Origin of the sequence: Curtobacterium sp. MCLR17_051 (assembly GCF_003234395.1) — a bacterium.
Lineage (GTDB): Bacteria > Actinomycetota > Actinomycetes > Actinomycetales > Microbacteriaceae > Curtobacterium > Curtobacterium flaccumfaciens.
Genome location: NZ_QKTA01000008.1, coordinates 57,672 through 115,342, shown reverse-complemented (window position 1 = coordinate 115,342; position 57,671 = coordinate 57,672). Strand labels below are relative to the sequence as shown.

Genomic DNA, 57,671 nt, shown 5'->3' with positions numbered 1-57,671 from the left:
CTGGGTGATCCTCTCCGGTGCCGAGAAGGCTTCGGTCCTCGGGCTGGCCCTCGCGGGTGCGTCGATCGAGGACGTCCCCGTCGGTGGCGTGCAGGGTCGCAAGCGCACCGTCTTCTTCGTGGACCAGGACGCCGCGCGCGACGTCCCCGAGAACCTGATCGCGTCGACGTACTAGACGCGCGTTCCTGACGGACGGGAGGCCCGGTGCCAGCTGGCACCGGGCCTCCCGTCCGTCTGTGGTCGCGCCCACTGCGCGCCGCGCCCGAGCCCCTGGGTCGAGGGGGCACGAACTGTCGTCCGCGGGCGCCGCAGGCGACGGTTCGTGCCACCACCGCGCTCCGCACGCGGCGTGTCGTGACCCCTCGGCGAACCGCCGCTCCGCGCGGCACCTCGGCGCCGAGCGACGCCGAGTGGTCGTGACACCCTGCCGGCCCGACGCCGAGTGGTCACGAACTGTCGGCTGCGGGCGCCGCAGGCGACAGTTCGGGCCACCACCGCGCACCGCACGCGGCGTGTCGTGACCCCTCGGCGAACCGTCGCTCCGCGCGGCACCCCGGCGCCGAGCGACGCCGAGTGGTCCTGACACCCTGCCGGCCCGACGCCGAGCGGTCACGAACTGTCGGTTCCGGGCGCCGCAGGTGACAGTTCGTGCCACCTCGGCGCACCGCACGCGGCGTGTCGTGACCCCTCGGCGAGCGAGCCACCCGTGCACCGGACGCACGAAGGCCCCCGCACCATCGGTGCAGGGGCCTTCGTCAGCGTGTGTGCGCTAGCTCTTCTTCGCCGCGGTGCCGCGACGCTCTCGGAGCTGCTGGAGCGCGTCCTCGAGGAGCTGCGCTGCCTCTTCTTCGGTACGGCGTTCCTTCACGTACGCGAGGTGGGTCTTGTAGGGCTCCGTCTTGGAGACCACGGGAGGGTTCTCCTTGTCGCGCCCAGCCGGCAGACCACTCGACGGCGAGTCCACCGTCTCGGGGATCTCTTCATCGGGCAGGTTCGCGGCGAAGTACCGCACGACCTCGTTGCCGAGGGCGTCCCAGTACGAGATCGCCACGCGCTCTGCCTGGACCCCGCGGTCCTGTTCGCCCATCGGTCCCGCGCCGACGCGAGACCCTCGGATTGCACTGCCTCCGCTTGCCATGGATCAGACCCCCGCCGTGAACTTGTTGATGAGACCGAGCACGATGATGGAGACGATCCAGACCAGACCGAGGATCACCGTGATGCGGTTGAGGTTGCGCTCGGCCACGCCGGACGCACCGAGGTTGCTCGTGACCCCACCGCCGAACATGTCGGAGAGGCCACCACCGCGGCCCTTGTGCAGCAGGATGAGGAGCGTGAGCAGGAGGCTCGTGATTGCGAGCAGGACCTGCAGCACGACGGAGAGTATCGCCACGACGTACCTTTCGTGTCAGTCAGCCGTACCAGTGTACCGGCCGCGCGGAGCACGGCCGGTACCTGGACGGGAGTGGTGCGGACGACTGCCCGCGACGACGCCTGTGGACTACAGCCCGACGTGCTGACGGAACCGGGCGATGGCCGCGAACTCCTGCACGTCGAGCGAAGCGCCACCGACGAGCGCGCCGTCGATGTCGGGCTCGCGGAGGAACCCCGCGATGTTGCCCGACTTGACCGAGCCGCCGTAGAGCACTCGGGTGTCGGCAGCAGCCTGGTCGCCCCAGGCTGCGGCGATGCCACGACGGATGGCCGCGCACTCGTCCTGCGCCTGCTCGGCCGTGGCGGCCTGGCCGGAGCCGATGGCCCAGACGGGCTCGTACGCCACGACGATGTCGGCGGGCTTGACCGCGTCGAGCACGACGCGGAGCTGCTCGACCGGCACGACACCGGCGCCGCGCTCCTCGCGCTGCTCGCCGGTCTCGCCGACGCACACCACGGGGACGAGGCCGTGCTTGACGGCCGCTGCGGTCTTCGCCGCGACGACCTCGTCGGTCTCGCCGTGCAGCGTGCGCCGCTCGGAGTGGCCGACGATGACGTACTGGGCGTCGAGTGCGGCGAGGAACGCGCCGGAGACGTCACCGGTGTAGGCACCGGAGTCGAACTGCGACAGGTCCTGCGCACCGAAGTGGATCGGCAGCTTGTCGGCCGAGATGAGCGTCTGCACGCTCCGCAGGTCGGTGAACGGCGGGAACACCGCGACCTCGACGTCGTCGAAGTCGTGCCGGGCGTCCTTGAGCGTCCACGCGAGCTTCTGCACGGTGGCGATGGCCTGGAGGTGGTCCAGGTTCATCTTCCAGTTGCCCGCGATCAACGGCGTGCGGCTCATGCGGTCCACCCCAGTGCTTCGAGACCGGGCAGCGACTTGCCCTCGAGGAACTCGAGGCTCGCACCGCCACCGGTCGAGATGTGGCCGAACTGGTCGTCCGAGAACCCGAGCGACCGCACGGCGGCAGCGGAGTCGCCACCACCGACGACGCCGAGGCCGTCGACCTCGGTGAGCGCCTGCGCGACGGTCTTCGTGCCGGCGGCGAAGGCCGGGAACTCGAACACGCCCATCGGGCCGTTCCAGAACACGGTCTTCGAACCCGAGACGGCCGAGGCGAACCGCGCAGCGGTCTCCGGGCCGATGTCGAGGCCGATGCCGTCCGTACCGAACGACGAGGACTCGATGGCGTCGGCCGCCACGGTCTCGTGGTCGGCGTCGGCCGCGAAGGCGGAGGCCACCACGACGTCGGTCGGCAGGTCGATGGTGACACCGAGCTCCTTCGCCCGCGAGAGGTACTCGCGGACGACGTCGAGCTGGTCCGCCTCGAGCAGCGACTTCGCGACCCCGTGGCCCTGGGCCGCGAGGAACGTGAAGAGCATGCCGCCACCGATGCAGAGGGTGTCGACCTTCGGCAGGATGTGGTCGATGACACCGAGCTTGTCGCTGACCTTCGACCCGCCGAGCACGACCGTGTACGGCCGCTCCGGCGAGGTGGTCAGACGCTCGAGCACGCGCAGCTCGGTCTCGATCAGCGAACCGGCTGCACTGGGCAGTGCGGACGCGAGCTCGTATACCGAGGCCTGCTTGCGGTGCACGACACCGAAGCCGTCGGAGACGAAGGCATCACCGAGGGCGGCGATGCGGTCCGCGAAGGCACCGCGCTCGGCGGCGTCCTTCGAGGTCTCCTCCGGGTTGAAGCGGAGGTTCTCGAGCAGCAGGACGTCGCCGTCCTCGAGGGCCTCGGCCGCGGCGGTCGCTTCGTCGCCGACGGTCTCGCCGACGAACGTGACCTCTTTGCCGAGCAGCTCGGAGAGCCGCTGGGCCACCGGTGCGAGCGAGAACTCGGGCTTGGGCTCCCCGTCGGGGCGGCCCAGGTGCGAGATCACGATGACGCGTGCGCCGGCGTTGACGAGGGTGTTCAGCGTGGTCAGCGAGGCACGGACGCGGCCGTCGTCCGTGATCGTGCCGTCCTTGAGCGGGACGTTCAGGTCACAGCGGACGACGACGCGTTTGCCGGCGAGGTCGCCGAGGTCCTCGAGGGTGCGGAGGGCCATGTGTTACAGACGCTCGCCGACGTACTCGGTGAGGTCGACGAGGCGGTTCGAGTAGCCCCACTCGTTGTCGTACCACGAGGTGATCTTCACGAGGCCGCCGATGACCTTGGTCAGGCCGGAGTCGTAGATCGAGGAGTGCGGGTCCGTGGTGATGTCGGTCGACACCAGCGGGTCCTCGCTGTAGAGCAGGATGCCCTTGAGGGGGCCTTCTGCGGCCTCCTTGTAGGCAGCGTTGATCTCGTCGACGGTGACCTCGGACTTGGTCTCGAGGGTGAGGTCGGTGATCGAGCCGGTGGGGACCGGGACGCGCAGCGCGAAGCCGTCGAGCTTGCCGGCGAGCTCCGGCATGACCTGACCGATGGCCTTGGCGGCACCGGTCGAGGTCGGGACGATGTTCAGCGCGGCGGCACGGGCACGACGGGGGTCCTTGTGCGGGCCGTCCTGCAGGTTCTGGTCGGCGGTGTAGGCGTGCACCGTCGTCATCAGGCCACGCTCGATGCCGAACTTGTCGTGGAACACCTTGGCGAGCGGCGCGAGGCTGTTCGTGGTGCAGGACGCGTTCGAGATGATGTGGTGGTTCGCCGCGTCGTACTGGTCCTCGTTCACGCCGAGCACGATGGTGACGTCGTCACCCGAGGCCGGGGCGGAGATGATGACCTTCTTGGCGCCGGCGTCGATGTGCTTCTGCGCATCGGCGGCCTTGGTGAAGAACCCGGTCGACTCGATGACGATGTCGACACCCAGCTCGCCCCAGGGCAGGTTGGCGGGGTCGCGCTCGGCGAGGACCTTGATGGCCTTGCCGTCGACGACGATGTTGTCGCCGTCGAGCTCGACGGAGACGCCGAGACGGCCCGTGATGGAGTCGAACTTCAGCAGGTTGGCGAGCGACGCGTTGTCGGTGAGGTCGTTCACCGCCACGATCTCGAGGTCGGAGCCCTTCGCGAGGGCGGCCCGGAAGAAGTTACGGCCGATGCGGCCGAAGCCGTTGATACCGATCTTGACGGTCAATGGATCTCCTGGTGAGTGTGGAGCGCCCAGGGGGCGCTGCTTTCGGGAGTCGCGCACCCTGGCGGGCCCGCGTGTGGTGGACGATACGCCCCGTAACGTCGCCGTAACGACCCTAGCAGTCGGACACTGCGTGCCCGAGCGGGATGACGGTCCGTCCGGACGGTCGCCGACCGGGCCGGGAACGGGTCCGAGAACGGGCCGGAGAACGGACGGGAGGCGCGGTGCCAGCTGGCACCGCGCCTCCCGTCCGTGGGGTCGACAGACCGCTCTCAGGCCCCTTCGAGCTCCTCGGGAACGCTCGCTTCGGTGCCCGGGATGCCGAGGTCGGAGGCCCGCTTGTCGGCCATCGCCAGCAGGCGCCGGATGCGGCCGGCGATGGCGTCCTTGGTCATGGGCGGGTCCGCGTGCTGGCCGAGCTCGTCGAGCGACGCGTCGCGGTGCTGCAGGCGCAGCGTGCCGGCGTACTGCAGGTGGTCGGGGACCTCGTCGCCGAGGATCTCGAGCGCACGCTCGACCCGGGCGCAGGCGGCCACGGCGGCCTGCGCGGAACGGCGGAGGTTCGCGTCGTCGAAGTTGACCAGGCGGTTCGCGGTCGCGCGGACCTCGCGGCGCTGGCGCATCTCCTCCCAGTCGGCGGTGGTGCGCGCTGCGCCCATGACGGTCAGCATCTGACCGATGGCCTCGCCGTCGCGGATGACGACGCGGTGCACCCCGCGGACCTCGCGGCCCTTCGCGGCGACCCCGAGACGCGAGGCGGCACCGACGAGGGCCATCGCGGCCTCGTTGCCGGGGCAGGTGACCTCGAGCGCTGCGGCCCGACCCGGGTCGGTCAGGGTGCCGGAGGCGAGGAAGGCGCCGCGCCAGATGGCAGCGAGGTCCTCACGGTTGCCCGTGGTGAGGCGGTTCGGCAGCCCGCGGACGGGACGACGACGGGCGTCCATCAGGCCGGTCTGGCGGGCGAGGGTCTCCCCCGCCTCGAGCACGCGGACCAGGTAGCGGGTCCCGCGGCGGGCGGACGCGGACGAGCCCACCGACGCCTCGCTGCGCACGCCGTAGAGCTCGGCGAGGTCCTTGCGGACCCGGTGCACGATGATCCGGGTGTCGAGCTCGACCTCGACCGCGATGCGGCCCGAGATGACGTGCAGACCACCAGCGAACCGGAGGATCGTGGCCAGTTCGGCGGCGCGGACCGTGTTGCGGTTCACGGCGACCCTGGCCAGTTCGTCCTTGACCTCGGCAGTCAACGGCACAGCATCATTCCTAACGTTCGTTCAGTGGTTCCCGCAGATCCGGCGGCACGGGCGTGGGAGCGGCCGGAGGGACGGTCACTCCCGGCCGAGATCTCGGTTCTTCACACGCACGGCGACGCCAGGCATCCCGCGGAGGAGGTTCGCCAACTCGGCGACGATGGCGACCGAGCGGTGCTTCCCGCCGGTACAGCCGATGGCGATCGTAGCGTGTCTTTTGTTCTCGCGCTGGTACCCCTCGAACACCGGCTCGAGGACGGAGGCGTAGCGATCGACGAACGGACGGGCTCCGGCCTGGGCCAGCACGTAGTCCGAGACCGGCTGGTCCAGCCCGGTGTGGGGCCGCAGTTCCGGCACCCAGTAAGGGTTCGGGAGGAACCGCACGTCGGCCACCATGTCGGCGTCGGCGGGCAGACCGTACTTGAACCCGAAGCTCATCAGCGTGACCTGTACACCCACGAAGTGCTCGTCGGCGAAGTGCTCGATCACGGTGTTGGCGAGCTGGTGGATGTTGAGGTCGGAGGTGTCGATCACCACGTCGGACGCCTCGCGCAGGCCGGCGAGACGCGCCCGTTCGCGGGCGATGCCGTCGAGCAGGGTGTCCTCGCCCTGGAGCGGGTGGGGTCGGCGGACCTGCTCGAAGCGCCGGACCAGCACGGCGTCGGTGGCTTCGAGGAACAGCACCCGGACCCGCGCGGAGGTGCTCGAGCGGACCTGCTCGACCGCGTGCTCGGGGTCGGTGAAGAACCGCCCGCCGCGGACGTCGACCACCGTGGCGATCTTCGGGATCTTCTCCCCCGCGCGGTCGGCCAGTTCGGTCAGCGGGGCCAGCATCTGCGTGGGCAGGTTGTCGACGACGTACCAGCCCAGGTCTTCGAGGGCCTTGCCGACGGTGGACCGCCCGGCCCCGGACATGCCGGTGACGATGAGGATGTCGTGCTGCGACGCGTGGGTGGTCGCGGTGGCGCTGTCGGTCATCTGGGAGTGGGCTCCGTCGTGGCGGCCCGGGCGCGTCGCCCGGGGAGGTCTCGGCTGCCGGACCAGGCTACCGCCCGGTGGCGGCCGGGAGGCGCGGGGTTCGTCACGACGGTCGCTGCGGACCGTCGCTGGTCACCTCGGGGACCCGCACCGGGCCTCCCGGGTGGGTGGCGGTCTGCTGGGTGGCTGCGTTCTCGGTCACGGTGTCCGCGATCGCGTCGGCGTCCGGTTCGGGGGCGCTGGACGCGCTCGTCGCCGGCGCGCTCGTCGGCGTCTGGGCCAGCTTCGAGACCACCGCAGCAGCAGTCGCCGGACCGATGCCGTTCACCTCACCGATGTCCTCGGCCGTGGCTTCACGCAGCCGGGCGACCGAGCCGAAGTGCTTCAGCAGGGCGTTGACGCGACTCGGGCCGAGACCGGGGATCTCGGACAGCCGCGACCGCACGTCGCGCTTCCGCTTGCTGCGCTGGTGGGTGATCGCGAACCGGTGCGCCTCGTCGCGGATGCGCTGGATGAGGAAGAGCGCCTCGGAGTTGCGGGGCAGGATGACCGGGAAGTCGTCGTCGGGGAGCCAGAGCTCCTCGAGCCGCTTGGCGATGCCGACCAGAGCGATGTCGTGCACGCCGGCTTCGTCCATCGCGCGCTTCGCGGCCTGCACCTGGGGCTGGCCGCCGTCGACGATGAGCAGCTGCGGCCGGTAGGCGAACCGCTTCGTCGGCTTCGACCCCTCGACGACCTCGTCGGTCGTGACGTCGGGGACGTCCGGCAGCTCGGCGTCCTCGTCCAGCCGCGCCAGGCGCCGCGAGAGCACCTGGTACATGCTGTCGGTGTCGTCGGTGGTCTCGGCGATCGAGTACCGGCGGTACTGGTCCTTGCGCGGCAGGCCGTCCTCGAACACCACCATCGACGCGACGACGTTCGTGCCCTGCAGGTGCGAGATGTCGTAGCACTCCATGCGGAGCGGCGCCTCGGTCATGCCGAGGGCGTCCTGGATGTCGGCCAGTGCCGCGGCCCGGGTGGTGTAGTCGGCTGAACGCTTGGTCTTGTAGAGCATGAGCGCCTGCCCGGCGTTCTGCGCGGCCGTCCGGGCGAGCCCGGCGCGATCGCCGCGCTGTGCCGTACTGAGCTTCGTGCCGCGCCCGTTCCGGCGCTTGCTGAGCCACTCCTGGAGCGCGTCGGCGTCCTCGGGCAGCTCGGGGACGACGACCTCGCGCGGGGGCTCGTCGGTGACGTAGACGCCCTGCACGATCTGCTCGACGAGGTCGCCGGTGGCGATGTCGAGCTCCTTGTCGACGACCCAGCCGCGGACACCGCGGATGCGGCCGCCACGGACGGAGAACAGCTGCACGGCCGCGGCGAGCTCGTCCTCCGCGATGCCGAACAGGTCGAGGTCGACCGAGTCGCGGAGCACCACGGCGGACTTCTCGAGCACGGCTTCGAGCGCCTCGACCTGGTCGCGGTACTTCGCGGCCTGCTCGTACTGCATCGCGTCGGCGGAGGCCCCCATGCGCTGCCGGAGTTCGGTGATGACCCGACGGTCGTAGGAGTTCATGAAGCGCACGAACTCCTCGACGAGCGCGCGGTGCTCCTCGATCGTGACCTTCTGCGAGCACGGGCCACCGCACTTGCCGATCTGCCCCGGGAAGCACGGACGGCCCGTCTGCATCGCCTTCTTGTACGACGAGTCCGAGCACGTGCGGATCGGGAAGACCTTGATCATCAGGTCGATGGTGTCGTGCACCGCCCAGATCTTCGGGTACGGACCGAAGTACTTCGCGCCCTTGATCTTGCGGTTGCGCGTCACCATCACCCGCGGCGCTTCGTCACCCAGGGTGACCGCCATGTACGGGTACGACTTGTCGTCGCGGAACTTGACGTTGAACGGCGGGTCGAACTCCTTGATCCAGGTGTACTCCAGCTGGAGCGCCTCGATCTCGGAGCCGACCGTCGTCCACTCGACACTGCGTGCCGTGAGGACCATGCGCCGCGTGCGCTCGTGCAGCGTCGGCAGCGGCGCGAAGTAGTTGCTCAGCCGGGCGCGGAGGTTCTTCGCCTTGCCGACGTAGAGCACCCGACCGGCTTCGTCACGCCATCGGTAGACGCCCGGGTCGGTCGGGATCTCTCCCGCCTTCGGACGCCACGGGACGGTGTCCGCCACCTACCGAGCACCCGCCTTCTGCTTGCTCGCCTGCTTGGTCGCGCCCTGCTGCTTGCCGCCCTGCTGCTTCTGGGTGGCCTGGCGTGCGCCGACCGCCTGCTGCTTGCCGACCCGGGCGTCCTGCGCGTCGAAGATCTCGCGCAGGAAGACACCGGTGTGGCTCTCCGGCACGGTCGCCACGTGCTCCGGGGTACCCGTCGCCAGGACCGTGCCACCACCGGAACCGCCCTCGGGTCCCATGTCGATCAGCCAGTCGGCGGACTTGATGACGTCGAGGTTGTGCTCGATCGTGATGACGGTGTTGCCCTTGTCGACCAGGCTCTGCAGCACGAGGAGCAGCTTGCGGACGTCCTCGAAGTGCAGACCGGTCGTCGGCTCGTCGAGCACGTAGACCGTGCGGCCGTTCGAGCGACGCTGCAGCTCGGTGGCGAGCTTGACGCGCTGCGCCTCGCCGCCGGAGAGCGTGGTCGCGCTCTGGCCGAGGCGCACGTAGCCGAGGCCCACGTCGACCAGGGTCGCCATGTAGCGGTGGATCGCCGAGATCGGCTCGAAGAACTCGGCCGCCTCGCTGATCGGCATGTCGAGGACCTCGGAGATGTTCTTGCCCTTGTAGTGCACCTGGAGCGTCTCGCGGTTGTAGCGCGCACCACCGCAGACCTCGCACGCGACGTAGACGTCGGGCAGGAAGTTCATCTCGATCTTGATCGTGCCGTCGCCCGCGCAGTTCTCGCAGCGGCCGCCCTTGACGTTGAAGCTGAAGCGGCCCGGCTGGTAGCCGCGGGTCTTCGCCTCTTGCGTCTCGGCGAACAGCTGGCGGATGCGGTCGAACACGCCCGTGTAGGTCGCCGGGTTCGAGCGCGGGGTGCGACCGATCGGTGCCTGGTCGACGTGCACGACCTTGTCGAGCTGGTCGAGGCCCTTCACCCGGGTGTGCTTGCCCGCGATGTGCCGGGCGCCGTTGAGCTGGTTGGCGAGCACCTTGTACAGGATGTCGTTCACCAGCGTCGACTTGCCGGACCCGCTGACGCCCGTCACCGCGGTGAACACACCGAGGGGGAAGTCCGCGTCGATCGACTTGAGGTTGTTCGCGCGGGCGCCCTGCACGGTGATGGCGCGCTTCAGGTTGACCTTGCGACGCTCGGCCGGCACCTCGATCGCGCGTCGGCCGGCGAGGTAGTCACCGGTGATCGACTCGCGGTTCTCGATGATGCCCTCGTACGAACCGGAGTGCACGACGTTGCCGCCGTTCACACCGGCACCGGGGCCGATGTCGACGACCCAGTCGGCCGTGCGGATCGTGTCCTCGTCGTGCTCGACGACGATGAGCGTGTTGCCGAGGTCCTTGAGCTTGACCAGGGTGTCGATGAGTCGTCGGTTGTCGCGCTGGTGCAGGCCGATGCTCGGCTCGTCGAGTACGTACAGCACGCCCGTCAGCCCGGAGCCGATCTGCGTCGCCAGGCGGATGCGCTGCGCCTCACCGCCGGAGAGACCACCGGCACCACGTGCCAGCGTGAGGTAGTTCAGGCCGACCTCGAGCAGGAACTCGAGGCGTGCGCGGATCTCGCGGAGGACCGCGGCGGCGATGTGCGCTTCGCGGTCGGTCAGCGTCAGCTCGTCCATGAACGAGTACGCGTTGTCGAGCGACATGTCGGTGACGTCCGCGATGCTGCGGTCGTTGACCGTCACCGCGAGCACCTCGGGCTTGAGGCGGGTTCCCTCGCACACCGGGCACGGGACCTCGCGCAGGTACCCCTGGAAGCGCTGCCGCTGCGAGTCCGACTCGGCCTCGGCGAACTTGCGCTCGATGTAGGGCATGACGCCTTCGAACCCGCTCGTGTACCGCATCTCGCGGCCGAAGCGGTTGCGCCAGGAGACCGACACCTGGAAGTCCTTGCCGGTCAGGATCGACGCCTGCACCGCGGGGTCGAGCTGGTTCCACGGGGTGTCGAGCGAGAAGCCGAGCTCCTTGCCGAGGCCGCCGAGCAGCTTCTCGAAGTAGGAGTACAGCCCGCTCGTCCCGGTCCAGGGCAGCAGGACGCCGTCCCGCAACGAGGCCTCGGGGTCGCCGAGCACCAGGTCGGGGTCGACCGACATGCGGGTGCCGAGTCCGGAGCACTCGGGGCAGGCACCGAACGGCGCGTTGAACGAGAACGTGCGCGGCTCGATCTCGGTGAGTGCGAGCGGGTGGTTGTTCGGGCACGAGAGGTTCTCGGAGTAGTTCCGGACCGCTCCGGGCCCCTCGTGGTCCACCAGGTCGATGCCGACGGTGCCGTCGGTCAGGCGCAGGGCGGTCTCGAGCGAGTCGGTGAGACGACCGAGGATGTCGTCGCTCGCCACCAGGCGGTCGACGATGACCGAGATGTCGTGCTTGACCTGCTTCTTGAGCTTGGGCGGGTCGCTGAGCTGGATGCGCTCCCCGTCCACGATCGCGCGGGCGTAGCCGGACGCCGCGAGCTCCTGGAAGAGGTCGACGAATTCGCCCTTCTTCTTCGAGATCACGGGTGCGAGGACCTGGAAGCGGGTACCGGTCTCGAACTGCATGAGCTGGTCGGCGATCTGCTGCACGGTCTGCTTGCTGATCACCTCGCCACACGTCGGGCAGTGCGGGACCCCGATGCGCGCCCAGAGCAGACGCATGTAGTCGTAGACCTCGGTGATCGTGCCGACGGTCGACCGCGGGTTGCGGTTGGTCGACTTCTGGTCGATCGACACCGCCGGCGAGAGCCCCTCGATGAAGTCGACGTCGGGGCGGTCGACCTGGCCGAGGAACTGGCGCGCGTAGGCGGACAGCGACTCGACGTAGCGGCGCTGCCCCTCGGCGAAGATCGTGTCGAACGCCAGCGAGGACTTGCCCGAGCCGGACAGGCCGGTGAACACGACGAGCGAGTCGCGCGGGATCTCGAGGTCGACGTCACGGAGGTTGTGCACGCGCGCGCCACGCACGCTGAGCGTGGAGGTGCTGTGCGGAGCGGTCCCGCCGGGGATGTGGAGGTCAGCGGGCTCGCCGAAGGCGTTCCGGCCCGACGTCGAGGTACCGGGGTCAGAGGTGATGGTCATCGTCGTCGATTCTACGAAGCGGCACCGACATTCGGCCGGGATGGAGGGTCAGACGAGTGCGTCGAGAGCGAACGCGACACCGGATGTACGCTCGCTCGCCGCCCAGAGCTGCGCTGCGACGGTGCGGTCGTGCGCCCGAGGTTCGGCCGCGACCACCGTGGCCGGGCCCCGGAGCTGCATCCAGCCTGCCGGGCCCCAGTACTCCCCCGAGTGCACGTCAGGACCGACGGCCGCGTGCACGAGCGGCTGGGCGCCGACGTCCTTGCCCTGGGCGACGATGCGCTGCGCCGGGCGGATCCACTCGGGTTCGGCTCTGGTCGGGCTGACGTCGGGACGGCCCGGCGACAGGCGGTCGAGCGACAGGCCGGGGTGCGCGACGACGCTCGACACGGACGATCCCGAGTCGGCCAGTCGCTCGGCGAGCTCGAAGCCGAACAGCATCACGGCGAGCTTGCTCCTGGCGTACTGGCGGTGGCTCGAGTACCGGCCGACGCCGAGCGGATCGGGCGCATCGAGCTGGGCGAATCGGTGGGCGATCGACCCGAGGTGCACGACCCGGCCGGCTCGTCGTTCGAGCAGGGGCAGGACCCGGGCGGTCCACGCGAAGTGCCCGAGGTGGTTCGTACCGATCTGCAGTTCGGTGCCCTGTGCCGTGCTCCCCCGCGTCGACGCCCCGACGACCCCGGCGTTGTTCACGACCGCGTCGACGCCGTCGGGTTCCAGCGCGGCGAGTTCGTCGGCAGCGGCACTGACCGAGTCGAGGTCGGCGAGGTCGAGGTGGACGTGGGCGAGCGAGGCCCCGTCGACGTGCCGACGGATGCTGCGCTCGGCGGCGTCCGCCCGGCCGCGGTCGCGCGTCGCCAGCACCACACGGTGCCCCGCCGCGGCGAGCTGCTCGGCGGCGTGGTACCCGAGCCCGGCGCTCGCACCGGTGACGACGACCGTGCGGGCGCCGTCAGCTGACATGTCCGGCCGACTCCATCTGGCGCAGGGCCTTCTTCAGGTCCTGCACCTCGTCGCGCAGTCGCGCCGCGAGTTCGAACTTCAGCTCCGCCGCCGCCTGCAGCATCTGGTCGTTCAGGTCGGCGATGGTGGCACCGAGCTGCGTCGCACCCTCGCCCGCGATGCCGCCGCGCTTGAGGTTCGGCGTGGGCGACCGACGGCCGTCGGTGCCGGGGCGACCCTGCAGGAGCGCCTTCGTGTCGTCGTTCTCGCGCTGCAGGACCTCGGTGATGTCCGCGATCTTCTTGCGCAGCGGCTGGGGGTCGATGCCGCGCTCCAGGTTGTAGGCGACCTGCTTCTCACGACGGCGATCGGTCTCCTCGATCGCGGTCTTCATCGAGTCGGTCATCTTGTCGGCGTACATGAGCACCTGGCCCGACACGTTGCGGGCAGCGCGACCGATCGTCTGGATGAGCGACGTCGACGAACGGAGGAAGCCTTCCTTGTCGGCGTCGAGGATCGCGACGAGCGACACCTCGGGCAGGTCGAGGCCCTCGCGCAGCAGGTTGATGCCGACGAGCACGTCGTAGACGCCCTGCCGCAGCTCGGTCAGCAGCTCGACGCGCTTCAGGGTGTCGACGTCGGAGTGCAGGTAGCGGACGCGGACACCGGCGTTCCCGAGGAAGTCCGTGAGTTCCTCCGCCATGCGCTTGGTCAGCGTGGTGACGAGGACGCGCTCGTCCTTCTCGACCCGTTGCTTGATCTCCTCGAGCAGGTCGTCGATCTGGCCGTCGCTCGGCTTGACCACGATCTCGGGGTCGATCAGGCCGGTCGGGCGGATGATCTGCTCGACCACGCTGTCGGTGACCCCGAGCTCGTAGCGCCCCGGGGTGGCCGACAGGTAGACCTTCTGCCCGACGCGCTCGAGGAACTCCTCCCACTTCAGCGGGCGGTTGTCCATCGCGCTCGGCAGGCGGAACCCGTGCTCGACGAGGGTGCGCTTGCGCGAGGCGTCACCCTCGTACATCGCGCCGATCTGCGGCACGGTGACGTGCGACTCGTCGATGACGATGAGGAAGTCGTCGGGGAAGTAGTCGATGAGGCAGTGCGGCGCTTCGCCCGGACCACGGCCGTCCATGTGCCGCGAGTAGTTCTCGATGCCCGAGCAGAACCCGATCTGCTCCATCATCTCGATGTCGAACGTGGTGCGCATCCGGAGGCGCTGGGCCTCGAGCAGCTTGCCCTGGCCCTCGAGCTCGGCGAGCCGTTCCGCGAGTTCTTCCTTGATGGAGGCGATCGCGCGGTGCATCACGTCGGTGTCCGCGACGTAGTGCGAGGCCGGGAAGATCGACACCGCGGGCAGGTCGTCGATGACGTTGCCGGTGAGCGGGTGCAGCGAGGAGAGCGCTTCGATCTCGTCACCGAACATCTCGATGCGGATCGCGTGCTCTTCGTACATCGGGATGATCTCGATGGTGTCGCCGCGCACCCGGAACGTGCCCCGGGCGAAGTCGACGTCGTTGCGCTGGTACTGCATGGCGACGAACTTGCGGACGAGCTGGTCGCGGGAGATCGTCTGGCCCACGTGGAGCGCGACCGATGCGTTCATGTACTGCTCGGGGGTGCCGAGACCGTAGATGCAGGAGACGGTGGACACCACCACGGTGTCGCGACGGCTGAGCAGCGAGTTCGTCGTGGAGTGCCGGAGTCGTTCGACCTCGGCGTTGACGGAGGAGTCCTTCTCGATGAAGGTGTCCGTCTGCGGGACGTACGCCTCGGGCTGGTAGTAGTCGTAGTACGAGACGAAGTACTCGACCGCGTTGTTCGGCATCAGGCTGCGGAACTCGTTGGCGAGCTGCGCCGCGAGGGTCTTGTTGTGCGCGAGCACGAGTGTCGGCCGCTGCACCTGCTCGATGAGCCACGCGGTCGTCGCCGACTTGCCGGTACCGGTCGCGCCCAGCAGCACGACGTCGGTCTCACCGGCGTTGATCCGCCCGGCGAGTTCCGCGATGGCCGCGGGCTGGTCGCCACTCGGCGAGTACTCGCTGATGACCTCGAACGGACGCACCGCTCGGGTCGGTTCGATCGCAACACCCATGGGGACAACGGTAGTCGGCACCCCTGACACCGAGGGCCCCTGCTCGCCCTCGGCGTACTGTCCGCTGCAAGCAGGCTCCAAGTCGACTGATGGTCATCGGGCATACCGTCCGATCCGTCCAGTCACCCGACTCCTTCCCACTCCCCCGAAGAGGCCTCATGACCACGGCGAACCCGGCCGCACCGATCAAGGGCACCCCGTTCCGCGGACGCATCCGCGGGCGTGTGCTCGTCCTGCTCTGCTGCATGTACGCGATCTCGTACATCGACCGGACGAACATCTCGACGGCGCTGCCCCACATCACCGAGGAGTTCGGGTTCAACGAGGCGACCGCCGGTCTCATCGTCTCCGCGTTCTCGTTGCCGTACGCACTACTGCAGGTGTTCGGCGGCACGATCAGCGAGAAGTTCGGCCCGCGCCGGGCGCTCTTCGTCATCACGGTGATCTGGGGCGTCGCGACGCTCTGGACCGGGTTCGCGGTCGGCTTCTGGACCCTCTTCGCCGCGCGGGCCCTGCTCGGGCTGAGCGAGGCCGCCGCGTTCCCGACCGCCACGCAGGCGATGAGCCGGTGGATCCCCCGCGACCGGAACGGCTTCGCCCAGGGCGTGGTGCACTCCGCGGCACGGCTCGGGAACGCGCTGGCCCCGCTCATCGTCGCGTGGGTGATCGGCGCGACGGGCAGCTGGCGCTGGGCGTTCTTCGCCACCGCGGTGCTGTCCCTGGCGTGGGCCGTCGTCTGGTTCGTCTGGTTCCGCGACAAGCCCGAGTCCGCGAAGGGCATCACGCAGGTCGAGCTCGCCGAGCTCCCGCCGGTCGAGACCCGCGCGACCCGTCCCCCGGTGCCGTGGCGGCAGCTGGCGAAGCAGATCCTGCCGGTCACCTTCGTCGACTTCGGGTACGGCTGGACCCTCTGGGTGTTCCTCACGTGGCTCCCGACGTTCCTCAGCTCCACCTACGGCCTGGAGATCGGCGACTTCGCCCTGTTCACCACCCTCATCCTGCTGGCCGGTGTCGTCGGGGACACCGTCGGCGGGATGCTCAGCGACCGCATCATCCACCGCGGCGGGAACACCCGGAACGCCCGCCGGACCATCCTGGTGATCGGGCTCGGCGGCTCGCTCCTCTGCCTCATCCCGCTCGTGATCGGGCAGGGGCTGCTCGTCGCGACGATCTCCCTGGCCCTGTCGTTCTTCTTCCTCGAGCTCTGCAACGCCAACCTGTGGGCGATCCCGATGGACGTGGCGCCGCAGTGGTCCGGCACGGCCTCGGGCTTCATGAACACCGGGTTCGGCATCGCCGGTGTCGTCTCGCCCATCGTGTTCGGTCTGCTCATCGACGCCTCGGGGTGGCAGGTGCCCTTCGCGCTCTCCTGCGTCCTGCTCGGAGCCGCGGCCGTCGTCGCGTGGTTCATGAAGCCCCAGCGGCTGACGTCCACCGACGGCGTGCTCGAGATCGGCACCCCGAAGGCCGAGCAGCGCTCGGCCTGACGGCCGGCAGCCTGTGCGCGGACCGTGCACCGGCCCTGGTGGTCCGCACGCGACGGCCGGGAGGCGCGGGTCGGGCCCGCCACGTGCCTCCCGGCCGTCGCGCCACGTGTCCACTGCCCCGCACGGCTGGTGCGAGGTTCCGGACCCCGTGGGACGGCGTCACCGTCGCACCACGGACGGAACCTCGCACGCGAGCTGCGCCGTGCGGGCGAGCGCTCAGCGCGCGGCGCGCCGCCCGACGTCGTCGGTCTCGCCGACGAGGGCGTCGTCCGGCTCCACCGGTTCCGGCGACCGCTGCGGCACCGCCGAGCCTGCGGAACGACGCGCCTGCGCCGCTCGCGACGCCCGAGAGGACAACGACGGCCGCCCGGTCAGCGGCACGCTGAGCGGCGTCCACCGGAACAGCTCGGTCACCGCGACGGACAGCACCAGCACGAGCAGGTAGGTGACGAGCGTGAGCCAGGGTCGCGGCACGACGGCCTCGAGCCAGCTGTCGCCGTAGAGCAGGATCCAGATGACGAACGGGTGGCTCAGGAAGATGCCGAACGAGCGATCGGACGCGTAGTCGACGAACCGGGCGGTCCGGCTCCCGGGGCGCCGTCGGTCCGCCCAGGCGGCGCCGATCGCCAGGAACCCGACGAACACCGCGGTGCTCCAGACCACCTGGACCGGCTGCAACGGTGTCCCTGCGGCGTAGAGGGACTGCCCGAGGCCCACCTGCAGCGCCCACACACCGAGGGTGAGCCCACCGACGCCGGCGAACGCCCACAGGACCGAACGGCGGTGGACCCGGATGAACCGCAGGAACGCATCCGCGTGGTCGGCGGCGATCGCCCCCGAGACGATGAAGAAGACGTACGAGAAGAAGAACTGCTTCTGGTACCCCTGCATCCACGCGTCGCTCGCCGGGAAGTACTTGTACCCGGCGAACACCACCAGCTGGACCAGGAACGCCACGACCAGCACGGTCACGTGGTGCCCACGGGTCCGGCGCACCAGCCAGACGATCACCGGCAGGAGCAGGTACACCTGCATCGTCACGAGCAGGAAGTAGAGGTGGTACCACGAGGTGCCGGTGACGATGCCCTCGGCCGCGGTGCGCACCAGGTCGGGGACGTCGCCACGGCGGGTGGGACTCAGCAGCCACGCCGCCGCGACGTAGACGAACGACCACGCCAGGTACGGCACGCCCACGAGCAGGAACCGCTTCGGCCAGAACTGCGCCATCGGCCTCGGGCGCAAGGTGTAGCTGTACACGAGCACGAACGCGGTCAGCGAGAAGAAGACCAGCCGGGTGAAGTGCAGCAGGGCGAGCAGCGCGTTCAGCCCGACGTCGTCGGTGGCGGCGGTGTGGCTCGTGGTGTGCACCCCGATCACGCACGCGAACGTGAGGATGCGGAGCACGTCGACCTCGTACAGGTGCCGGGGCTTGCCCTCGGCCGTCCGCGTCGGCGTCTGCACCCCCGGCTCGTCGCCGGTCGATGCCGGGGACACGCGTGATGGTCCGTTCACGATGGTCGGGCCATGGTCCGGACCTTCGCGCGCTGCACCTTGCCGGTGGGCGCACGCGGCAGGTCCGGCACGACGATGACCTCGACCGGTCGGCGGAACCGGGTCAGGTGTGCCTCGGCCCGGGCCACGAGGTCGGCCACGAGGGCTGCGTGGTCGACGGGTTCGTCGGGCTGCGGGATCACGTAGGCGATCGGGACGGCACCGAGCACGTCGTCGGGGCGGGCGACGACGACCGCCTCGAGCACGCGTGGGTCGCCGAGCAGGACGTCCTCGACCTCGGACGGGTAGACCTTCTCGCCACCGCGGTTGATGACGTCGTCGGAGCGTCCGGCCAGGGACACCCAGCCGTCGGTGCTGACGGACCCGACGTCACCGGTGTGCAGCCACCCGTCGGCGTCGAACCGCTCGGACGCGCAGCCACCCAGGTAGCCCCGAACGATCCCCTCGCCCCGCACCCACAGCGCACCGATCTCGCCGGCGGGCAGCACCGAGCCGTCCTCGCCGCGGACCTGCACCTCGGAGCTGACCGGCACCCCGACGGTACCCGGCCGGGCCGGTTCGTCGAGCGGCGTCGCCGTGATCTGCGAGGCGCCTTCAGTCATGCCCCAGCTCACGACGAGCGGCACGTCACCGAGGGCGGCGCGCACCGGATCCGGCAGCGGCGCCGACGCGCTGCGTACGAACCGCAGGCCCGGCGGGAACTCGAGCGGCCCGGTCTTCGCCAGCACGGCCAGGACGGCCGGGACGGCGTTCAGCCAGGTGATCCGTCGTTCCGCGAGCAGGTCCCAGAACCCGGTACGACGGAAGCGCCGGTCGAGCACGAGGGTCGCGCCGGCGACGAGCGTCGCGAGCAGTCCGACCACCTCGGCGTTGACGTGGAACAGCGGCAAGGAGTTGAACCCGCGGTCGTCCGGCACGAGCCGGTTGTGCCGTGCGACGGCCCGGGCGACGAACAGCAGCTGCGTCTCGGGCAGCTCGACGCCCTTCGGCGTGCCGGTCGAACCGGAGGTGAACAGCACGACGGACCCCTGGCCCGGCGGGTGCGGGCTGTGGGCGGGCAGGTCGCCGTCACGGACGGCGGTCGGGAGGAACGTGGCCGGGTCGATCCCGCTTGCCGGTGCCCCGGGGACGGTCCCGTCCACCGCGCGGTCCGACACGACGATGGACGCGCCGCCGATCAGGTCGGCGAGACGGCCGGGCTCGGTGGCCGGCTGGCCGGTGTCGACGGGGATCGCCCGGCGACCTGCGGCGACGGCGCTCAGGTGCACGACCGCGAACGCGAGCGGGTCAGCCACGTCGACCAGGACGGCACCCGACGGGGCGATGCCGATCGCGTCGAAGGTCCGCGACCAGGCGGTCACCGCGGCGTCGAGCGCACGGTACGTGAGGACGCGCTCGGAGCGGGCGTCCTCGAGGAAGTGGCGCACGCCCCCGTCGGCCGCACGGGCCCGGATGAGCGAGCGCAGGTCGGGTTCATCACGAACGGGCTGCACGCAGGAAGGCTATTGCGCGACGCTATGAGCGGTCAGAGGGAACAGCGGGATCTGTGGAGAACCGGTGCAGCATCCACTGCCACAGCGGGAGCATCCGGGGGACGCCGTCACGGGTGAGCGGCGTCGAGTCCTTGATGATCAGGGAGTGCGCCTTGCCGTCGCCGCCGAGGTCGGTGAGGATCGCATGCGGGTCCGCTCCGGCGAGTGGCGGTGCGGTGTCCGTCTCGAACGGCCCGGACACACCGCTCAACCCCAGGACGTCCCACGAACCGGTGATGCGGGGACCGAACGTGTCTCGGACGTCGTCGATGGCGTACATCCGGTCGACCGGTGTCCGGCCCGGGCGGTCCATCCACGCTGCGTGCGCCGGCCCGCGGGACTCCACGGGCGACGAGAACATCAGCGCGCCGTGGACACTGCGGATGTGGGCGATGTACGCCGCCTCTCCGCCGCCCTGCGAGTGCCCGGCCACGACGATGTCGTTCCAGACGATGCGGTCGTCGCCCTGGACGAACCGCCCCCAGCCGCCGTCGGGGTCGTGGTCGTCGAGGTACGCGACGGCGTCCCGGAAGCGCGAGACGATCGACCCGGCCGGACTGACCGCGCTGAACGCCGAGGGCCGCGTGCCGTCGAAGCGGTTCCGCTGCACCATGCCGTAACAGCGTGCGTTCGCCTCACACGTGCCGGACAGGGTGCGGCCGAGGTTCCAGTAGTCGAGGCCGAGCACGTGGTACCCGTCGGCCAGGGCGGCCCCGAGGAACCGCTGGTACTCCGCGGGACGGGATCGCGTCGCCGGCAGGAACAGCAGGAGCGGCCCGTCAGCCGAGGTGCGTGCGGCGAAGTCGTCACGGTTCGGGGTGAGCCGCTCACCGTTCACCGTTCCGAGCCGGAACCGGTGGAACTCCCCCTCGGGCCCGTGTTCGTCACCCGACGGCCGCTCGTGCACCGCGACCCGGCCGTTGTCCGCCACTCGCTGGGCACCGAGGACGTTCGCGGCGACGAGCGACGCGCCCCCGATCGCCACGAGGACGATCGCGGCGAGGACGAGCAGCAGGCGGTGGCTCATGGAGTGATCCGCGCCCACACCTCGTCAGCGGAGCGGATCGTCTGCTCGAGCGTCCCGGTGGCGTCGACGACGTGGTCGGAGAGGGCAAGACGGTCGGCATCGCTCGCCTGGGCGGCGACGCGGCGCTCGGCCTCGTCACGGGGCATGCCGCGGTGCTCGACGAGCCGTTCGATGCGCTGCGCCGCGGGGGCGTCGACCACCACGACGGCGTCGAACCGGAGCGGACGCGAGCCGCGGGCCTCGGCGAGCAACGGCACGTCGTAGACCACCACGGCGTCGGGGTCGGTGGCCTCGGCGGCGTCGAACGCCTGCTGCGCGAGCCGCCAGACCTCGGGGTGCGTGATGGCTTCGAGGTCCTTCCGCGCCGCGGGGTCCGCGAACACGATCGACCCGAGCGCCGGCCGGTCGAGCGAACCGTCGGCGGCGATCACCGACGGACCGAACCGCTCGGCGACCTGCGCCAGGCCCGGGCTGCCCGGTGCCACGGCGTCCCGCGCCAGTCGGTCGGCGTCGACGACGACGGCCCCGTGCTCGGCCCAGCGCCGGGAGACCGTCGACTTGCCCGCGGCGATGCCGCCCGTGAGTCCGATGATGTGCACGGCAACAGGGTAACGACCCCGATGCCCGGAAACGCCGGAAGCCCGGCACCCTGTCAGGGGTGCCGGGCTTCCGGTCGGGACGAACCGCTCGATCAGTTGTTGGTCGAGCTGAGCTTCTCGCGGAGTGCAGCGAGCGACGCGTCGTCGGCCAGGGGGCTCGCGCCACCCGTCTCGCCGGCGAACGACGAGGTCGACGACGACGAGGAAGCCGTGGCCGGGAGGTCGAAGCCACCCTGCGCCTCGTCGGCGATGGTCTTCGCGACCTGCGCCTTGTGGGCTTCCCAACGACCCTGGGCGGCCGCGTACTGGCCCTCCCACTCGGTGCGCTGCGTGTCGTAGCCCTCGAGCCACTCGTTGGTCTCCGGGTCGAAGCCCTCGGGGTACTTGTAGTCACCCTTGTCGTCGTACTCGGTCGGCATGCCGTAGAGCGCCGGGTCGAACTCGTCGCTCTCCGGGTCGACGCCCTCGTTCGCCTGCTTGAGGCTGAGCGAGATGCGGCGACGGTCGAGGTCGATGTCGATGATCTTGACGAAGACCTCGTCGTTGACCGAGACGACCTGCTCGGCGAGCTCGACGTGCTTGTTCGAGAGCTCCGAGATGTGCACGAGGCCCTCGATGCCGTCGGCAACGCGGACGAAGGCACCGAACGGGACGAGCTTCGTGACCTTGCCCGGTGCGATCTGACCGATCGCGTGGGTGCGGGCGAAGACCTGCCACGGGTCCTCCTGCGTCGCCTTGAGCGAGAGCGACACGCGCTCGCGGTCCAGGTCGACCTCGAGGATCTCGACGGTGACTTCCTGACCGACCTCGACGACCTCGCTGGCGTGCTCGATGTGCTTCCAGCTGAGCTCGGAGACGTGGACGAGACCGTCGACGCCGCCGAGGTCCACGAACGCACCGAAGTTGACGATCGAGGACACGATGCCCTTGCGGACCTGGCCCTTGTGGAGGTTGTTGAGGAACGTCGTCCGGGACTCGGACTGCGTCTGCTCGAGGAGTGCACGGCGCGACAGGACCACGTTGTTGCGGTTCTTGTCGAGCTCGAGGATCTTCGCCTCGATCTCCTGGCCGAGGTACGGCGTCAGGTCGCGGACACGACGGAGCTCGATGAGCGAGGCGGGGAGGAAGCCACGGAGGCCGATGTCGACGATGAGACCGCCCTTGACGACCTCGATGACCGTCCCGGTCACGACGCCGTCGGACTCCTTGATCTTCTCGACGTCGCCCCACGCACGCTCGTACTGCGCGCGCTTCTTCGACAGGATGAGGCGGCCTTCCTTGTCCTCCTTCTGGAGAACCAGGGCCTCGACCTCGTCGCCGACCTCGACGACCTCGTTGGGGTCGACGTCGTGCTTGATCGAGAGCTCGCGCGAGGGGATGACGCCCTCGGTCTTGTAACCGACGTCGAGGAGGACCTCGTCGCGGTCGATCTTCACGACGGTGCCGGAGATGAGATCACCGTCGTTGAAGAACTTCAGGGTCTTCTCGACCTCGGCCAGGAAGTCATCAGCCGAACCGATGTCGTTGATGGCGACCTGCTTAGGAGCCTTGGTCGTAGTGGTTGTCATGTAGAGATTGCTCCGAACGGACATGAGTCGGGCCATGGCGTGCGGGGACTCGGCCCCCGTGGTGCACCGCCGTGGCGATTGATTGAGTGGCGCGGATTGCGCCGCACAAGTCTAACCGCACCGGCGGAGGCCCCACAACCGGGCGTGTCGACGGCGCGTCACCCGACCAGGGCGGTCCGCAGGGTGTCGAGGCCGATGCTGCCGAGCGAGAGCGCACGGTGGTGGAACGCCTTCAGGTCGAAGTCGGCTCCCTCGCGGGCGGCGACCTCGTCGCGGATGGACTCCCAGACGCGCTGACCCACCTTGTACGAGGGGGCCTGCCCCGGCCACCCGAAGTACCGGGCGACCTCGAACCGGACGAACGCGGGGTCCATGTTCACGTTCTGCCCCATGAAGTCGAGCGCGTACTCCCACGTCCAGCCGCCGCCGTCGGGGTTCGTCTTCTGCAGGTGCACGCCGATGTCGAGCACGACGCGGGCCGCCCGCATGCGCTGCCCGTCGAGCATGCCGAGCCGGTCGCCGTCGTCGTCGAGGAACCCGAGCTGCTCCATCAGCCGTTCGGCGTACAGCGCCCAGCCCTCGACGTGCCCGGAGGACCCGGACAGCTGCCGGCGCCACGTGTTCAGTTCGCCGCGGTTGTAGACGCCCTGGCTGATCTGCAGGTGGTGTCCCGGGACGCCCTCGTGGTAGACCGTGGTCTTCTCGCGCCAGGTGCCGAACTCGGTGACGCCCTCGGGCACGGACCACCACATGCGGCCAGCACGGGAGAAGTCGTCGGAGGGGCCGCTGTAGTAGATGCCGCCCTCCTGCGTGGGGGCTATCCGGCACTCGAGGCGACGGATCGGTTCCGGGATGTCGAAGTAGGTCCCGGCCATCGCGGCGATCGACGCGTCGCTCGTCTCCTGCATCCACCGCTGCAGCGCGTCGGTGCCGTGCAGGATCCGGGACGGGTCGGTGTCGAGCACCTCGATCGCCCGGGCGACACTCGCGCCGGACTCGATGCGGTCGGCGATGCGCTCCTGCTCGTCCCGCATGCGCGCGAGTTCCTCGAGGCCCCACTCGTACGTCTCGTCGAGGTCGACGACGGCGCCGAGGAACCGGCGCGAGTGCAGCTCGTAGGCTTCGCGACCGACGGCGTCGACGGGGGTGGCGAGCGGCAGCAGCTCGTGCTCCAGGAACTGGCCGAACGAGCGGTAGGCCGCCGCGGCGACCTCGGCACCGCGGTGCAGGTCTGCTCGGAGCGTCTCCGGCACGGGGCCGTCGCCCTCGAACGCCGCGGAGTCGGCCAGCTGACGGAACATCCCGCCCTCGGCGCCGGTTCGCGCCGCCTGCTCGGCGATGAGCGCGACCTGGCGCTTCGCCGGGGTGACGTCCTCGCGGGTGCCCTCGAGCAGGGTCTCGCGGATGCCCTCGAGCGCGTCGGGCAGCGCGTGCAGTCGGCTCGCGATGTCCTGCCAGTCGCCCTCGGTCGCGGTCGGCATCAGGTCGATGATCTCGCGGACCGACTGCGCCGGGCTCGCGATGACGTTGAGGTCACGGAGGTGGAGCTTGCGCTCGTACGACTCCTGCACCAGGTCCAGCTCGGCCCCGAGGTCGGCCTTCGTCACCTGGTCCACCGAGTCGGCGGCGGGAGCGGCGTCGAGCGCACGCTTCGCACCGCGCGCGGCCTCGGCCATCGCGGCGGCGCCGGCGGGCGAGGTGTCGCCGTACTCCCCCGTGCGCCCCGGGACGCCGATGTACGTGGCGGTCGTCGGGTCGAGGTCGACGAGGGTGGTGACCCAGTCCTCGGCGACGCGGTCGACGGCGGACGGCTGGCGGACAGGACGCTCTTCGCTCATGCCCCGACCCTACCGACCCGCGGGTCGGCAGGACTCCCGAGCCACCCGGGTCAGTGGGCGGCGCTCTCCCAGTTCGGCCCCACACCGACCGAGACGTCGAGCGGGACGGTCAGCTCGGCGGCGCTGCCCATCCGGGTACGGAGGATCTCCTCGACACGCTCCTGCTCCCCGGGCGCGACCTCGAGGATGAGCTCGTCGTGCACCTGGAGCAGCAGGTGCGACTGCAGCTCGCCGTCGCGCAGGTCGTCGGCGACCCCGAGCATCGCGATCTTGATGATGTCGGCGGCCGAACCCTGGATCGGGGCGTTCAGCGCGGCGCGTTCGGCGTTCTCGCGCAGGACCCGGTTCGGGCTCTTCAGGTCGGGGAACGGGCGACGGCGACCGAAGATCGTCTCGGTGTAGCCGTCCTCGCGCGCCTGCTCGACGACGTTGCGCAGGTAGTCGCGCACCGCGCCGAAGCGGGCGAAGTACTCGGTCATCAGGGTGCGGGCCTCGGACTGCTCGATGCGCAGCTGCTTCGACAGGCCGAAGGCGCTCAACCCGTAGGCCAGGCCGTAGGACATCGCCTTGACCTTGGTGCGCATCTCGTTGGAGACCTCGGACGGGTCGACGCCGAACACCCGCGCGCCGACGAAGCGGTGCAGGTCCTCGCCCTCGTTGAAGGCCTGGATGAGCCCCGGGTCGCCGGAGAGGTGCGCCATGATCCGCATCTCGATCTGCGAGTAGTCGGCGGTGACGAGCGTCGTGTACGGCTCGGCCACCGCGAACGCCGACCGGATCCGGCGACCGACGGCCGTCTTCACCGGGATGTTCTGCAGGTTCGGGTCGGTCGACGAGACCCGGCCGGTGCTCGTACCGGTCTGCTCGTACCGGGTGTGGATGCGCCCGTCGACCACGGCGGCGTCGAGGGTGTCGACGATCTGCCGGAGCTTCGTGGCGTCGCGGTGCTGCAGCAGGAGCCCGAGGAACGGGTGCGGGTGCTGTTCCTGCAGGTCCGCCAGGCTCGCGGCGTCGGTCGAGAACCCGGTCTTGGTCTTGCGGGTCTTCGGCATCGCGAGCTCGGTGAACAGGACTTCCTGCAGCTGCTTCGGCGACCCGAGGTTGACCTCGTGGCCGATCTCGGCGAAGGCCTGCTGCGCGAGTTCGGCGGCGCGCTCCCCGAGTTCCTTCGACAGGCCGGTGAGCACCGGGCGGTCGATGCCGACGCCGACGGTCTCCATGCCGGCCAGCACCGACACGAGCGGCAGCTCGATGTCGTCGAGGACCTGCAGCGAGGACCCGTCGATCCGGGCGCGCAGGGCCGTGGTGACGCGGAGCACGAACCACGCGTGCACCCCGACGTTGACCGGGTCGGTCTCGGGGACCAGCTGGTTGGGGTCGGCCGTCGGCAGTTCTTCGCCGAGCTCCTGGTAGACGAGGTCGGACAGTGGCTGTCCCTGCTTGCCGGGCTGCGCGAGCCACCCCATGATGCGTGCGTCGCCGGCGATGCCGTTCACGACGAAGCCGGCGGTGCCGAGCGCCTTGATGGCGGCCTTTGCGTCGTGGAAGTGCTTCGGGGCGTCGGAGGCGAACCAGGCCGAGAGCTGCTCGTAGTCCTGCGCGCCGCTGCCGCCCGGTACCAGCACGGCGTCGTCGTGGGTCGCGATGCCGATGGCGCTGAGGCGTCCGTCGATGACCTCGACCGCGACGCCGTAGCCGTTCGCCGCCTCGGTCGCGTTGCGGCGCTCGAGCCAGTAGCCGAGCTCTTCGTCGATCAGGGTCTTGACGGGCGGCGGCGTCGGCGCGCCGTCATCGACGGTGCCCTCGGCCGCGGGCTCGGCGGGGTCGCCCGACCCGGCCACCTTGAAGACGCGGTCGAGCAGCGTGCGGAACTGCAGTTTGGCGAAGAGCTCGCGCACCGCGGTCTCGTCGACCGGGCGGAGCGCGACGTCGGCGGGACCGACGGGCAGCTCGACGTCGGTGACCAGGCGGTTGAGCCGGCGGTTCCGGATCGCCCGGTCCTGCTGTTCGCGCAGGTTGTTGCCGACGACGCCCTTGATCTCGTCGGCGTGCTCGAGGACGCCGTCGAGCGACCCGTACTGAGTGACCCACTTGACCGCGGTCTTCTCGCCGACCTTGTCGATGCCGATCAGGTTGTCGCTGGTCTCGCCGACGAGTGCGGCGATGTCCGGGTACTGGTGGGGCTCGATGCCGTAGCGCTCGTAGACCTTGTCGCGGTCGTAGCGGGTGAGTTCGGAGACACCGCGGACGGACGGGTAGAGCAGCGTGACGTCGTCGTTGACGAGCTGGATCGAGTCGCGGTCACCGGAGACCACGTAGACCTTGAAGCCCTGGTCGGCACCCTGCTTGGAGAGGGTCGCGAGGATGTCGTCGGCCTCGTAGTCCTCTTTCGTGACGGTGGTGATGCCCATCGCCTCGAGCGCCTGCTGCAGGAGCGGGATCTGGCCCTTGAACTCGGCCGGGGTCTCGGAGCGGGTGCCCTTGTACTCGGCGTACTCACGGGTGCGGAACGAGAACCGGGAGATGTCGAACGCCACCGCCAGGTGGGTGGGCTTCTCGCGCTGCAGGAGCATCAGCAGCATCGAGATGAAGCCGTGGATCGCGTTGGTGTGCTGCCCCTCGCGGTTCACGAAGCTGTCGACCGGCAGCGCGTAGAAGGCCCGGAAGGCGAGCGAGTGGCCGTCGATGACCATGAGGGTAGGCTTTGCGGAGTCCGACACCCGGACAGCCTACCGACGCCCGCTGACACGGAAGGTCGACGCAGACCGTGACCGACGACACCACATCGACCACGATCGATCCCCGCATCGACGAACGCGGCATGGGCGAGCTGGCCGAGAAGATGGGCATGGTCATCACCGAGCTCTCGGCCGAGCGGGCGGTCGGTTCGATCCCCGTCGAGGGCAACCGCCAGCCGGTCGGCCTGCTGCACGGCGGTGCCTACGTCGTCCTCGCGGAGAGCCTCGGTTCGATGGCCGCGAACGTGCACGCCGGGCCCGACCGCTACGCCGTCGGCATCGAGCTCAGCGCCTCGCACTCCCGCAGCGCCACGAGCGGCATCGTCACGGGCACGTGCACCGCCATCCACCTGGGCGGCACGCTCACCACCCACGAGATCGTCCTGACCGACGACCAGGGTCGTCGCTGCTCCACCGTGCGGATCACGAACATGATCCGCGAGCGACGCTGACCGACGGAGCGACGGAGCGACGGCTCAGTCCTCCGGCGGCCGCTGCAGCAGCAGGCGGGCGTCGCCGAACCCGAGCCGCCGGTAGAGCCGTTCGCCGTCCACGCTCGAGTGCACCGACGTCCGCTCCACGCCGAGCTCGTCGGCGAGCTCGAGCAGCGCCGTCACGAGGCGTCCGGCGACGCCGGAACCACGCAGCTCCGGGTGCACGTAGACCGTCTGCAGCTCGGCGGCGAACCGGTCACCGTCGACGTGCGGCGCCGGCGGTCGCGGGTGGACCGCCAGCCACGCCATGCCGAGCACCACGCCGTCCCGCTCGGCGACCACGCACCGGTGCGACTCCCGGTGACGGGCGGCGAAGTCCGTCATCGCCCTGCGGTACTCCCCCGGCGTCTGCACCGGTGAGCGGCCGTCCTCGTCGACGCTCCACCGCCACCGCAGGTCCGCCACCGCCGGCATGTCGTCAGGCCGGGAGGCCCGGATCACCACGTCGTCCATGGCTCCAGCCTGCCAGGTGGTCGCGGCACACGCCCCGCCCCCGGACGCAGGAACGCCGCCGACCCCAGGAGGTTCGACGGCGTTCCGTGAGCGACGGTGGTGCGCTGGACTACTTCTTGGCGCTGAGCTGCTCGATGATCGCCTTCGCGACGTCGTGCATGGTCAGGCGGCGGTCCATCGAGGCCTTCTGGATCCAGCGGAACGCCTCGGGCTCGGTGAGGCCCATCTTCTCGTTCAGCAGGCCCTTGGCGCGGTCGACGAGCTTGCGGGTCTCGAAGCGCTCGACGAGGTCGGCGACCTCGGCCTCGAGCGTGATGATCTGCTGGTACCGCGAGAGGGCGATCTCGATCGCGGGGAGCAGGTCGTTCGGGGTGAAGGGCTTGACCACGTAGGCCAGCGCTCCGGCCTCGGTCGCACGCTCGACGAGGTCCTTCTGGCTGAACGCCGTCAGCAGGACGACGGGCGCGATGTGGTTCTTGGACAGCTTCTCGGCTGCGGAGATGCCGTCGAGCTGGGGCATCTTGACGTCCATCACGACGAGGTCGGGGCGGAGGTCGGTCGCGAGCTGGACGGCGGTCTCACCGTCACCGGCTTCACCGACCACGTCGAACCCGTTGTCGCGGAGGATCTCCACGATGTCGAGGCGGATGAGCGACTCGTCCTCGGCGACGACGACGCGACGGGGTGCTGGTGCTGTTGCTTCTGTGTCACTCACGGACGAAAGCCTACTAGACGTCGGAAGTGCCGTATCCCAGACCACGCAGATCGATCAGTCGGATCAGCGGCTTGGTACGAGTGGCGGGACGCGGGTCCGAACCGCCCCGCACGCCGTGAGCAATTTCGTACGAGTGGCGGGACGCGGGTCCGAACTGCCCCGCACGCCGTGAGCAATTTCGTACGAGTGGCGGGACTTGAACCCGCACGCCGTGAGGCAGAGCATTTTGAGTGCCCCGTGTCTGCCGATTCCACCACACTCGCGAGGAGGCCAACACTACCAGCCCGACCCGCGCCTCCCGGCCCGTCGTCGACCGTCTCAGGAGCCCTCGAGCGCCTCGATCGCCGCCACGAGACCGGCCCGTCGCGGCGACCGCCGCGGCAGCACCGCGAGCAGCGCGCGGAGCACGAGCGCGTCGGTCGCACCGTCCGGGGTGCGCGCCCACGCGAGCAGGGCGTCGACGCCGCCGTCGGCGACGACCGACTCGCGGAACCGCAGCCGCACCAGGTCCCGGACCGCGTCGACGCCGGGTGCGGCGGAGCCCGGCAGGACCGGTCCGGCGTACCGGTCGACGGCCTGGAGGCGCGCCCCGCGTTCGAGCGCGGACAGCACGCCGTCGACGTCGGTCCGGACCCCGGTCACCCGGTACGGCCGCGACGTCACGGTCACGTCCGGCGCGTGCTGCGCGAGGACCCGGCGCAGCCGGACGACCTCGGCGCGCAGGGTGACGACCGCGCCCGGGTCACCGTAGACGGCGGCGGCGAGGTCGGTCGCTGCGAGACCGGCGGGGTGCGCGGCGAGCACGACGAGCAGTTCGGAGTGCCGGGCGGACAGCTCGACCCGGCGGTCGGCGATCCGGAGCACGGCGGTGTCGGTCCCGAGCACGGTCAGCTCGGCCGACGGTACGCGGGGTGTCCGCGCCCGTGGTCGGACCGCGGCGAGGGCGAGCTGGGCCTCGGCTGCGGCGACCGTGGCGGCGAGCAGCGACAGCGTGTGCCGCTCGACGGCGCGGTCGTCGCCCGTCAGGTCGAGCACGCCGACGGTCGCACCGCTCGCGTCGTGCACCGGGACCGCCGTGCACGAGAACGGCTTGACGGCGTTCGCGTAGTGCTCGTCGGAGCGGATCTGCACCGGACGGTCGAGGCGCAGTGCCGTGCCGGGCGCGCTGGTGCCGACGCGGTCCTCCGACCAGTCGGCCCCGGGGACGAAGCCCATGTCCTCGGCGGCGCGACGGGTGGAGCGGGCGCCGTCGACCCAGACGAGACGGCCCGCGGCGTCCGCGACGGCGACGACGCACCCGGCCGAGCGGGAGTCGTCGAGCAGCAGCCGGCGGACCACCGGCAGCAGGGTGGCGAGTGGGCCGTCGTGCCGGACGGCGTCGAGTTCGTCGTCGCCGAGGGCGAGGACCGGGGTGGCGTCGGGGTCGACCCGGGCGGACCGCTGCCACGATGCGGCGACGAGCGGGCGGAGCCGACCGGGTGCGCGCATGCGTCCTCCGATCGACCCCACCCGCCGCTCCGTCGCGACGCGTGCGGTCAGCCTACGTCCGGGCCACCCGCGGGACCAGGCCGAGATCGGCGAGCTCGGCGTCGTCGAACATCCGCGACCGGGTGAGGAACCGTTTGCCCTCCGGGACCTCGACCGAGAACCCGCCGCCCCGACCGTCGACGACGTCGATCGTCAGGTGCGTGTACTTCCAGTACTCGAACTGCGACACCGACATGTAGACCTCGACCGGCTCGAGGCCGTCCACCTGCAACGCGCCGAGCAGGACGTCCCCCGGACCGGTCCGGAACATGCCGACGGGGTAGCACATCGGACTCGAGCCGTCGCAGCAGCCGCCGGACTGGTGGAACATCAGCGGACCGTGCCGGGCGGTGAGGGTCCGCAGGAGCTCCCCCGCCGCCGGCGTCACCGCGACGCGTGCGGTGTCGGGCATCAGAAGAAGCCCATCGGTCCATCGGCGTAGGAGACGAGCAGGTTCTTCGTCTGCTGGTAGTGGTCGAGCATCATCTTGTGGTTCTCGCGCCCGATGCCGGACTGCTTGTAGCCGCCGAAGGCCGCACCCGCCGGGTACTGGTGGTACGTGTTCGACCACACGCGCCCGGCCTGGATGTCCCGTCCGGCGCGGTACAGGGTCGTGACGTCCCGGCTCCACACCCCGGCGCCGAGCCCGTACAGGGTGTCGTTGGCCGTGGCGATCGCGTCGTCGTAGCCGCTGAAGGACGTCAGCGCGAGCACGGGCCCGAAGATCTCCTCCTGGAAGATCCGCATCGAGTTGTCGCCCTCGAACACCGTCGGCGTGACGTAGTAGCCGCCGGAGAGTTCGCCGCCCAGGTCGGCGCGCTCGCCACCGGTCAGGAGCTTCGCACCCTCCTGCTTGCCGATGTCGATGTAGCTCAGGATCTTCTCGAGCTGGTCGTTGGACGCCTGGGCGCCGATCATCGTCGACAGGTCGAGCGGGTGTCCCTGCTTGACGGCGCGGACGCGTTCCAGGCCGTCGGCGACGAACCCGTCGTAGATCTCCTTCGCCACGAGTGCCCGCGACGGACACGTGCAGACCTCGCCCTGGTTGAGGTTGAAGAACGTGAAGCCCTCGAGCGCCTTGTCGTAGAAGGAGTCCTTCTCGGCCGCCACGTCGGGGAAGAACACGTTCGGGCTCTTGCCGCCGAGCTCGAGCGTCACCGGGATGAGGCTCTGCGAGGCGTACTGCATGATCAGCCGCCCGGTCGTGGTCTCCCCCGTGAAGGCGATCTTCCGGATGTCCGGGTGCTGCGCGAGCGGTGCGCCGACCTCGATGCCGAAGCCGTTGACCACGTTGAGCACCCCGGCGGGCAGCAGGTCGCGGATGAGCTCGACGAGCACGTGGATGGACGCCGGGGTCTGCTCGGCGGGCTTCAGCACGACGCAGTTGCCGGCGGCGAGGGCCGGTGCGAGCTTCCACACCGCCATCAGGATCGGGAAGTTCCAGGGGATGATCTGCCCGACCACGCCGAGCGGCTCGTGGAAGTGGTAGGCCACGGTGTCGTGGTCGATCTCGCCGGCGGAGCCCTCCTGTGCGCGGATCGCCCCGGCGAAGTACCGGAAGTGGTCGATCGCGAGCGGGATGTCGGCGCCGAGGGTCTCGCGGATCGGCTTGCCGTTCTCCCACGTCTCGGCGACGGCGAGCATCTCGAGGTGCTCCTCCATGCGGTCCGCGAGCTTGTTGAGGATGACGGCACGTTCGGCCGCGCTCGTCCGTCCCCAGGCCGGGAACGCCTTCCATCCGGCGGCGACGGCCCGGTCGACGTCCGTGGAGTCACCGCGGGCCACCTCGGTGAACACCTTGCCCGTGACGGGGGTGGGGTTCTCGAAGTACTGCCCGCTGGCGGACGGCACGTACTCCCCGCCGATGAAGTGGTCGTACCGGGATCGGTACTCGACCAGGGAGCCGGGCTCGCCGGGTGCGGCGTAGCTGGTGGGCGAGGGTGCGATGGTCATGGTGGTGCCCTTTCGACGACGCTGTCGGGGCGCACGGGTCGCGCGCCTGCTCCGCACGGTACGACCGCGGGGGTTGCAGGTCGTTGCACGGCCCGCGGCTCCGACGGGTAGCGTGCTGGACACCAGCGCTGGCGATCAGGGAGGAGCGCTCGTGGATTCTCGTGCCGTCAGGACGTTCCGGGTGTTCGTCGTCGTCACCGCCGTCGTCGCCATCGCACTGGGCATCGTGGCCATCGTCTGGCCCCGCCCGTCGCTCGTGCTCGTGGCGCTGCTGTTCGGCGTGTACCTCGTCGTGGCCGGGGCACTGCGCGTCTTCGCCGCGGTGCGGGGGCACGGCACCCGTCCGGTGTGGCGGTGGACGTCCGGCATCGTCGGCGGCCTGGTCGCGGTCGCGGGGCTCGTGACCCTGCTCGACCCGGCGATCCCGCTCGTCGTCTACGCGGTGCTCGCCGGTGTCGGGTTCGTGATCGAGGGGATCGTGTCGATCGTCGGTGGGTTCGTCGGGCACCCGGGATCGTCGCGCGTGCCGACGCTCGTGAGCGGGGTGCTGTCGATCCTCGGCGGCGTGGCCGTGCTCGTCGCCCCGGGGCTCGCGCTCGCGGTCTTCATGGTGTTCGCCGGCATCGCGCTCATCGTCGTCGGCGCCGCTGCACTGCTGCTGCTCCCCCCGCGCGCCGCCGTCCGACGCTGACCGCCGTCGCGGCGGCGGCGGCCGAAGGCGCCCTCGAGCAGCGCGCGTTGGTGCGAGTTCATGAACGGACGCTCGACCACCACGGCGAACAGCACGCAGAGCGCGACGGCGACGGGGGCGACACCGAACAGCATCAGCGCGAACTGCACCGGGGTCGGCAGGTCGAGCGGCAGGAGGAGCAGGTTCCCGAGCGCGAGCAAGGGGCTGTGCACCAGGTACACGCTGTACGACACCAGGCCGAACTGGACCAGTCGCCGGCCGCCGAGCACCCCACGCGCGCGGTGCGTCCCGGCGTGCCCCGTCCGCTGCCCCTCGGCGAGGACCATCAGGAGCAGGGTCGATCCGACGCCGACCACCACACCCACCGTGACCCCGGACACGGCGCCGGGCGCCACGACGACCAGGCCGTACGCCGCGACCAGCACCACGGTGGCGAGGACCAGCGTCGAGCGCTGGTGACGCAGGAGCGCCCGCGCGAGGCGGGGACGTCGGCGGCGCAGCTCATCCTCGGGGCCGACGACCAGGGACGCGCCGTACATGCCCAGGGCGAAGATGCCCAGGAAGTGGGGCGCCGACCACGCGCCGACCCCGGTCCGGACGGAGACCGCGGCCAACACGAACAGCAGTGCGACGAGGACGAGCGGCGGCACGCGTCGCCAGACGACCAGGAGCACCGGCATCAGGAGCATGAGCTGCATCTCGATCGGCAGGCTCCACAGCGTCCCGTTGATGGTCGTGATCCAGTCCGGCGAGAAGTTGTGCACCAGCAAGACGTGCGCCACGATGCTCTGCAACGTCACGGGGAGCTTGTCGTCCCAGAGCGTGCCGTGCGGGACCCCCATCACCGGCACGAACGCGATGAGTGCGAGCGAGACCAGCAGCGCGGCGAGGTAGGGCGGCACGAGCCGTCGGATGCGCCGCTGCGCGAACACCAGGTAGCTGCTGCCGAGGGCGAGGTCCCGCCGTCCAGCCACCGCGATCATGAGCGTGAACCCGGAGATCGCGACGAAGGCGGGGACCCGTACGTCGCCGGCGTCGAGCAGGCGCCAGACGACGGGCATCGATTCCTCGAGCGCTCCGGCCACCCCGGTGAACCGAGCGGTGTGCGCCAGGACGACGAGGATCGCGAGGATCCCCCGGAGTCCGTCCACGTGGGCGAGGTCGAGCCGGGGAAGACGATCGGATGCCATCCCAACAGCATCTCACATCTCGTATATGAATACCAAGGTCACGCGGAGCCGGTGCCGAAGAGCAGCCCGAGTGCGTAGGTCACGATCGCCGCACCGAACCCGATGGCGAGCTGCCGGAAGGCCCGCTTGCCGGGAGACGCTCCGCTCAGCACGCCGACGACGGCACCGGTGCCGAGCAGGGCGATGCCCACCAGCCCGCCGGCCACCGCGATCGCCGGCCACCCCTGCATCCCGAACAGGAACGGGAGCACCGGGATGATCGCGCCCGAGGCGAAGAAGCAGAAGCTCGACACCGCGGCGCTCAGCCCGGTACCGACCGCCTCGTGGTCGTCCGCGACCGCGGTCGAACCGGTCGCCGGCCGCCGCTCGCCGATGCCGGACAGCACCTGCGCGGCGTGCTCGGTCGCCTCGGCCTCGGACATCCCGCGCGCGCGGTAGACCAGCGCGAGCTCGTTCGCATCGACGTCCAGGTCCGACACCGCCTTGCCGGCCTCGGGGTGCGGCGCGGACGCCTCGAGCAGTTCGCGTTGCGACCGGACGGAGACGTACTCCCCCGCCCCCATCGACAACGCGCCGGCGAGCAGGCCGGCGATGCCGCTCAGCAGCACGAAGTGCCGGTCGGCCCCCGAAGCACTGATGCCGATGATGAGCGCCAGGTTGGACACCAGACCGTCGTTCGCGCCGAACACCGCCGCCCGGAACGTGCCGGACAGCCGCATCCGGCCCCGGTTCGCGAGCCCGCGCACGACCTCGCCGTGGATCCGCTCGTCGGCGGCCATCCGCGCGGTCGCGTCCGAGTCGTCGGCGTACGGCGAGCGGTCCTCGGCGCGCTGCATGAGCGCGAGGACGAAGACCGACCCGAACCGCTTGGCCAGCACGGCGAGCACCCGGGTGCGCAGGCTCCCCCGCTGGGGCCGTCCGACGTCGTCGCCGAGCAGGTCGAGCCAGTGGTCGGCGTGCCGTCCCTCGGCCTCGGCCAGCGCGGCGAGGATCTCGCGCTCCTCGCCGGAACGGCGGGCAGCGAGGTTGCGGTACACGGCCGCCTCGGCACGTTCGTCGGCCAGGTAGCGACGCCAGCGGCGGACGTCGGCGCGCGGCGCCGGGGTGTCGGATCGGAGGCTCACAGCGACCATCCTGCCGCCTGCGGCCGACGTCCGGTCACCACCAGGGCCGTGGAGACGCGGCAGGGCGCGGACCGGAAGCGGTCGGCGCTGCTCGCGCCGGGCCTCCAGTCCGCGCCCTGGTGGCGACGGATCCCTCGGATCAGTCCCGGACGTAGGCCGGGGCGGCCTCGGCGTGGGCGTCGCCCACCCGGTGCACGCGCAGGTCGTTCGTCGAGCCCTCGATGCCGGGAGGGGACCCGGCCGTCACGATGACGCGGTCGCCGGGGGCAGCCAGGCCGTTCTCGAGGAGGACGTCGTCCACCTGCGAGAAGAGCTCGTCGGTGTGGGTCTTCCGCTCCACCAGGAACGAACGGACACCCCAGGTGAGGGCCATCCGGCGGCGCGTGGCCTCGTTCGGGGTGAAGGCGATGATCGGCAGACCGTGGCGCAGGCGCGACATGCGGCGGGCCGAGTCGCCGGACTCGGTGAAGACGCAGAGGTACGACGCCTCGGTGAACTCGGCGATCTCGACGGCGGCGAGGGTGATCGCCCCACCGAGCGTGCGCGGCTTGGTGCCGAGCGGGGCGATGCGCTCGAGACCGTGGTCCTCGGTGGACTCGACGATGCGGGCCATGGTGCGGACGGTCTGCACCGGGTACTCACCGACGCTCGTCTCACCGGACAGCATGACCGCGTCGGCACCGTCGAGGACGGCGTTCGCGACGTCGGACGTCTCGGCGCGGGTGGGGATCGGCGACGAGATCATCGACTCGAGCATCTGCGTCGCGACGATGACCGGCTTCGCCATGCGGCGGGACAGCTCGACGGCGCGCTTCTGCACGATCGGGACGGCCTCGAGCGGGAGCTCGACGCCGAGGTCACCGCGGGCGACCATGATGCTGTCGAAGGCGTCGATGATCTCCTCGAGCGCGTCGACGGCCTGGGGCTTCTCGACCTTGGCGATGACCGGCAGGCGCTTGCCCTCTTCGTCCATGATCTCGTGGGCACGCACGACGTCGCTCGCGTTGCGCACGAACGACAGCGCGATGAGGTCGGCGCCCTGGCGGATCGCCCAGCGCAGGTCGGCCTCGTCCTTCTCGCTCAGCGCGGGGACGTTGACGGCGACACCGGGCAGGTTGATGCCCTTGTTGTTGGACACCGTGCCGGGGACGACGACCTCGGTGCGGACCCGCACGCCGTCGGTGTCGAGGACACGGAGGCGGACACGGCCGTCGTCGATGAGCAGCGGGTCGCCGGGCTTGACGTCCTGCGGCAGGCCCTTGAACGTCGTGCCGCAGATCTCCTTCGAGCCAGGGACGTCCTCGGTCGTGATGGTGAAGATGTCACCGACCGCCAGGTCGTGCGGGCCGTCGGCGAAGCGTGCCAGACGGATCTTCGGACCCTGCAGGTCGACGAGGATCGCGACGGGCTTGCCGAGTTCTTCGGCGGCACGACGGACGTTGACGTAGTTGGCCTCGTGAACGCTGTAGTCACCGTGGCTGAGGTTGAGGCGGGCGACGTCGACGCCCGCTTCGATGATCTCCTTGACGGTCTCGTAGTCCGACGTTGCCGGTCCGAGCGTCGAAACGATCTTTGCGCGTCTCAATGGATTCCTTCGTGGTGGTGGATGGAGCTTGGGTTTCCGCGCTGTGGGGCCGCGCGGAACGAAGCGAGGCCACCAGCACCCTACCGAGTGCTGGTGGCCTCACGCTCACGGGAGCGTGAGCATCTGGTGGAGACGGTCCGCCGTCTGGCGGCGGTCCGACATCTGGTGGCCGTCCGACATTCCGTGATCGTCCGACATCAGACGGAGATCGCCCGGTCGGTCGCCTTGACCGGTGCCGGCAGGATCGTGGAGCCCTCGAGGTACTCGTCGACCTGGGCGGCCGCGGCACGGCCCTCGGCGATCGCCCACACGATGAGCGACTGCCCGCGACCCGCGTCGCCGGCGACGAACACGCCGGCCTCGTTGGTCGCGTAGTCGGCACGGCGGTCGAGCGCCCCGGAGACCGTGGTCGGCAGACCGAGCTGGGGCTCGATGGTGTCCGACTCGGGGCCGGTGAAGCCCATCGCGATGAGGACGAGGTCGGCCGGGATCTCCCGCTCGCTGCCCGCCTTCGGGACCCGTCGGCCGTCGAGGTACTCGGTCTCGGCGACCCGCAGTGCGCGGACCTCGCCGGCGTCGTTCGACAGGAACTCGACGGTCGAGGCGAGGAAGTGCCGCTCGCCGCCCTCTTCGTGGGCGCTCGTGATCTCGAACACGGTCGGGAACATCGGCCACGGCTGGTCGGACGGACGCTCGAGCGGCGGCTGCTTGCCGATGGCCAGGTTCGTCACGCTCAACGCGCCCTGGCGGTGAGCGGTGCCGATGCAGTCCGCGCCGGTGTCGCCGCCGCCGATGACGACGACGTGCTTTCCCTCTGCCGTGATCTGGTTGTCGACCGTCGTGCCCGCGTTCGCCTTGTTCTGCTGGACCAGGTAGTCCATGGCGAAGTGCACGCCCTCGAGGTCGCGCCCCGGGATCGGCAGGTCGCGCGGCACCGTGGCACCGGTGGCGACGACGACCGCGTCGTAGCGCGACTTCAGGTCGTCCCAGGCGATGTCCTTGCCGATCTCGACCCCGGCACGGAACCGCGTGCCCTCGGCCTGCATCTGGGCGAGGCGCGCGTCGATCTGGCGCTTCTCCATCTTGAAGTCCGGGATGCCGTAGCGGAGCAGCCCGCCGATGCGGTCGTCCCGCTCGTAGACGGCGACCGTGTGGCCGGCACGCGTGAGCTGCTGCGCGGCGGCGAGTCCGGCGGGACCGGAGCCCACGACGGCGACGGTCTTTCCCGTCAGGCGCTCCGGCGGGTGCGGCGTGACCCAGCCGTTCTGGAACGCCTGGTCGATGATCGAGACCTCGACCTGCTTGATCGTCACCGGGGGCTGGTTGATGCCGAGCACGCACGACGACTCGCACGGTGCCGGGCAGAGCCGACCCGTGAACTCCGGGAAGTTGTTCGTCTCGTGCAGGCGCTCGATCGCCTGGCGGCCCTCACCGCGCCAGGTCAGGTCGTTCCACTCCGGGATCAGGTTGCCGAGCGGGCAGCCCTGGTGGCAGAACGGCACGCCGCAGTCCATGCAGCGGCCGGCCTGGCGCTTCAGGACACCGGACTCCTGCTGCTCGTAGACCTCTTTCCAGTCCATGAGCCGCACGGGCACGGGTCGCCGGGGCGGGAGTTCGCGTTCCTGGACCTTCAGGAATCCCTTGGGGTCAGCCACCGGTCACCTCCATGATCCGATTCCAAACGATGTCACCGTCGGGGTCGAGCCCCTCGTCGACGGCCTGTCTGCGCGTCTCGAGCACCGCCGCGTAGTCGCGCGGCAGCACCTTGACGAAGTCGCTCAGGTCTCCGGACGCCAGCAGGTCGGACGCGAGCGTCGACCCCGTCTCGTCGGCGTGCCGGGTGAGCAGGTCGGTGACGATCTCGACGTCGGCGCTGTCGAGCGCCTCGAGCCGGAGTTCGCCGGACGCCAGGGCGTCGGTGTTGACGTGTTCCTGGCGCAGGCCTCGGACGTACGCCGTCCCACCGGACATGCCGGCGCCGAGGTTCCGGCCGGTCTCGCCGAGGATGAGCGCGAGCCCGCCCGTCATGTACTCGAGAGCGTGGTCCCCCACGCCCTCGACGACGGCCGTGGCTCCGGAGTTCCGCACCAGGAAGCGCTCGCCCACGATGCCGCGGATGAACATGCTGCCCTGGGTGGCGCCGTACCCGATGACGTTGCCGGCGATGACGTTCTCGGCCGGGTCGAAGCCCGAGCCGGCGTCGGGCCGGACGACGATCTGGCCGCCGGAGAGCCCCTTGCCGACGTAGTCGTTGCTGTCGCCGATGAGCCGCAGCGTGATGCCCGCCGGCAGGAACGCGCCGAGCGACTGCCCGGCGGAACCGCGCAGCGTCACGTCGATCGAGCCGTTCGGCAGGCCGTGCTCGCCGTGCCGCAGGGTCACCTGGTGGCCGAGCATGGTGCCGACGGCGCGCTCGGTGTTGCGGATGGGCAGGTCGAGCGCGATCGAACCGCCGTGGTCGAGCACGTCCGCGGTCTGCTGGATGAGCTGCACGTCGAAGTGCTGGTCCAGCTCGTGGTCCTGCTCGCGGTGGTGGCGGCGAGGTTCGGCGTCGTCGAAGTGCGGTCCCTTGAGCACCGGCGCGAGGTCGAGCCCCGAGGCCTTCCAGTGCTCGACGGCACGGTCGACGTCGAGCGCGTCGGTCTGCCCGATCGCCTCGTCGAGGCTGCGGAAGCCGAGCTCGGCGAGGAGCTCGCGGACCTCTTGTGCGATGAACTCGAAGAAGTTCACGACGAACTCGGGCTTGCCGGAGAACCGCTTGCGGAGCTCGGGGTTCTGCGTGGCGACGCCGACCGGGCAGGTGTCCAGGTGGCAGACGCGCATCAGGATGCAGCCCTCGACCACGAGCGGGGCGGTCGCGAAGCCGTACTCCTCGGCCCCGAGCAACGCGGCCACGACCACGTCGCGTCCGGTCTTCATCTGCCCGTCCACCTGCACGACGACGCGGTCACGCATGCCGTTCAGCATGAGCGTCTGCTGGGTCTCGGCCAGGCCGATCTCCCACGGGGTGCCGGCGTGCTTGAGCGAGTTGAGCGGGCTCGCGCCGGTGCCGCCGTCGTGGCCGGAAACGAGCACGACGTCGGCCAGGGCCTTCGTCACGCCGGCCGCAACCGCACCGATGCCGGACTGGCTCACGAGCTTCACGTGGACGCGGGCGGCCGGGTTGGCGCGCTTGACGTCGAAGATCAGCTGCTTGAGGTCCTCGATGGAGTAGATGTCGTGGTGCGGCGGCGGCGAGATGAGGCCGACGCCCGCGGTGGCGTGCCGGGTGCGGGCCACCCACGGGTAGACCTTGGCCGGGGGCAGCTGACCGCCCTCGCCGGGCTTCGCGCCCTGCGCCATCTTGAGCTGGATGTCGGTGGCGTGCGTGAGGTACATGCTCGTCACGCCGAACCGGCCGGAGGCGACCTGCTTGATCGCGCTGCGGCGCTCGGGGTCGAGCAGGCGGTCGACGTCCTCGCCGCCCTCACCCGTGTTCGAACGGCCACCGAGTCGGTTCATCGCGATGGCGAGCGTCTCGTGAGCTTCCTTCGAGATGGACCCGTAGGACATCGCACCGGTGTTGAACCGCTTGACGATCGACTCGATCGACTCGACCTCGTCGAGCGCGATGGGCTTCCGAGCGCCCTGCTTGAACCGGAACAGCCCGCGGAGCGTCATGAGCTGCTCGGACTGGTCGTCCACGGCGCTCGAGTACTCGCGGAAGATGTCGTAGCGGCGGGCACGGGTGGCGTGCTGCAGGCGGAACACCGTGTCCGGGTTGAACAGGTGCGGCGGGCCCTGACGGCGCCACTGGTACTCGCCACCGATCTGCAGTCGCTCGTGCGAGAGCACGGCGCCGTCCTGCGGGTACGCCTGGGCGTGCCGCTCGGCGTTCTCCTTGGCGATGACGTCGATGTCGACGCCGCCCAGGATCGACGAGGTGCCCGTGAAGTACTTGTCGACGAACTCCTGGCTGAGCCCGACGGCCTCGAACGCCTGCGCACCGGCGTAGCTGGACACCGTGGAGATGCCCATCTTCGACATGATCTTCAGTACGCCCTTGCCGAGCGCCTTGATGACGTTCTTGACGGCCTGCTCCGGGGTGATCCCGGGGATCATGCCGGCGCGGACCAGGTTCTCGCAGGTCTCCATCGCCAGGTACGGGTTGATCGCCGAGGCACCGTACCCGATGAGGGTCGCCACGTGGTGGACCTCGCGCACGTCGCCGGCCTCGACGATCAGCCCGACCTTCATGCGCTGCTCGGTGCGGATCAGGTGGTGGTGGACCGCGGCGAGGAGCAGGAGGCTCGGCACCGGTGCCTGCTCGGAGTTGCCGTCGCGGTCGGACAGCACGATGAACTGCTTGCCGGACTCGATGGCGGCGTCGACCTCGTCGCACACGGCGGCGATGCGCTTCTGCATCGCCTTCTTGCCGGCGTCGACGCGGTACAGGCCCTTGATCGTGACGGTCAGGTGGCGACCCGACTCGGTCTCGAAGTGCTGGACCTTGGCGAGCTGGTCGTTGTCGATCACCGGGAAGTCGAGCGTGATCTGCTTCGCGTGCTCGGGACCGGCGGAGAGCAGGTTGCGCTCCGGACCGAGTCCCATCCCCATCGAGGTGATGACCTGCTCGCGGATCGAGTCGAGCGGCGGGTTGGTCACCTGCGCGAACTGCTGCGTGAAGTAGTCGAAGAGCAGGCGCGGACGCTCCGACAGCACGGCGATCGGGGTGTCCGAGCCCATCGCGCCGAGGGGTTCGGCACCCGCTGCTGCCATCGGGCGCAGCAGGATGCGGACTTCTTCCTCGGTGTACCCGAACGCGCGCTGACGACGGGTGACCGACGCCGGGGTGTGCACGATGTGCTCGCGCTCCGGCAGGTCGTTGAGGTTGATGCGTCCGGCTTCGAGCCAGTCGCCCCACGGACCGGAGGCGGCGAGCTCGCGCTTGACCTCGTCGTCCTCGATGATGCGGCCGGCCTCGGTATCCACCAGGAACATCCGGCCCGGACGCAGGCGGCCCTTGCGCACGACCTTGGCGGCCGGCACGTCGATGACCCCGGTCTCGGAGCCCATCACGATGAGGCCGTCGTCGGTGACCAGGAAGCGTCCGGGGCGCAGGCCGTTGCGGTCGAGGGTGGCGCCGACGAGCGAGCCGTCGGTGAAGGTGATCGCGGCGGGACCGTCCCACGGCTCCATGAGCATCGAGTGGTACTCGTAGAACGCGCGGAGGTCCGGGTCCATCCCGACCTGGTTCTCCCACGCCTCTGGAACCATCATCGACACGGCGTGCGGCAGGGTCCGGCCGGTCAGGGTCAGCAGCTCGAGGACCTCGTCGAACGAGGCCGAGTCGCTCGCCCCCGGGCTCACGATGGGCAGCAGCGGGGCCATGTCGCCGAGCAGTTCGCTCTCGAGCTGCGACTGGCGCGCGCGCATCCAGTTGCGGTTGCCGCGCACGGTGTTGATCTCACCGTTGTGGGCGATCGTCCGGAACGGCTGCGCGAGCGGCCACGACGGGAACGTGTTCGTGGAGTAGCGCGAGTGCACGATCGCGAGCTTCGACGCGAAGCGCTCGTCGCTGAGGTCCGGGTAGAACGGCTCCAGCTGGAGCGTCGTGACCATGCCCTTGTAGACCATGGTACGGCTCGACAGCGACATGAAGTACAGGTCGTTGTCGTGCTCGGCACGCTTGCGGAGCCGGAAGGCCTGGCGGTCCAGCGCGATGCCGCTCCACGAGGCACCGTGCACGTCGTGCCGGATGGAGGCGACGAAGAGCTGCTCGAACGCCGGCATCGCGGCACGGGCGAGCGTGCCGAGGACCTCCGGACGCACCGGGACCTCGCGCCACCCGAGGACCTTCAGGCCCTCTTCGCGGGCGAGCCGCTCGACGGCGCCCTTCACCGCGTGGCGGGCGTCGTCGTCCAGGGGCAGGTAGGCGGTGCCGACGGCGTACTCGCCCGCTGCCGGCAACTCGAACGGCACGACGGCCCGCAGGAACTCGTCGGGCACCTGGCACAGGATGCCCGCGCCGTCACCGGTGCCAGCGTCGGACCCCACGGCACCGCGGTGCTCGAGGTTCCGGAGCGCACCGAGGGCCGCGTCGACGATGTCGTGCCCGGGGGTGCCGCGCAGGGTCGCGACCATCGCGAGACCGCAGGCGTCCTTCTCGTTCGCCGGGTCGTACATGCCCGTGGCGTCCGGGATCGCGGAGAAGCGGCGGTGCGGCGGCACGAGGCTCGTCGGTGCCGAGGGCTGGGTTGGCTGGAGCGCCATGGGGAACCGTCCTCACGAGGAAGTGGAACAGGGACAGCGGTGGCCCGGTGGTGCGTTCCGCCCGAGCGGGCGGGACTGGTGCCCGTGCCCGCCGTCAGTGAGTTGCCCTGCCGGCCGGCGAGGTTGCTGGGCCCCGCTTGTGGCGGGGACCGTCTGGTGCTGCTGCTGCTGCTGCTGGTGCTGCACGTGACCGGTGGTCGTCGGGAGCGGGTGCTCCCACCACGGGATCAGCGAGTGGTCGTGACCGGTTCGTCGCTCGTGACGCCGTCTGCTGCGTCGTCATCGTGCTCCGAGAAGGTGTCCTCGGAGTCTACAACGGAGGTCGGACGGGGCCCGCGACCAGGCAGGTACGGGCTCGGCTCCTTGCCGGTGTGCCGGCGGCTCTGCACCACGAAGATCAGGATGCCGATCACGACCGCGGCGAGGGCCACCCACACGTTGGTGCGGACGCCGAAGAAGGTCTCGCTCGTGTCGACGCGGATGGACTCGAGCACCGAGCGCCCGGCGCCGTACCAGATCAGGTACAGGCCGAGGACCTTGCCCCACTGCAGCGTGAACTTGCGCGCCAGGAAGAGGATGACGACGACACCGAGGACGTTCCAGATGATCTCGTACAGGAACGTCGGGTGGAACAGCGTGCCCTCGGGCAGGCCCTTCGGGAACGCGGCGTTGCTCGAGTCGATCTCGAGGCCCCAGGGCAGGCTCGTCGGCATGCCGAAGAGCTCCTGGTTGAAGTAGTTGCCCAGGCGACCGAAGGCCTGTGCGAGCAGGACGCCCGGCACGACCGCGTCGATGAACGACGTGAACCGCAGGCCCACCTGACGGCAGCCGATCCACGCACCGACCGACCCGAGGATGAGCGCCCCGAAGATGGCGAGCCCGCCCTCCCAGATGTACAGGAAGGACAGTGGGTCGATGCCGGGGCCGAAGTAGTCGGACACGTGGGTGAACACGTGGAAGAGACGACCGCCGATGATGCCGGCGGGCACGGCCCAGATCGCGATGTCGATGATGATCCAGCGCTCGACGCCACGGGCGTTGAGTCGTCGGTTCGCCAGGACGACCGCGGCCACGATCCCGATCAGGATGCAGATCGCGTACGCGTGGATGCGGAAGTCGAGGGGCAGCGACCAGCCGAACGCGTCGCGCAGCCAGGCGGTCAGGTCGAAGTACTGCCAGGCGGTGCTCGGGCTCGGGATGCTCAGGAGGGGCATGGAGGTGCTGTCGCCTTTCGGAACTGACGGGGCGCGGTCGACGTCGCGTCGGCCTCGCTCACTGTAGCGCGGCTCGCGGGCCGGACAGGAACTGGACTAGCGGCGGCGGGCGCCGGTGGCGAGGTCGGCGGCACGGTCGGCCACACCCTGCACACCGAGGTCGGCCAGCGCTCGGACGAACGCGGACCCGACGATGGCACCGTCGGCGTATTCGAGGACCTCACCGACCTGCTCGGCCGTCGAGATCCCGAGACCGACGCAGGTGCGCTCGACCCCGGCGTCGCGCAGACGCGACACCACCGTGCGTGCGGCGACGTCGACGCCGACCCGGGCACCGGTCACACCCATCGTCGAGACGGCGTACACGAACCCACGGCTGGCCTCGACCGCCTGGCGCATGCGCTCGTCCGACGAGGACGGCGCGGCGAGGAAGACCCGGTCGAGCCCGGTCCGCTCCGAGGCCTCGGTCCACGCGGAGGCCTCGTCGGGGATGAGGTCGGGCGTGATGAGGCCGGCGGCACCGGCGGCGACGAGGTCGTCGGCGAAGCGGTCCACGCCGTAGCGCAGCACCGGGTTCCAGTAGGTCATGACGAGGACCGGCACGTCGGCCCGTTCAGTGATCTGCTGCACGGCGTCGAAGACCTGTGCGACCCGGAAGCCGTTCGCCAGGCTCTCCTCGGCTGCCCGCTGGATCACGGGCCCGTCCATCACGGGGTCGGAGTACGGCAGACCGAACTCGATGACGTCCACCCCGTTCTCGGCGAGGGCGACGGCTGCGTCGACGCTGGTCTGCAGGTTCGGGTACCCGGCGGGCAGGTAGCCGACGACGGCTCCGGCGCGCTCGGCGTTGGCGGCGTCGATCGTCTGGGCGACGGTCTTGTTCGTGGTCACAGCTGCACCGCGTTCTCGTCGAGGATGCCGAAGTAGCGACTGGCGGACGCGACGTCCTTGTCACCGCGGCCGGACAGGTTCACGAGCACGACGCCCTCGGGGCCGAGCTCCTTGCCGAGCTTCATCGCACCGGCGAGGGCGTGGGACGACTCGATCGCCGGGATGATGCCCTCGGTCTGGCTCAGCAGGCGGAACGCCTCCATGGCCTCGGTGTCGGTGATCGGCTGGTACTTCGCGCGGCCGATCGACGCCAGGTACGCGTGCTCCGGTCCGACGCTCGGGTAGTCGAGTCCGGCGGAGATGCTGTGGCTCTCGATCGTCTGGCCGTCCTCGTCCTGCATCAGGTACGACTTCGCGCCCTGCAGGACGCCCTCGCGACCGAGCGTGATGCTCGCCGCGTGCCGACCGGTCTCGACGCCGTCGCCCCCGGCCTCGAAGCCGTGCAGTGCGACGGACTCGTCGTCGAGGAACGCCTCGAAGATGCCCATCGCGTTCGAGCCGCCGCCGACGCACGCTGCGACGGCGTCCGGCAGACGACCGACGCGGTCGAGGACCTGCTGGCGCGCTTCCTCGCCGATGACCTTGTGGAACTCGCGCACCATCTCGGGGAACGGGTGCGGACCGGCGACCGTGCCGAGCAGGTAGTGCGTCGACTCGACGTTGGCGACCCAGTCGCGCAGGGCGTCGTTGATGGCGTCCTTCAGGGTGCGCGAACCGGTCTCGACCGGGATCACCTCGGCACCGAGCAGGCGCATCCGGGCCACGTTGAGGGCCTGTCGCTCGGTGTCCACGGCACCCATGTAGACGACGCACTCCATGCCGAACAGGGCTGCGGCGGTCGCGGTGGCGACGCCGTGCTGGCCGGCACCGGTCTCCGCGATCAGGCGGGTCTTGCCGAGCCGACGGGCGACGAGTGCCTGGCCGAGGACGTTGTTGATCTTGTGGGACCCGGTGTGGTTCAGGTCCTCGCGCTTCAGGATGACCCGGGCGCCACCGGCGTGCTTCGCGAAGCGCGGCACCTCGGTGATGATCGAGGGGCGACCGGTGTAGTCGCGCTGCAGCTCGTCGAGCTCCGCACGGAACGCCGGGTCCGCCCAGGCCTGGCGGAAGGCGGCCTCGAGCTCGTCGAGCGCGAGGACGAGGGACTCGGGGACGAAGCGTCCGCCGAAGTCACCGAAGTAGGGGCCGTGCAGGTCGCGGAGTGAGGTCACGATGTGTCTCCCGGGACGAGTCCGACGCGGCCGGTCGGCCGCGTCGGACGGGTGGAACGTGCGGCCGCGGTCGGCGGCCTCGATGCGTGGGCGGAGCCGGTCAGGCCCGGTCGGCGGCGTCGACGAACGACGCCAGGGTCGCGGCGGGGTCGTCACCCGTCACGAGCGCTTCGCCGACCAGCACGACGTCGGCGCCCGCCGCACGGTAGTGGGCGACGTCGGCCGGACCGGAGACCGCGGACTCGGCGACACGCACGACCCCGTCGGGGATGCGGTCGGCGAGCGACCCGAACAGGTCGCGGTCGAGCGAGAAGTCGGTGAGGTCCCGCGCGTTGACGCCGAGGATGCGGGCACCGGCGTCGAGGCCACGCGTGACCTCGTCACCGGAGTGCGCCTCGACCAGCACGCGCATGCCGAGTTCTTCGGCCAGGGTGTGCAGCTCGACAAGACGGGCCTGCTCGAGCGCCGCCACGATGAGCAGCACGACGTCGGCACCGGACGCCCGGGCCTCGATCACCTGGTACGGGTCGGCGATGAAGTCCTTGCGCAGCACGGGCACCCCGACGCGGGCCTTCACGGCTTCGAGGTCGGCGAGGCTGCCGAGGAACTTGCGGCCCTCGGTCAGGACGCTGATCGTCGAGGCCCCGCCACGCTCGTAGTCGGCGGCGAGGGCGGCCGGGTCGGCGATCGCGGCCATCGACCCGCGGGACGGGCTGGCGCGCTTGACCTCGGCGATGATCTTCACCCGGTCACCCGGGCTGAGGAACGCGAGGGCGTCGAGCGGCGACGCCACCCGGTCGAGGTCGCGTTCGACGTCCGAGTACGGACGGTCGACACGACGGGCGGCGGCGTCCTCGAGCGCGCCCGCGACGAGGGTCTCGAGCACGTTCGGCATCGGGAGACCCCTACTCGCCGTGGTGCTTGGGGACGAACTTCGGACCGTCGACGCCGTAGCCGGCCTTCTTCATCACGCCACCGACGATGAGGCCGATGAGGACGACGCCAGCGGAGGCCCAGACGCCCCACGGCTGGTCGAACCAGAAGAACAGCGTGCCTGCCGCGAATCCGATCAGCATGATCACGACGGCGGTCCAGGCGGCCGGCGAGTGGCCTTCGCCGAGTTCTGCGGGCTCAGTGTTGCTCACGGTGCTCCTCGTTCTGCTCCGGCGTCGTCGGTCGAGCGACGCCCTGTCGATCCTACCGTGTCGTCACTCGGTGCCCCCGCGCCCGCGCCGTCGGCGGTGGTCGGGTCAACGCCCGCGCTCAGGTCGTCCCAGTCGACGACCGCGTCGCGCTGGACGGGTGCTGCTGCACGTGCTGCTGCGGCGGCTCCGGCGGTCGCGGCGCCGTACTTCCGGCTCGGGCCGGGCCAGGCCCGCTGGACCACGATGACGACCACGCCGAGCAGCACGGCGAGCACGCCGCCCGCGATCCCGACGGCGGGCCACGGGCTCACGGAGACGCTCGACACGACACCGCGGACGGCGCCGAGGTCACTGACCCCGGCGACCTCGCCGACGGCGCCGCGCGCAGCGGCGATCGGGTCGCCGAGGGCGGTGATGCCGCTGACGACCACGCCGAGGCCGAGCAGGATCTCGACGGCGGCGAGCACGATGCGCAGCACCCGTCCCGCGATGGTCATCGCCAGGAAGAGCGCCAGGCTCGCGATCGCCAGCGCGGTGTACTGCGGCACGACCGCCGCCCCGTCGGCCGAGACCGTCGAGGTGACGGCGGCACCCGCGTGCAGGCGGACGGTGAACCAGGTCTGGGTCCAGGCGAGCATGATGACGCCGGCGACCAGGAGCCCGGCGACGACGACGATCGGACGCGAGCGCTTCACGAGCGGACCTCGCGCATCCGGTTGGCCGTGGCGACGGCACGCAGTGGGGCAGCGGCCTTGTTGACCGCCTCGACGTGCTCGGTCTCCGGGTCGGAGTCCGCCACGAGTCCGGCACCGGCCTGCACGCGGGCCACGCCGTCCTTGATCAGGGCGGTGCGGATCGCGATCGCCAGGTCGGCGTCACCGGCGAAGTCGAAGTACCCGACGACACCGGCGTACGCACCGCGCTTCGCCGGCTCGAGCTCGTCGATGATCTGCAGCGCACGCGGCTTCGGCGCGCCCGAGAGCGTGCCTGCCGGGAACGTCGCGCGGAACACGTCGATCGCCGAGGCGTCGGGACGCACCCGCCCCTCGACGCTCGACACCAGGTGCATGATGTGGCTGAACCGCTCGACGGTCATGAACTCGGTGACGCTGACGGTACCCGGCTCGCACACCTTCTGCAGGTCGTTGCGGGCGAGGTCGACGAGCATCAGGTGCTCGGCGCGCTCCTTCGGGTCGCCGAGCAGGTCCTCGCCGAGGTTGACGTCCGCTTCCGGGGTCGCACCTCGCGGGCGGGACCCGGCGATCGGGTGCGTGATGGCGCGGTCGCCCTGCACCTTCACCAGCGCCTCCGGCGATGCGCCGACGATCCAGAACCGCTCGTCGGCGGTGTCCGCGAGGGCGAGGAAGTACATGTACGGACTCGGGTTCAGCGTCCGGAGCACCCGGTAGACGTCGAGCGGGTCCGCCGTGACCTCGTGGTCGAACCGCTGCGAGATGACGACCTGGAACACGTCACCGTCGCGGATGAAGCCCTTCGAGCGCTCGACGGCCGCCATGTAGTCGGCCGGGCTCGTGCGGTGGGTGGGGGCCGGCTCGGCGATCTCGAAGGCCTCGGCGACGGTCGCGACGCTCGGCTGCACCAGGTCGCCCTGCATGCGGTCGAGTCGCTGCTGCGCGTCCGCCCAGAGGGTGTCCGCGTCGTCGGTGCCGTCGTTCAGCACGCTCGCGACGAGCAGCACGAGACCGGTGCGGTGGTCGAGCGCGGCGAGTTCTGAGACGAAGGACAGCGCCTGTCCGGGCACGTCGAAGTCGGCCGGCGGCACGTTCGGCAGGTGCTCGAGCTGGCGAACGGCCTCCCACCCGATGAAGCCGACGGTGCCGCCGACGAGCGGCGGCGAGCCGGGCACGCGGGGCGTCGCCCAGCGCTGGTGCAACCGCGCGAGGACCTCGAGCGGGGCACCGTCGAGCGACCCGACGGCGCGCTCGGCGTCGATGCCGGTGTCGATCCAGGCCGCGCGGTCGCCGTCCTGCGTCAGGACGCCGAAGCTCCGCACGCCGACGAACGACCAGCGCGACCACAGGCCGCCCTGGCCGGCGGACTCGAGCAGGAAGGACCCGGGGCGGCCGTCGGCGAGCTTGCGGTAGACGCCGACCGGCGTCTCGCTGTCGCCGTACAGCGCACGGACGACCGGCAGGACACGGTGGTCGCCGAGCAGGCCGTCGAACTCCGGTCGGGAGGTCGTGTGCGGGGTCTCGGAGATCGTCGCGGTGGTCATCGGGTCGGCTCCACGGCCGTGTCCGCCGGGGCGGACATGGTCACGGGCGCGAGCGGGTCGACGTCGAAGCACCGGTGCGCACCGGTGTGGCACGCAGCCCCGACCTGCTGCACCGTGACGAGGAGCGTGTCGTCGTCGCAGTCCAGCGCGGCACCGCGGACGTACTGGGCGTGTCCCGACGTGTCGCCCTTCCGCCAGTACTCGTTCCGCGACCGCGACCAGAAGGTCACACGGCCTTCGGTGAGGGTGCGGCGGAGGGCTTCCCGGTCCATGTAGCCGAGCATGAGGACGTCCTTCGACGATTCCTCCTGCACGATGGCGGGGAGCAGGCCGTCCGCACCGAAGTGTGCGCGGTCGAGGACCGCCTCGGTGTCGGTGCTGGTGCTGTCGGTCATGAGGCTCCTAGCCTACGGCGGCGGATCAGCGGACGGTGTGGCCGGTCGCGCGGAGCGCGGCCTTGACGTCCCCCACGGTCATCTCGCCACGGTGGAAGACGCTGGCGGCGAGGACTGCATCCGCACCCGCGTCGACGGCCGGGGCGAAGTGCTCGACGCGACCCGCGCCTCCCGAGGCGATCACCGGGACGGACGAGACGGCGCGCACCGCGGCCACGAGTTCGAGGTCGAACCCGTTCTTCGTGCCGTCGGCGTCGATGGAGTTGACGAGCAGCTCCCCCGCGCCGCGCTCGACGGCCTCGCGTGCCCACGCGATGGCGTCGAGGTCGGACTCGGTCCGCCCGCCGTGGGTGGTGACCACGAAGCCCGAGGGCATCCGGTCGGCGCGCTTGACGTCGAGCGACAGCACGACGGCCTGGGCACCGAACCGGTCGGCGATCTCGCCGATGAGCTCGTGCCGGGCGATGGCCGCGCTGTTCACGCCGATCTTGTCCGCGCCGCACTGCTGCAGCCGCGAGACGTCGTCGACGCTGCGCACCCCGCCGCCGACGGTGAGCGGGATGAAGACCTGCTCGGCCGTCCGGGTCACGGTGTCGTACATCGTCGCCCGGTTCTCGACCGTAGCGCCGACGTCCAGGAAGGTCAGCTCGTCGGCACCCTGCTCGTAGTACCGAGCCGCGAGCTCGACGGGGTCACCGGCGTCCTGCAGGTCCAGGAAGTTGACGCCCTTGACGACGCGGCCGCCCTTGACGTCGAGGCACGGGATGACCCGAACCGACACGCCACCGGGGGTCACAGGCGTGCGGCGTGGATCGGGCTGACGAGGATCGCCCGGGCGCCGAGGTCGTAGAGCGCGTCCATGATGAGGTTCGCGTCGTCGCGCGGGATCATCACGCGGACCGCCGCCCAGTCGCGGTCGTGCAGCGGCGACACCGTGGGTGACTCGATGCCGGACGCCACCGCGGTCGCCTGCTCGAGCAGGGCCGTGGGGACGTCGTAGTCGAGCATCACGTAGCCACGGGCGACGAGGACGCCCTGCAGGCGTCGGCGGAGGACGTCGATACCCGGGATGGTCTCGTCGGTGGAGACGAGCACGGCAGTCGACTCGAGGATCACCGGGCCGAAGATCTCGAGGCCCGCCTGCCGGAGCGTGCTGCCCGTCGACACGACGTCGGCCACGGCGTCGGCGACCCCGAGCCGCACGGCACTCTCGACCGCGCCGTCGAGCTTCACGAGCGTGGAGCTGACCCCGTGCTCGGCGAGGAACGCACCGACCAGGCCGGGGTAGCTCGTGGCGACCCGGACGCCGTCGAGGTCCTGCAGCGAGGCGAACCGACCGGGCGTGCCGGCGAACCGGAAGGTGGAGTCGGCGAAGCCGAGCGCGTCGACCTCGTGCGCCTCGGACCCGGAGTCGAGCAGCAGGTCGCGGCCGGTGATGCCGACGTCGAGTGCGCCGGACCCCACGTACGTGGCGATGTCCCGCGGGCGGAGGAAGAAGAACTCGACGCCGTTGCGCTCGTCGAGCAGGTGCAGCGCCTTCGGGTCGCGGCGGCCGGCGTACCCGGCCTCCCGCAGCATGTCGGACGCGGTCTCGGACAGGGAGCCCTTGTTGGGCACGGCGATGCGGAGCATCAGTGGGTCTGCTTTCTGTGGGGTCGTCGGCGGTCGTCGGTGCGCCGGGCGGCGCTTCCTACAGATGTCGCCAGACGTCCGCCGGGGTGAGCCCCTTGGCGACCATGAGGACCTGGAGGTGGTAGATCAGCTGCGAGATCTCCTCCGAGGTGCGCTCGTCGCCCTCGTACTCGGCCGCCATCCAGACCTCGGCGGCTTCTTCCACGATCTTCTTGCCGATCTGGTGCACGCCGGCGTCCAGTTCGGCGACGGTGCCGGAGCCCTCGGGGCGCGTGCGCGCCTTCTCGGTGAGCTCCTGGAACAGGTCGTCGAACGTCTTCACGGGGTCCAGGCTACCGGTCTCCGCTGACGCTGCCGACGCACCGTCCGGACGGGAGGCAGTGGTCGCCCCGGTGACACCGGTACCGGCCGGCGCTCCCCCGGTCACGAGCGCGCCCGAGCGGCGGCCTCGCGCAGGTCGGCGATGCGCGCGGCGGGTTCGCCGCCGTACACCGCGGAGCCCGCGACCAGCGTGTCGGCACCGCTCCGGACGGCCTCGGGCACGGTGTCGACGGCGATCCCGCCGTCCACCTCGAGCCACACGTCGAGCCCGGAGGCATCGACGGCGGCGCGGGCGTCGGCGAGCTTCGGCATCACGGACGGCATGAAGGACTGGCCGCCGAACCCGGGCTCGACGGTCATCAGCAGGATCATGTCGTAGGCGTCGAGGTGGTGCAGCACCTGCGTGATCGGGGTGCCGGGCTTCACGGCGACGGCGGCGCGGGCACCGTTCGACCGGATCGCCGCGGCGGTCGCCACCGGGTCGTCGGCTGCCTCGAAGTGGAACGTGACGCTCGACGCACCCGTCTCGGCGTACTTCGGCGCGTTGCGGTCGGCGTCGGTCACCATCAGGTGGACGTCGAGCGGCACCGGCGACACCTGCTGCAGGCGCTGCACGATCGGCAGCCCGAGCGTCAGGTTCGGGACGAAGTGGTTGTCCATCACGTCGACGTGCACCAGGTCGGCGGTCTCGATGCGCTGGAGTTCGCGCTCGAGGTTCGCGAAGTCGGCGGACAGGATGCTCGGCGAGATGCGGATCGTCACCGGGCAAGCCTACCGGCGTGCGCCTGCCTGGCTGCGCTGCCCGGGTGCGCGCGGCGCCGTCCGGGGGCGGGGTCAGCCGTCGCCGAGGGCGCGCGTGCCGAGGTCGGACCGGAGCATCGTCCCGAGTGCTGCTTCGACCAGCCGCTCGCCCTGCGGGCGGTCGATCCGGCGCGACACGACGAGGCCCGCGATCCCCTGCATGGTCGCGGCGAACAGGAGCTTGAAGGTGGTCCGGGCGTCCTCGCCGGGCTCCGGCGCGGACGCTCCGAGCGCGCCGTCGAGCACGGCGAACAGCGATTCGGCGGCGGTCTGCACGGGGCCGGACCGGCCGGCCGTCGACGCCTGGAACATGAGGTCCATGAGCGCCGCGTCGTCGATGGCGAAGTCGACGTACGCCATGGCGACCCGACGGAACCGGTCGTCGAGGTCGCCCGAGCCGGAGAGGGCCCGGCGCACCGCGGTGGTCAGTCGCTCGAAACCGAGCACGGCGAGGGCGTCGAGGAGTGCCTGGCGGTCGACGAAGTGGCTCCGCGGCGCACCGTGGCTGACCCCGGCGCGCCGCGCCAGGTCACGGAGGGACAACCCGTCGACGCCGTCCTCGCGCAGGACCTGGACGGCCTCGTCGAGCAGCACGGCCCGCAGGTTCCCGTGGTGGAAGGGACGATCCGGCATGGGGAGAGCCTATCGCGGTACTAGGCATTGCCTATTTTCTAGTCATTGCCTAGATTGGGTGGATGACACCTCGACAGCACCTGCTCGTGTTCGGCGCGACCGGACAGACCGGCCAGCACTTCACCCGGCTCGCACTCGATGCCGGACACCGTGTCCGCGCCGTCGTCCGGACACCGTCGAAGCTGGCGGTCCAGCACGACGACCTGCAGGTCGTGCAGGGCTCGGTCACCGACGGCCTCGACCTCGACGCGCTGCTCGAGGGCGTGACGGGCGTGGTCGTGATGCTCGGGGACGTCGCCGCGCAGCGCGAGCGACCGGTCAACACCGCGTTCGTCCGCACGCTCGTGCCGGCCATGCGCCGGAGCGGCACCCGGCGGCTGCTCTACCAGGCCGGTGGGCTGAGTGCGCCTCCCGGCAAGCGGCTCGCGCCCGTGCTCCGCCTCGTCCGGTCGACGCTCGCGCGGGAGTACATCGGACAGCACGCGGACAACGAGTCGGTGATGCGCTACCTCGACGCCGAGGCGCAGGACATCGCCTGGACGGTCCACCGCGCCGGCATCGGTTCGGACGGCCCATCCAAAGGCGAGCTGCGCCGCTCGGCGCGGTGGATCAGCATCGGTACCTTCCGGGACTGCGCCGCGTACAACCTGCGCACCTTGTTCGACGACACGGCCGTGCACACGTGCGACGGCAGTGCCTACCGACGGTCGCGCTGAGCCCGATCCCGGTCGGCGGAGTGGTCAGACGATGCGACGGAACAGCGCGATGAACATCGCGTCCGTCCCGATGCGGTGCGGCCACAGCTGCGCCGTGGCACCGTCGGCGATCTCGGGGTCGCGTGCGGCGACACCCCGGACGATCGTGGCAGTGTCGAGCTGCTCGAGCCGGTCGCTGTGCCGCCCCATCAGCGCGTCGACCTGCCCGCGGGTCTCGGCCAGGTGCGGCGAGCAGGTCACGTACGCCAGGGTCCCGCCCGGTGCGAGCACCCGGACGGCGGCGTCGAGCAGTTCGGTCTGCAGGGCAGCGAGCTCCTCGACGTCCTCGGGGAGCTTCCGCCAGCGCGCCTCCGGCCGGCGACGCAGCGCGCCGAGCCCGGTGCACGGGGCGTCGAGCAGGATGCGGTCGAAGGTCATCCCGGTGCCGTCGCGTCCGTACCGACGGGCGTCGCCCTCGACGACCCGCACGTGGTCACCGAACACGCCGAGGGCGTTCCGCACGAGTCCGGCGCGGGCCGGCACGAGCTCGTTGGCGACCAGGGTCGCCCCGCCCTGCTGCGCCTCGGCGGCGAGCAGCGCGGCCTTGCCGCCGGGCCCGGCGCACATGTCGAGCCACCGCTCCCCCGCACGCACGTCCGACGAGCGGCTCAGCGCCAGCGCGGCGAGCTGCGACCCCTCGTCCTGCACGCGCAGGCGTCCGGCGGCGACGCCCGGCACGCGCGCCGGGTCGCCGCTGATGCCACGGATGCCGACGGGCGACACCGGCGCGGCGTCCGCCTGTACGACGGGCTCGTCGGCCCGGACGGGAGGCACGGTGCCGGTCGCGCCGTCGGCCTCCGGTTCGTCGTCGACGGGCACCAGGGCCGCGGGCACGTCGTCCGCACCGGTCGCGTCGGCGAACGCGGCGTCGGTGTCGTCGTCCGGGGCGGTGCGGGCGGTCGCCGTGGCGATGTCCTCGTCGGTGGCGAGTCCGGGCAGGGCCGCGAGCTGCACCCGGGGTGCGGCGTTGTCGGCGGCGAGCAGGGCGGCGAGCTCGTCACGGGAGCGTTCGGCGGCCAGGGCGTCGCGGAGCGCCGAGACGACCCAGACCGGGTGCGACCAGCGGGTGGCGAGCAGGGCGTCCCCGGCACGGCCCTCGGTGATCAGGGCGTCCCACTCCTGGTCGGTGCGGGCGGCGATCTTGCGCATCACGGCGTTCACGAACCCGGTCGCGCGGCGGGCACCGACCTCGCGGGCGAGCTCGACCGTGGCGTCGACGGCGGCGTGCGTCGGCGTGCGCATGGCGAGCAGCTGGTGCGCACCGAGGCGCATCACGTCGAGGACGTCCGCCTCGATGTTCTCGGCCCGGCGACCGGATGCCAGCGCGATGATCACGTCGTAGCGGCCGAGCATCCGGATCGACCCGTAGGTGAGTTCGGTCGCGAACCCGGCGTCGCGGGCGGTGAGCCCGGCGCGGCGGATGCGCGTCGGCAGCAGCAGGTTCGCGTAGGCGTCGTCGACCTGCACGGCGCGGAGCACGTCGAACGCCACGCGGCGGGCACTCGCCGGACGCGGGCCGCGGCGGGCACCCTGGGGCTTCGTCTGGGGGCTCATGCGAGGACCTTCCCGTCCAGTTCGCCGAGGCCACGGGCCCAGGCGGCGGCGTCCATCGCCTTCTTGCCCGCCGGCTGCACCTCGAGCAGCACCAGCGGAGTGTCGGCGGTCCCGACCAGCAGCCGACCGCCGTGGAGTGCGAGCGCACCGGGCGCGAGCGACGGGGCGGGGTCCTGCGTGCCTCCAGGCTCGATCGTGCTGCGGAGCAGCTTCACGCGGGTCTCGCCCAGGTGGGCGTACGCGCCGGGCTCGGGCGTGACCCCGCGCAGCCGCGCGTGCACGGAGGCGGCGGGCGCGGCGAAGTCGGTGCGGCCGTCGTCGATCGTGAGCTTCGGGGCGAGCGTGGGCTCGCCGGACTGCTCGGTCGCGACGGCGGTGCCGGCGGCGATGGCGTCCACGACGTCCGCCACCACGTCGGCGCCGACCTCGGCCATCGCCGCGAGGACCTCACCCGAGGTCGCTTCGGGGTCGATCTCGAAGGGCAGGGCGGCGTAGACCGGGCCGGCGTCGAGCGACTCGACCAGCTGGAAGACCGTGGCGGCGGTCCGGGTGTCGCCAGCCATCACCGCACGCTGCACGGGAGCCGCACCGCGGTACGCCGGCAGGTCGGAGAAGTGCAGGTTGATCCACCCGTGCCTCGGGGCGTCGAGCGCCGGGCGGCGGAGCAGTGCGCCGTAGGCGACGATCACGCCGAGGTCGACGTCGAGGTCCGCGATCCGGGCGGTGACGGCGTCGTCGACACGCGAGGCCTCGATGACCGGCAGTCCGAGCTCCGCGGCGACGACGGCCACCGGGGTCGGGGTGAGGACACGCTTCCGGCCCTGCGGGGTGGCCGGCCGCGTGAGCACCGCGACGATCTCGTGGTCGGACGCCGCCAGACGGCGGAGGGTGGGGACGGCCGCAGCGGGGCTGCCGGCGACGACGAGACGCATGGGTTCGATCCTCCCACGCCGACGGCCCCACCCGACCCCGACCGCCTGTCCGGAGGGCGCGGTGCTCGGCTCTGCCTGTGCACCAGCAGAGCGTGGGCTGCGTAGGTTCTGGCTGCATCGACGGAAGGAGCACCATGACCGACCGAGACCTGCCCATCCCGGACTTCGACCACGTCCCGCTCGGCAACCTGACGGAGCACCTGACGGCCCTCGACCGCGACCAGCTCCAGGTGCTGCTCGACCACGAGCACGCCCACGGCGCACGGTTGCCGGTGCTGGAGCGGATCCGTCACCGGATCGAGGCCCTGGACGGTGGCGCGGAGCCGACCGGTTCCGTGCCGGAGCACCTCCCCGAGACGTCTGCGGGGGCCTCGGCACCCGCGGACGTCACGCCGGCCACCGCCGGTCCGACGATCAACCCGCCGTCCCACGGCGTGCCCACCAACCCCGCGCAACCGCGCTGAGATCAGGAGACACCATGAGCGACGTCACCACCGCCACCAACCGCTACGCCGGTTCGTCCGTCCAGAAGGCCGCCCTCGTGGTCGGCATCGTGTTCCTGCTCGTCGGGATCGCCGGGTTCGTCCCCGGCATCACGACCGGCGACCTGGCCGGGGCCGGACACGAGTCGATGGGCATGCTGCTCGGCATCTTCCAGGTGTCCGTGCTGCACAACATCGTGC

At 70.8% G+C, this 57,671-nt stretch carries 49 protein-coding genes, 1 tRNA gene and 1 pseudogene (2 of these 51 cut by a window edge); 7 read left to right on the top strand and 44 right to left on the bottom strand.

Annotated features, from left to right (window positions below; genetic code table 11):
* Positions 1 to 175, top strand: partial view of a 6-phosphogluconolactonase gene (gene pgl, locus DEJ06_RS09205; protein ID WP_111039101.1) — the 3' portion only. 596 nt of this gene lie to the left of the window's left edge; the window shows 175 of its 771 coding nt (coding positions 597-771); its start codon lies beyond the left edge, outside the window; it ends in the stop codon at positions 173 to 175.
* A 594-nt stretch (positions 176 to 769) separates the two neighbouring features.
* Here pgl and DEJ06_RS09200 read toward each other — a convergent pair.
* From DEJ06_RS09200 to uvrB, 11 genes are all read right to left on the bottom strand, one after another.
* Complete coding sequence (locus DEJ06_RS09200; RefSeq protein WP_110862753.1) at positions 770 to 1,138, bottom strand: RNA polymerase-binding protein RbpA; 369 nt, start codon at positions 1,136 to 1,138, stop codon at positions 770 to 772.
* A gap of 3 nt (positions 1,139 to 1,141) precedes the next feature.
* Positions 1,142 to 1,393 carry a preprotein translocase subunit SecG gene (secG, locus tag DEJ06_RS09195; RefSeq protein WP_017887256.1) on the bottom strand — a complete coding sequence of 84 codons (252 nt, stop codon included), beginning with the start codon at positions 1,391 to 1,393 and terminating at the stop codon, positions 1,142 to 1,144.
* A 108-nt stretch (positions 1,394 to 1,501) separates the two neighbouring features.
* Positions 1,502 to 2,281 (bottom strand): triose-phosphate isomerase, encoded by a 780-nt coding sequence (tpiA, locus tag DEJ06_RS09190; RefSeq protein WP_111031855.1) that lies wholly within the window; start codon positions 2,279 to 2,281, stop codon positions 1,502 to 1,504.
* Positions 2,278 to 3,495 carry a phosphoglycerate kinase gene (locus DEJ06_RS09185; RefSeq protein WP_111039100.1) on the bottom strand — a complete coding sequence of 406 codons (1,218 nt, stop codon included), beginning with the start codon at positions 3,493 to 3,495 and terminating at the stop codon, positions 2,278 to 2,280. The genes tpiA and DEJ06_RS09185 overlap by 4 nt, the downstream gene beginning before the upstream one ends.
* Positions 3,496 to 3,498: 3 nt before the next feature.
* Positions 3,499 to 4,503: a type I glyceraldehyde-3-phosphate dehydrogenase gene (gene gap / locus DEJ06_RS09180; protein WP_017887253.1), complete on the bottom strand. Its 1,005-nt coding sequence runs from the start codon at positions 4,501 to 4,503 to the stop codon at positions 3,499 to 3,501.
* 269 nt (positions 4,504 to 4,772) lie between these two features.
* Positions 4,773 to 5,753 (bottom strand): DNA-binding protein WhiA, encoded by a 981-nt coding sequence (whiA, locus tag DEJ06_RS09175; protein ID WP_027465690.1) that lies wholly within the window; start codon positions 5,751 to 5,753, stop codon positions 4,773 to 4,775.
* A 75-nt stretch (positions 5,754 to 5,828) separates the two neighbouring features.
* Positions 5,829 to 6,728, bottom strand: a complete 900-nt coding sequence (gene rapZ, locus DEJ06_RS09170) for an RNase adapter RapZ (RefSeq protein WP_027465691.1) — start codon at positions 6,726 to 6,728, stop codon at positions 5,829 to 5,831.
* A 103-nt stretch (positions 6,729 to 6,831) separates the two neighbouring features.
* Positions 6,832 to 8,886: an excinuclease ABC subunit UvrC gene (gene uvrC / locus DEJ06_RS09165; protein WP_111039099.1), complete on the bottom strand. Its 2,055-nt coding sequence runs from the start codon at positions 8,884 to 8,886 to the stop codon at positions 6,832 to 6,834.
* Positions 8,887 to 11,943, bottom strand: coding sequence for an excinuclease ABC subunit UvrA (uvrA, locus tag DEJ06_RS09160; protein ID WP_258372416.1), 3,057 nt, complete (start codon positions 11,941 to 11,943; stop codon positions 8,887 to 8,889). It lies immediately after the preceding gene.
* Between the two features lie 48 nt (positions 11,944 to 11,991).
* Positions 11,992 to 12,909, bottom strand: coding sequence for an SDR family NAD(P)-dependent oxidoreductase (locus DEJ06_RS09155; RefSeq protein ID WP_111039098.1), 918 nt, complete (start codon positions 12,907 to 12,909; stop codon positions 11,992 to 11,994).
* A complete protein-coding gene (uvrB, locus tag DEJ06_RS09150) occupies positions 12,899 to 14,971 on the bottom strand; it encodes an excinuclease ABC subunit UvrB (protein WP_071403981.1) in 2,073 nt (690 codons plus the stop codon). Before uvrB ends, DEJ06_RS09155 begins: the two co-directional genes overlap by 11 nt.
* Before the next feature lie 170 nt (positions 14,972 to 15,141).
* Between uvrB and DEJ06_RS09145 the strand changes: the two genes are divergently transcribed.
* The gene (locus tag DEJ06_RS09145; RefSeq protein ID WP_111029276.1) at positions 15,142 to 16,470 is read left to right on the top strand and encodes an MFS transporter; all 1,329 of its coding nucleotides are present in this window, start codon (positions 15,142 to 15,144) and stop codon (positions 16,468 to 16,470) included.
* 216 nt (positions 16,471 to 16,686) lie between these two features.
* On the opposite strand, the gene DEJ06_RS09140 is transcribed toward DEJ06_RS09145, so the two are convergent.
* From DEJ06_RS09140 to polA, 7 genes are all read right to left on the bottom strand, one after another.
* Positions 16,687 to 17,931: an acyltransferase gene (locus DEJ06_RS09140; protein WP_181437342.1), complete on the bottom strand. Its 1,245-nt coding sequence runs from the start codon at positions 17,929 to 17,931 to the stop codon at positions 16,687 to 16,689.
* A 47-nt stretch (positions 17,932 to 17,978) separates the two neighbouring features.
* The gene (locus DEJ06_RS09135) at positions 17,979 to 19,475 is read right to left on the bottom strand and encodes an AMP-binding protein (RefSeq protein ID WP_111039096.1); all 1,497 of its coding nucleotides are present in this window, start codon (positions 19,473 to 19,475) and stop codon (positions 17,979 to 17,981) included.
* Positions 19,476 to 19,497: 22 nt separating this feature from the next.
* The gene (locus DEJ06_RS09130) at positions 19,498 to 20,541 is read right to left on the bottom strand and encodes a hypothetical protein (RefSeq protein ID WP_111039095.1); all 1,044 of its coding nucleotides are present in this window, start codon (positions 20,539 to 20,541) and stop codon (positions 19,498 to 19,500) included.
* Positions 20,538 to 21,140, bottom strand: a complete 603-nt coding sequence (gene coaE / locus DEJ06_RS09125; protein ID WP_111039094.1) for a dephospho-CoA kinase — start codon at positions 21,138 to 21,140, stop codon at positions 20,538 to 20,540. Before coaE ends, DEJ06_RS09130 begins: the two co-directional genes overlap by 4 nt.
* A 92-nt stretch (positions 21,141 to 21,232) precedes the next feature.
* Positions 21,233 to 22,708: a 30S ribosomal protein S1 gene (rpsA, locus tag DEJ06_RS09120; RefSeq protein WP_071403741.1), complete on the bottom strand. Its 1,476-nt coding sequence runs from the start codon at positions 22,706 to 22,708 to the stop codon at positions 21,233 to 21,235.
* Between the two features lie 158 nt (positions 22,709 to 22,866).
* A complete protein-coding gene (locus DEJ06_RS09115) occupies positions 22,867 to 24,546 on the bottom strand; it encodes a DUF885 domain-containing protein (RefSeq protein WP_111039093.1) in 1,680 nt (559 codons plus the stop codon).
* Between the two features lie 50 nt (positions 24,547 to 24,596).
* Positions 24,597 to 27,239 (bottom strand): DNA polymerase I, encoded by a 2,643-nt coding sequence (gene polA, locus DEJ06_RS09110; RefSeq protein WP_258372415.1) that lies wholly within the window; start codon positions 27,237 to 27,239, stop codon positions 24,597 to 24,599.
* Positions 27,240 to 27,367: 128 nt separating this feature from the next.
* On the opposite strand from polA, the gene DEJ06_RS09105 reads away from it, so the two are divergent.
* The gene (locus DEJ06_RS09105; protein ID WP_111039115.1) at positions 27,368 to 27,736 is read left to right on the top strand and encodes a PaaI family thioesterase; all 369 of its coding nucleotides are present in this window, start codon (positions 27,368 to 27,370) and stop codon (positions 27,734 to 27,736) included.
* Positions 27,737 to 27,760: 24 nt separating this feature from the next.
* Here the strand turns inward: DEJ06_RS09105 and DEJ06_RS09100 are convergent, their stop codons facing one another.
* The 6 genes from DEJ06_RS09100 to DEJ06_RS09075 all read right to left on the bottom strand — a co-directional run bounded on the left by DEJ06_RS09100 (position 27,761) and on the right by DEJ06_RS09075 (position 32,426).
* On the bottom strand, positions 27,761 to 28,231 hold the full coding sequence (locus DEJ06_RS09100) for a GNAT family N-acetyltransferase (RefSeq protein ID WP_111039091.1): 471 nt from the start codon (positions 28,229 to 28,231) through the stop codon (positions 27,761 to 27,763).
* A 109-nt stretch (positions 28,232 to 28,340) separates the two neighbouring features.
* Complete coding sequence (locus DEJ06_RS09095) at positions 28,341 to 28,946, bottom strand: ANTAR domain-containing response regulator (RefSeq protein ID WP_017887240.1); 606 nt, start codon at positions 28,944 to 28,946, stop codon at positions 28,341 to 28,343.
* 181 nt (positions 28,947 to 29,127) lie between these two features.
* A tRNA-Leu gene (locus DEJ06_RS09090) sits at positions 29,128 to 29,209 on the bottom strand.
* 55 nt (positions 29,210 to 29,264) lie between these two features.
* Complete coding sequence (locus DEJ06_RS09085; RefSeq protein WP_111039090.1) at positions 29,265 to 30,434, bottom strand: helix-turn-helix domain-containing protein; 1,170 nt, start codon at positions 30,432 to 30,434, stop codon at positions 29,265 to 29,267.
* 52 nt (positions 30,435 to 30,486) lie between these two features.
* Complete coding sequence (locus DEJ06_RS09080; RefSeq protein WP_111039089.1) at positions 30,487 to 30,885, bottom strand: DUF779 domain-containing protein; 399 nt, start codon at positions 30,883 to 30,885, stop codon at positions 30,487 to 30,489.
* Complete coding sequence (locus DEJ06_RS09075) at positions 30,885 to 32,426, bottom strand: aldehyde dehydrogenase family protein (protein ID WP_111039088.1); 1,542 nt, start codon at positions 32,424 to 32,426, stop codon at positions 30,885 to 30,887. The genes DEJ06_RS09080 and DEJ06_RS09075 overlap by 1 nt, the downstream gene beginning before the upstream one ends.
* A gap of 151 nt (positions 32,427 to 32,577) precedes the next feature.
* Here DEJ06_RS09075 and DEJ06_RS18575 point away from each other — a divergent pair, with 151 nt between their 5' ends.
* Positions 32,578 to 33,117 (top strand): HdeD family acid-resistance protein, encoded by a 540-nt coding sequence (locus tag DEJ06_RS18575; RefSeq protein WP_244993120.1) that lies wholly within the window; start codon positions 32,578 to 32,580, stop codon positions 33,115 to 33,117.
* A 98-nt stretch (positions 33,118 to 33,215) separates the two neighbouring features.
* Here DEJ06_RS18575 and DEJ06_RS09065 read toward each other — a convergent pair.
* From DEJ06_RS09065 to DEJ06_RS08980, 18 genes and pseudogenes are all read right to left on the bottom strand, one after another.
* Positions 33,216 to 34,307, bottom strand: a pseudogene (locus DEJ06_RS09065) (acyltransferase family protein); the annotation flags it as partial.
* A 38-nt stretch (positions 34,308 to 34,345) separates the two neighbouring features.
* A complete protein-coding gene (locus tag DEJ06_RS09060) occupies positions 34,346 to 35,440 on the bottom strand; it encodes a VIT1/CCC1 transporter family protein (protein WP_111031612.1) in 1,095 nt (364 codons plus the stop codon).
* 130 nt (positions 35,441 to 35,570) lie between these two features.
* Positions 35,571 to 37,016, bottom strand: coding sequence for a pyruvate kinase (pyk, locus tag DEJ06_RS09055; protein WP_017887208.1), 1,446 nt, complete (start codon positions 37,014 to 37,016; stop codon positions 35,571 to 35,573).
* Positions 37,017 to 37,213: 197 nt separating this feature from the next.
* Positions 37,214 to 38,671 carry a glutamate synthase subunit beta gene (locus tag DEJ06_RS09050; RefSeq protein ID WP_111039086.1) on the bottom strand — a complete coding sequence of 486 codons (1,458 nt, stop codon included), beginning with the start codon at positions 38,669 to 38,671 and terminating at the stop codon, positions 37,214 to 37,216.
* A complete protein-coding gene (gene gltB, locus DEJ06_RS09045) occupies positions 38,664 to 43,268 on the bottom strand; it encodes a glutamate synthase large subunit (protein WP_372500256.1) in 4,605 nt (1,534 codons plus the stop codon). The genes DEJ06_RS09050 and gltB overlap by 8 nt, the downstream gene beginning before the upstream one ends.
* A gap of 227 nt (positions 43,269 to 43,495) precedes the next feature.
* On the bottom strand, positions 43,496 to 44,482 hold the full coding sequence (gene lgt, locus DEJ06_RS09040; protein ID WP_071244753.1) for a prolipoprotein diacylglyceryl transferase: 987 nt from the start codon (positions 44,480 to 44,482) through the stop codon (positions 43,496 to 43,498).
* 96 nt (positions 44,483 to 44,578) lie between these two features.
* Positions 44,579 to 45,373 carry a tryptophan synthase subunit alpha gene (trpA, locus tag DEJ06_RS09035; protein WP_071403730.1) on the bottom strand — a complete coding sequence of 265 codons (795 nt, stop codon included), beginning with the start codon at positions 45,371 to 45,373 and terminating at the stop codon, positions 44,579 to 44,581.
* The gene (trpB, locus tag DEJ06_RS09030) at positions 45,370 to 46,584 is read right to left on the bottom strand and encodes a tryptophan synthase subunit beta (RefSeq protein WP_071244754.1); all 1,215 of its coding nucleotides are present in this window, start codon (positions 46,582 to 46,584) and stop codon (positions 45,370 to 45,372) included. Before trpB ends, trpA begins: the two co-directional genes overlap by 4 nt.
* 100 nt (positions 46,585 to 46,684) lie before the next feature.
* Positions 46,685 to 47,470, bottom strand: a complete 786-nt coding sequence (gene trpC, locus DEJ06_RS09025) for an indole-3-glycerol phosphate synthase TrpC (RefSeq protein WP_111039113.1) — start codon at positions 47,468 to 47,470, stop codon at positions 46,685 to 46,687.
* A 19-nt stretch (positions 47,471 to 47,489) separates the two neighbouring features.
* Positions 47,490 to 47,729 carry an HGxxPAAW family protein gene (locus DEJ06_RS09020; RefSeq protein WP_017887200.1) on the bottom strand — a complete coding sequence of 80 codons (240 nt, stop codon included), beginning with the start codon at positions 47,727 to 47,729 and terminating at the stop codon, positions 47,490 to 47,492.
* The gene (locus DEJ06_RS09015) at positions 47,726 to 48,424 is read right to left on the bottom strand and encodes a Trp biosynthesis-associated membrane protein (RefSeq protein WP_110858960.1); all 699 of its coding nucleotides are present in this window, start codon (positions 48,422 to 48,424) and stop codon (positions 47,726 to 47,728) included. The genes DEJ06_RS09020 and DEJ06_RS09015 overlap by 4 nt, the downstream gene beginning before the upstream one ends.
* Positions 48,421 to 49,965 carry an anthranilate synthase component I gene (locus DEJ06_RS09010; protein ID WP_111039085.1) on the bottom strand — a complete coding sequence of 515 codons (1,545 nt, stop codon included), beginning with the start codon at positions 49,963 to 49,965 and terminating at the stop codon, positions 48,421 to 48,423. The genes DEJ06_RS09015 and DEJ06_RS09010 overlap by 4 nt, the downstream gene beginning before the upstream one ends.
* A complete protein-coding gene (gene hisI, locus DEJ06_RS09005) occupies positions 49,962 to 50,360 on the bottom strand; it encodes a phosphoribosyl-AMP cyclohydrolase (protein WP_110864563.1) in 399 nt (132 codons plus the stop codon). The genes DEJ06_RS09010 and hisI overlap by 4 nt, the downstream gene beginning before the upstream one ends.
* A 25-nt stretch (positions 50,361 to 50,385) precedes the next feature.
* Complete coding sequence (hisF, locus tag DEJ06_RS09000; protein ID WP_258372414.1) at positions 50,386 to 51,141, bottom strand: imidazole glycerol phosphate synthase subunit HisF; 756 nt, start codon at positions 51,139 to 51,141, stop codon at positions 50,386 to 50,388.
* An 11-nt stretch (positions 51,142 to 51,152) separates the two neighbouring features.
* Complete coding sequence (gene hisG / locus DEJ06_RS08995; RefSeq protein ID WP_027465727.1) at positions 51,153 to 51,992, bottom strand: ATP phosphoribosyltransferase; 840 nt, start codon at positions 51,990 to 51,992, stop codon at positions 51,153 to 51,155.
* Positions 51,993 to 52,050: 58 nt separating this feature from the next.
* Entirely contained in the window at positions 52,051 to 52,314 is a 264-nt protein-coding gene (locus DEJ06_RS08990) for a phosphoribosyl-ATP diphosphatase (protein ID WP_027465728.1), read from the bottom strand.
* A gap of 101 nt (positions 52,315 to 52,415) precedes the next feature.
* Positions 52,416 to 53,075 carry a ribulose-phosphate 3-epimerase gene (rpe, locus tag DEJ06_RS08985; protein WP_111029262.1) on the bottom strand — a complete coding sequence of 220 codons (660 nt, stop codon included), beginning with the start codon at positions 53,073 to 53,075 and terminating at the stop codon, positions 52,416 to 52,418.
* Between the two features lie 72 nt (positions 53,076 to 53,147).
* The gene (locus DEJ06_RS08980) at positions 53,148 to 53,747 is read right to left on the bottom strand and encodes a TetR/AcrR family transcriptional regulator (RefSeq protein ID WP_111039083.1); all 600 of its coding nucleotides are present in this window, start codon (positions 53,745 to 53,747) and stop codon (positions 53,148 to 53,150) included.
* A gap of 62 nt (positions 53,748 to 53,809) precedes the next feature.
* On the opposite strand from DEJ06_RS08980, the gene DEJ06_RS08975 reads away from it, so the two are divergent.
* Complete coding sequence (locus DEJ06_RS08975; protein ID WP_027465731.1) at positions 53,810 to 54,463, top strand: NAD(P)-dependent oxidoreductase; 654 nt, start codon at positions 53,810 to 53,812, stop codon at positions 54,461 to 54,463.
* A 24-nt stretch (positions 54,464 to 54,487) separates the two neighbouring features.
* Here DEJ06_RS08975 and DEJ06_RS08970 read toward each other — a convergent pair whose 3' ends face one another.
* Together DEJ06_RS08970 and fmt are read right to left on the bottom strand one after the other, a co-directional pair.
* Complete coding sequence (locus DEJ06_RS08970) at positions 54,488 to 56,056, bottom strand: RsmB/NOP family class I SAM-dependent RNA methyltransferase (RefSeq protein ID WP_258372413.1); 1,569 nt, start codon at positions 56,054 to 56,056, stop codon at positions 54,488 to 54,490.
* A complete protein-coding gene (fmt, locus tag DEJ06_RS08965) occupies positions 56,053 to 56,988 on the bottom strand; it encodes a methionyl-tRNA formyltransferase (protein WP_071244762.1) in 936 nt (311 codons plus the stop codon). The genes DEJ06_RS08970 and fmt overlap by 4 nt, the downstream gene beginning before the upstream one ends.
* Before the next feature lie 134 nt (positions 56,989 to 57,122).
* Here fmt and DEJ06_RS08960 point away from each other — a divergent pair, with 134 nt between their 5' ends.
* Both DEJ06_RS08960 and DEJ06_RS08955 read left to right on the top strand, forming a co-directional pair.
* Complete coding sequence (locus tag DEJ06_RS08960) at positions 57,123 to 57,452, top strand: hypothetical protein (protein WP_111039082.1); 330 nt, start codon at positions 57,123 to 57,125, stop codon at positions 57,450 to 57,452.
* A gap of 14 nt (positions 57,453 to 57,466) precedes the next feature.
* Positions 57,467 to 57,671, top strand: partial view of a DUF4383 domain-containing protein gene (locus DEJ06_RS08955; RefSeq protein WP_111039081.1) — the 5' portion only. 251 nt of this gene lie beyond the right edge of the window; the window shows 205 of its 456 coding nt (coding positions 1-205); its start codon is at positions 57,467 to 57,469; its stop codon lies off the right edge, out of view.

What these genes read in the sequence shown, in the direction of transcription:
- fmt (WP_071244762.1), bottom strand. Translation starts at nt 56,988, where the DNA reads ATGCGTCTCGTCGTCGCCGGCAGCCCCGCTGCGGCCGTCCCCACCCTC.
- gltB (WP_372500256.1), bottom strand. Translation starts at nt 43,268, where the DNA reads ATGGCGCTCCAGCCAACCCAGCCCTCGGCACCGACGAGCCTCGTGCCG.
- DEJ06_RS08980 (WP_111039083.1), bottom strand. Translation starts at nt 53,747, where the DNA reads ATGCCGGATCGTCCCTTCCACCACGGGAACCTGCGGGCCGTGCTGCTC.
- hisI (WP_110864563.1), bottom strand. Translation starts at nt 50,360, where the DNA reads ATGACCGACAGCACCAGCACCGACACCGAGGCGGTCCTCGACCGCGCA.
- rpsA (WP_071403741.1), bottom strand. Translation starts at nt 22,708, where the DNA reads ATGACAACCACTACGACCAAGGCTCCTAAGCAGGTCGCCATCAACGAC.
- DEJ06_RS09145 (WP_111029276.1), top strand. Translation starts at nt 15,142, where the DNA reads ATGACCACGGCGAACCCGGCCGCACCGATCAAGGGCACCCCGTTCCGC.
- DEJ06_RS08960 (WP_111039082.1), top strand. Translation starts at nt 57,123, where the DNA reads ATGACCGACCGAGACCTGCCCATCCCGGACTTCGACCACGTCCCGCTC.
- DEJ06_RS09185 (WP_111039100.1), bottom strand. Translation starts at nt 3,495, where the DNA reads ATGGCCCTCCGCACCCTCGAGGACCTCGGCGACCTCGCCGGCAAACGC.
- DEJ06_RS09060 (WP_111031612.1), bottom strand. Translation starts at nt 35,440, where the DNA reads ATGGTCGCTGTGAGCCTCCGATCCGACACCCCGGCGCCGCGCGCCGAC.
- DEJ06_RS08975 (WP_027465731.1), top strand. Translation starts at nt 53,810, where the DNA reads ATGACACCTCGACAGCACCTGCTCGTGTTCGGCGCGACCGGACAGACC.
- rapZ (WP_027465691.1), bottom strand. Translation starts at nt 6,728, where the DNA reads ATGACCGACAGCGCCACCGCGACCACCCACGCGTCGCAGCACGACATC.
- DEJ06_RS09200 (WP_110862753.1), bottom strand. Translation starts at nt 1,138, where the DNA reads ATGGCAAGCGGAGGCAGTGCAATCCGAGGGTCTCGCGTCGGCGCGGGA.
- DEJ06_RS08970 (WP_258372413.1), bottom strand. Translation starts at nt 56,056, where the DNA reads ATGAGCCCCCAGACGAAGCCCCAGGGTGCCCGCCGCGGCCCGCGTCCG.
- DEJ06_RS09105 (WP_111039115.1), top strand. Translation starts at nt 27,368, where the DNA reads ATGGGCGAGCTGGCCGAGAAGATGGGCATGGTCATCACCGAGCTCTCG.
- polA (WP_258372415.1), bottom strand. Translation starts at nt 27,239, where the DNA reads ATGGTCATCGACGGCCACTCGCTCGCCTTCCGGGCCTTCTACGCGCTG.
- DEJ06_RS09155 (WP_111039098.1), bottom strand. Translation starts at nt 12,909, where the DNA reads ATGTCAGCTGACGGCGCCCGCACGGTCGTCGTCACCGGTGCGAGCGCC.
- DEJ06_RS09075 (WP_111039088.1), bottom strand. Translation starts at nt 32,426, where the DNA reads ATGACCATCGCACCCTCGCCCACCAGCTACGCCGCACCCGGCGAGCCC.
- tpiA (WP_111031855.1), bottom strand. Translation starts at nt 2,281, where the DNA reads ATGAGCCGCACGCCGTTGATCGCGGGCAACTGGAAGATGAACCTGGAC.
- uvrA (WP_258372416.1), bottom strand. Translation starts at nt 11,943, where the DNA reads ATGACCATCACCTCTGACCCCGGTACCTCGACGTCGGGCCGGAACGCC.
- DEJ06_RS09115 (WP_111039093.1), bottom strand. Translation starts at nt 24,546, where the DNA reads ATGAGCGAAGAGCGTCCTGTCCGCCAGCCGTCCGCCGTCGACCGCGTC.
- DEJ06_RS09100 (WP_111039091.1), bottom strand. Translation starts at nt 28,231, where the DNA reads ATGGACGACGTGGTGATCCGGGCCTCCCGGCCTGACGACATGCCGGCG.
- DEJ06_RS09080 (WP_111039089.1), bottom strand. Translation starts at nt 30,885, where the DNA reads ATGCCCGACACCGCACGCGTCGCGGTGACGCCGGCGGCGGGGGAGCTC.
- DEJ06_RS09010 (WP_111039085.1), bottom strand. Translation starts at nt 49,965, where the DNA reads ATGACCACCGCGACGATCTCCGAGACCCCGCACACGACCTCCCGACCG.
- DEJ06_RS09130 (WP_111039095.1), bottom strand. Translation starts at nt 20,541, where the DNA reads ATGAGCCACCGCCTGCTGCTCGTCCTCGCCGCGATCGTCCTCGTGGCG.
- lgt (WP_071244753.1), bottom strand. Translation starts at nt 44,482, where the DNA reads ATGCCCCTCCTGAGCATCCCGAGCCCGAGCACCGCCTGGCAGTACTTC.
- DEJ06_RS09085 (WP_111039090.1), bottom strand. Translation starts at nt 30,434, where the DNA reads ATGCGCGCACCCGGTCGGCTCCGCCCGCTCGTCGCCGCATCGTGGCAG.
- hisG (WP_027465727.1), bottom strand. Translation starts at nt 51,992, where the DNA reads ATGCTCCGCATCGCCGTGCCCAACAAGGGCTCCCTGTCCGAGACCGCG.